This is a genomic window from Chryseobacterium sp. T20, assembly GCF_047345655.1.
In the GTDB taxonomy this organism is placed as follows: Bacteria; Bacteroidota; Bacteroidia; order Flavobacteriales; family Weeksellaceae; genus Chryseobacterium.
The window spans coordinates 57,672-98,888 of the sequence record NZ_JBLFDU010000016.1 but is presented as its reverse complement, the minus strand read 5'-3'; the positions used below and the strand labels follow the sequence as shown (position 1 = coordinate 98,888).

The 41,217-nt window shown below is 36.6% G+C and carries 33 protein-coding genes (1 of these 33 cut by a window edge); 10 read left to right on the top strand and 23 right to left on the bottom strand.

Features of this window, described 5'->3' with window-relative positions:
* Positions 1–173 precede the first annotated feature (173 nt).
* From ACMA47_RS23535 to ACMA47_RS23475, 13 genes are all read right to left on the bottom strand, one after another.
* Positions 174–902, bottom strand: a complete 729-nt coding sequence (locus ACMA47_RS23535; protein WP_413931747.1) for a M17 family peptidase N-terminal domain-containing protein — start codon at positions 900–902, stop codon at positions 174–176.
* 263 nt (positions 903–1,165) lie between these two features.
* Entirely contained in the window at positions 1,166–2,533 is a 1,368-nt protein-coding gene (locus ACMA47_RS23530) for an alginate export family protein (protein WP_413931746.1), read from the bottom strand.
* Positions 2,530–2,961 carry a DoxX family protein gene (locus ACMA47_RS23525; protein ID WP_413931745.1) on the bottom strand — a complete coding sequence of 144 codons (432 nt, stop codon included), beginning with the start codon at positions 2,959–2,961 and terminating at the stop codon, positions 2,530–2,532. The genes ACMA47_RS23530 and ACMA47_RS23525 overlap by 4 nt, the downstream gene beginning before the upstream one ends.
* 182 nt (positions 2,962–3,143) lie before the next feature.
* The gene (locus ACMA47_RS23520; RefSeq protein ID WP_413931744.1) at positions 3,144–4,916 is read right to left on the bottom strand and encodes an amidohydrolase; all 1,773 of its coding nucleotides are present in this window, start codon (positions 4,914–4,916) and stop codon (positions 3,144–3,146) included.
* A gap of 59 nt (positions 4,917–4,975) precedes the next feature.
* Positions 4,976–5,665, bottom strand: coding sequence for a hydrolase (locus tag ACMA47_RS23515; protein WP_413931743.1), 690 nt, complete (start codon positions 5,663–5,665; stop codon positions 4,976–4,978).
* A 45-nt stretch (positions 5,666–5,710) separates the two neighbouring features.
* Positions 5,711–6,586, bottom strand: coding sequence for a pirin family protein (locus ACMA47_RS23510; protein ID WP_413931742.1), 876 nt, complete (start codon positions 6,584–6,586; stop codon positions 5,711–5,713).
* Between the two features lie 478 nt (positions 6,587–7,064).
* Positions 7,065–7,649, bottom strand: a complete 585-nt coding sequence (locus tag ACMA47_RS23505; RefSeq protein WP_413931741.1) for a Crp/Fnr family transcriptional regulator — start codon at positions 7,647–7,649, stop codon at positions 7,065–7,067.
* A gap of 10 nt (positions 7,650–7,659) precedes the next feature.
* A complete protein-coding gene (locus ACMA47_RS23500) occupies positions 7,660–7,971 on the bottom strand; it encodes a hypothetical protein (RefSeq protein WP_413931740.1) in 312 nt (103 codons plus the stop codon).
* A 312-nt stretch (positions 7,972–8,283) separates the two neighbouring features.
* Complete coding sequence (locus ACMA47_RS23495) at positions 8,284–9,894, bottom strand: Na+/H+ antiporter (protein WP_413931739.1); 1,611 nt, start codon at positions 9,892–9,894, stop codon at positions 8,284–8,286.
* A gap of 329 nt (positions 9,895–10,223) precedes the next feature.
* Positions 10,224–10,844, bottom strand: a complete 621-nt coding sequence (locus tag ACMA47_RS23490) for an alpha/beta hydrolase (RefSeq protein ID WP_413931738.1) — start codon at positions 10,842–10,844, stop codon at positions 10,224–10,226.
* A gap of 5 nt (positions 10,845–10,849) precedes the next feature.
* Entirely contained in the window at positions 10,850–11,803 is a 954-nt protein-coding gene (locus ACMA47_RS23485) for a VOC family protein (RefSeq protein WP_413931737.1), read from the bottom strand.
* Between the two features lie 178 nt (positions 11,804–11,981).
* Entirely contained in the window at positions 11,982–12,278 is a 297-nt protein-coding gene (locus ACMA47_RS23480) for a GNAT family N-acetyltransferase (RefSeq protein WP_034696941.1), read from the bottom strand.
* A 59-nt stretch (positions 12,279–12,337) separates the two neighbouring features.
* Positions 12,338–13,270, bottom strand: a complete 933-nt coding sequence (locus ACMA47_RS23475; protein ID WP_413931736.1) for a ring-cleaving dioxygenase — start codon at positions 13,268–13,270, stop codon at positions 12,338–12,340.
* Between the two features lie 573 nt (positions 13,271–13,843).
* Between ACMA47_RS23475 and ACMA47_RS23470 the strand changes: the two genes are divergently transcribed.
* The 5 genes from ACMA47_RS23470 to ACMA47_RS23450 all read left to right on the top strand — a co-directional run bounded on the left by ACMA47_RS23470 (position 13,844) and on the right by ACMA47_RS23450 (position 20,225).
* On the top strand, positions 13,844–14,839 hold the full coding sequence (locus ACMA47_RS23470) for an EamA family transporter (RefSeq protein ID WP_413931735.1): 996 nt from the start codon (positions 13,844–13,846) through the stop codon (positions 14,837–14,839).
* Positions 14,840–14,857: 18 nt separating this feature from the next.
* On the top strand, positions 14,858–15,886 hold the full coding sequence (locus ACMA47_RS23465; RefSeq protein WP_413931734.1) for a methionine ABC transporter ATP-binding protein: 1,029 nt from the start codon (positions 14,858–14,860) through the stop codon (positions 15,884–15,886).
* On the top strand, positions 15,879–16,535 hold the full coding sequence (gene metI / locus ACMA47_RS23460) for a methionine ABC transporter permease MetI (RefSeq protein ID WP_413931733.1): 657 nt from the start codon (positions 15,879–15,881) through the stop codon (positions 16,533–16,535). The genes ACMA47_RS23465 and metI overlap by 8 nt, the downstream gene beginning before the upstream one ends.
* A gap of 149 nt (positions 16,536–16,684) precedes the next feature.
* Positions 16,685–17,494: a methionine ABC transporter substrate-binding lipoprotein MetQ gene (gene metQ, locus ACMA47_RS23455; RefSeq protein WP_413931732.1), complete on the top strand. Its 810-nt coding sequence runs from the start codon at positions 16,685–16,687 to the stop codon at positions 17,492–17,494.
* 466 nt (positions 17,495–17,960) lie between these two features.
* Positions 17,961–20,225, top strand: coding sequence for a glycoside hydrolase family 3 C-terminal domain-containing protein (locus tag ACMA47_RS23450; RefSeq protein ID WP_413931731.1), 2,265 nt, complete (start codon positions 17,961–17,963; stop codon positions 20,223–20,225).
* A gap of 675 nt (positions 20,226–20,900) precedes the next feature.
* Here ACMA47_RS23450 and ACMA47_RS23445 read toward each other — a convergent pair.
* From ACMA47_RS23445 to ACMA47_RS23410, 8 genes are all read right to left on the bottom strand, one after another.
* Entirely contained in the window at positions 20,901–23,087 is a 2,187-nt protein-coding gene (locus ACMA47_RS23445; RefSeq protein ID WP_413931730.1) for a TonB-dependent receptor domain-containing protein, read from the bottom strand.
* 380 nt (positions 23,088–23,467) lie between these two features.
* A complete protein-coding gene (locus ACMA47_RS23440) occupies positions 23,468–24,019 on the bottom strand; it encodes a DUF2652 domain-containing protein (protein ID WP_413931729.1) in 552 nt (183 codons plus the stop codon).
* A 59-nt stretch (positions 24,020–24,078) separates the two neighbouring features.
* Positions 24,079–25,491, bottom strand: a complete 1,413-nt coding sequence (locus tag ACMA47_RS23435) for an efflux transporter outer membrane subunit (RefSeq protein WP_413931728.1) — start codon at positions 25,489–25,491, stop codon at positions 24,079–24,081.
* A 16-nt stretch (positions 25,492–25,507) separates the two neighbouring features.
* The gene (locus ACMA47_RS23430; protein WP_413931727.1) at positions 25,508–28,648 is read right to left on the bottom strand and encodes an efflux RND transporter permease subunit; all 3,141 of its coding nucleotides are present in this window, start codon (positions 28,646–28,648) and stop codon (positions 25,508–25,510) included.
* A 9-nt stretch (positions 28,649–28,657) separates the two neighbouring features.
* Positions 28,658–29,803 (bottom strand): efflux RND transporter periplasmic adaptor subunit, encoded by a 1,146-nt coding sequence (locus ACMA47_RS23425; RefSeq protein WP_413931726.1) that lies wholly within the window; start codon positions 29,801–29,803, stop codon positions 28,658–28,660.
* Positions 29,804–30,021: 218 nt separating this feature from the next.
* Positions 30,022–30,936: a helix-turn-helix domain-containing protein gene (locus tag ACMA47_RS23420; protein WP_413931725.1), complete on the bottom strand. Its 915-nt coding sequence runs from the start codon at positions 30,934–30,936 to the stop codon at positions 30,022–30,024.
* 84 nt (positions 30,937–31,020) lie between these two features.
* Positions 31,021–31,767, bottom strand: a complete 747-nt coding sequence (locus ACMA47_RS23415) for a metallophosphoesterase (RefSeq protein WP_413931724.1) — start codon at positions 31,765–31,767, stop codon at positions 31,021–31,023.
* Positions 31,768–31,887: 120 nt separating this feature from the next.
* Positions 31,888–33,276 (bottom strand): MFS transporter, encoded by a 1,389-nt coding sequence (locus ACMA47_RS23410; protein ID WP_413931723.1) that lies wholly within the window; start codon positions 33,274–33,276, stop codon positions 31,888–31,890.
* Positions 33,277–33,418: 142 nt separating this feature from the next.
* On the opposite strand from ACMA47_RS23410, the gene ACMA47_RS23405 reads away from it, so the two are divergent.
* Entirely contained in the window at positions 33,419–33,889 is a 471-nt protein-coding gene (locus ACMA47_RS23405) for an Lrp/AsnC family transcriptional regulator (protein ID WP_413931722.1), read from the top strand.
* A 328-nt stretch (positions 33,890–34,217) separates the two neighbouring features.
* Here ACMA47_RS23405 and ACMA47_RS23400 read toward each other — a convergent pair whose 3' ends face one another.
* Together ACMA47_RS23400 and ACMA47_RS23395 are read right to left on the bottom strand one after the other, a co-directional pair.
* On the bottom strand, positions 34,218–34,733 hold the full coding sequence (locus ACMA47_RS23400) for a hypothetical protein (RefSeq protein ID WP_413931721.1): 516 nt from the start codon (positions 34,731–34,733) through the stop codon (positions 34,218–34,220).
* Between the two features lie 17 nt (positions 34,734–34,750).
* The gene (locus ACMA47_RS23395) at positions 34,751–35,752 is read right to left on the bottom strand and encodes a hypothetical protein (RefSeq protein ID WP_413931720.1); all 1,002 of its coding nucleotides are present in this window, start codon (positions 35,750–35,752) and stop codon (positions 34,751–34,753) included.
* Between the two features lie 498 nt (positions 35,753–36,250).
* Here ACMA47_RS23395 and mnmE point away from each other — a divergent pair, with 498 nt between their 5' ends.
* The 4 genes from mnmE to ACMA47_RS23375 all read left to right on the top strand — a co-directional run.
* Positions 36,251–37,636 carry a tRNA uridine-5-carboxymethylaminomethyl(34) synthesis GTPase MnmE gene (mnmE, locus tag ACMA47_RS23390; protein WP_413931719.1) on the top strand — a complete coding sequence of 462 codons (1,386 nt, stop codon included), beginning with the start codon at positions 36,251–36,253 and terminating at the stop codon, positions 37,634–37,636.
* 513 nt (positions 37,637–38,149) lie between these two features.
* Positions 38,150–38,503 carry a hypothetical protein gene (locus ACMA47_RS23385; RefSeq protein ID WP_413931718.1) on the top strand — a complete coding sequence of 118 codons (354 nt, stop codon included), beginning with the start codon at positions 38,150–38,152 and terminating at the stop codon, positions 38,501–38,503.
* A gap of 432 nt (positions 38,504–38,935) precedes the next feature.
* A complete protein-coding gene (locus ACMA47_RS23380) occupies positions 38,936–40,681 on the top strand; it encodes an ATP-dependent nuclease (protein ID WP_413931717.1) in 1,746 nt (581 codons plus the stop codon).
* 186 nt (positions 40,682–40,867) lie between these two features.
* Positions 40,868–41,217, top strand: the 5' end (the start) of a protein-coding gene (locus ACMA47_RS23375; RefSeq protein WP_413931716.1) for an AAA family ATPase. It continues 1,606 nt past the right edge of the window; 350 of the gene's 1,956 nt are visible here — the first part of the coding sequence; the start codon lies at positions 40,868–40,870; the stop codon falls past the right edge of the window.

The following is a 41,217-nucleotide window of genomic DNA, read 5'->3' as shown; positions in this document are numbered from 1 at the left end:
TTATCAGAAAAACTATTTACAAGTAGGCACTTAATTTTTTAGCATATTTATTTGCAAGTTAACATAGAACGTTTAAACAAATTGCTTTTTGGATATGTAATCGTAATCATTTTTATACAAAAAGCCCCCTTATAAAAAGGAGGCCGGATCAACAATGTAATGAAACTAGTTCATTATTTCTTTTTTACTTCTGAAATGGCATCGGAAATTCCTCCGCCTGCGGTTTCAAAGAAGGCAGGACCAGCCAGAAGGTATACTTTTTCTATTTTTTTGGTGGTGGATAATTTATGTTCTTTCAGGTAATTTTCAGAACGGTTGGCATGTACAATTCCTCTTACCACATTTCCCGCTACCAAAGCAGTTGGAGAATCTATTCCGGCATCTTTCAGATCGCTGGCGAAGGCAAAATTGGTAACGCCTAATCTCATGGCTTCACGGGCTGCCACTTCCCCTACGGAAGTCATTAAATCTGGTGTAAATTTATTACGGTCACCTAAACCGATCAGTAATAATTTCTTTGCAGACATCGATCCTGCAGGCGGTGTAATTAAAATGGTTTCCAAAGAATGCCCCTGAAACTGTCCTGTTTTTCTAAGGTTGGTAAGTTCTCCTTTTAAAGCCTCATCCAGATGAACCAATCCGTTCAATTTAGCAGGTAATGCCTGAGCACTGAAGATGTCTCCTTCTGTATATTCGAAAACACAGGCTACCTGAAGCTGGGCGTCAGCAGACGATGGCCCCTGTACCAATCCTATCATGGAAATTCCGTCTACAGTTCCCCAGGTTTTGGAAGTTCCGATCGCTGTGGTTTTTGCAGGAGTTGTGGTTGTAGTTTGTGCAAAGTTTAATGTAGATAATGCTAAAGCTGCAATTACCAGTGAGTGTTTTAATGTATTTTTCATGTGATTTATTTTTTGTTGTTTGTTACGGGGGTCGAGTTGCGGGTTATTTTTGTTGCGGGTTGTAAGTTTTGTTTGTTGGAACAATGCAAGGACGCTAAGCTTTTTAAGGTTTCCGTTTTTAAGGCGCAAGTCGCTTCGCTCCTGATATTTTTTTCTTTTTCAAAGGTAGTTTCTGTGATGGAGAGGTGCATTGATGTGGGGTAATTGTTCAATTTATTTTCAAATTATCTCATTTTCAAATTTTCAAATTCCCTATGTTTTTTTTAAAATTTAAATACAATTCTGGAATTGATGAAAAGTCCGTCTTTGTGGTTGTCAATTACGTCGTTGATGAAGGCTCCGGTATTGAAATATTGTATTCCTGTGTTAAAAGTTAAAAATGAATTGATCTTATAATTAAAACTTCCTAAAAATGCGGTTCCGATGTATCTCTTTTTTGAGTTGGAAGACGGTAGGTTTAATGTTCCGCTGGGTCTGTAAATTCCGTCTTGAGTAGAATATCTCCAGTTGAAAACTACATCTGCCTGTACTGTTATTTTTTTATCTAAATCAATGGTCGCATAAGGATGGATATCAATTAAATTTACCGGACCAATCTGAGGATTAAATCCAAAATAACCACCTTTCGGATACAAAGGGTTGAATGTTCCCAATTTTCCGTCTCCTTTATTGCTGTCCCCTGAGATATAATCATTTCTAAGATTGATAGTCGGTTTTCCTTTTATATTTTCAAACATATATCCGATGTCTGCAGAAGCCGTCCATGCACTGATATTCCCTTTATTAAAGTTCCCAAACTGATAGGCCGCTTCAAAATTGTAAATAAAACCCCCTCCATATTTCCAGAATCTTCCCCCGAAAGTATGTCTGTTCTCATCGGAAAGCCCGTCTTCAAAACGTACATCTTTTCTGTGAATTCCCAGATAATAAAGCTCCAGATTTCCGCTTCTGGGAATAATCCATGTGTTGTAACTTCCCCAAAGATTGATTGATTTTGAAGATTTGTTATCAAATGCTCCCGGGCTTATTTCACTGGCAGCCATCATAAAGGCATCAGATCTGAAATTTCCTCTTTTGTACATGAATTTTAATCCATCAAAATAGAGTCTTAGGTTCGGACCTTCTCTCACGGAAATCAGTCTTCCGCTTCCATAATCAAGTTCTTGTCTTCCGGCACGCACTGTAAGCTTTTCTTTATCATTTTTCAAAATATCAACATCAATGAAGAGATTCTGGATATTCAAATGGTCTTCATCAATAGGTCTGGGACCGTTTTTTCTTCCATTTTCCCATGCACTTCTCACCTGTCCGAAAATTCTTACTCTTGAGCCCAGATGCAAATCTGCATGTACATTGTATCTTTGAATCAGAAAAGGATTGCTTCCAATGTCCATTCTTCCCCAATCTTCATTATTAAAGTCTACAAATTCAAGTCTGGCTTCTCCTCCCAATGACAGATAATGGTTGTTTTTTTCTGCAAGCGGTATGTATTTGATAGAGTTGTAAAAAGTTTTTGCAGAGTCTTTATAGGAAGCATAATCTTCATCAAACCTCATCAGCTTGAATTGAGCAGAAATTTGAAACGGAATAAAAATCTGCAGCAACAGTACAATGGCAATCAGTTTTTTCATGATGATTTCTTTGTTAAATAATGATCCACTGAATATCTTCCAGCTCCCATAAACAGTAAAAACAGGAAACATAAACTGTACATAAAAGGAGTATCTTTTACCAATAAAGCATCATTCCAATGGAGAATAAAGTATCCTGTAAGCGTCACCGCTAAGATCGGCAACACAGCAATTCTTGTGAAAAAACCAAAGATTACAAATACCGGAAATACCAGATTGGCAGCATCAGCAAAAAGGCTGTTGAAAGCTTCAGGAAGATGCAACGGGTTGGGTACCTGCTCTGCTTCTGAAACGCCTACTCCTATTTTTTTTAATCCGTGAGCTACGATTAATTCTACGGAAAGTAAAACTCTGAACACTAAAAGTGCTGCATCGGTTAATTTTCTTCCGGGATTGGTATTGGTGATGATATGGATTAACTTTTTCATGATTGGAATGAATTTTAGCTATGAATTAAATTGATTGTCGTGATTGTATTAATACTGGGTTGACCACCCTGTCAAAAATTTTTTGAATTTTTGCCACCCCTCCAAGGGAGGGGAATTTTTACCCCTTCAGTTGGAATATTGGTTGATAATTAATTGATTAGAAACCTTTGTGATTTAAAAAATTATTTTGTCTGATAGCCTCCGTAATATTTTACCGGTGACCAGTCCGGAATTACTTGAAGTGGTGCTGGAGCTGCTGTTTTGTAGGTTTCATCTCCGTACACTACTTTCCCATCTACGATTGTCAGTTTTGAAGTGATGTTTTTGATATCTTCATCATTGACTGTGAAATAATCTTTATCCAAAATAGTAAGATCTGCAAAGTATCCTTTTTGTATTTTTCCTTTCTGGTAGTCTTTGATGAGTTCGTATCCTCCGTAGGTAGAAAGTGATAAAGCTGTTTTTCTGTCCAGCGTATTTTCTTTACCCATTACCTGAGTTCCTCCTATTGTTTTTCCTGTGGTGATCCAGTATAAAGCTACCCATGGATTGTAACTTGCTACTCTTGTTCCGTCAGTTCCTAATCCCACCGGAATTCCCATTTCCAACATTTTTTTCACGGGAGGAGATGCCAAAGCCGGTTTTTTACCATACCTGTGGATGAAACTTTCTCCCTGATACGCCATTCTGTGTTGTACTGCAATTCCTCCACCCAACGCTTTGATTCTTTTCATATTATCTTCGGTAACAGTTTCTGCGTGGTCAATGAACCATACTAATCCATTCAAAGGGGTTTCTTTATTAACTTCTTCTATGACATTTAAAAATCTGGTGATACTTTCATTATACGTTGCATGGATTCTGAAAGGCCATTTGTTTTTTACCAGAAGACTTACTACTTCTTTCATATTTTTCTCCATGGTAGCAGGAAGTTCAGGTCTTGGGAAAAGGAAGTTTTCAAAATCTGCTCCGTCTGACACCAGGTTTTCTCCTCCTCCGTTGACATGATAATCGATTTCATTAAAATCATTGTGACCATGATCATCAATTTCCACCATTCCGATCCATTTGGTATAATCTGCAAGTTCAGATCCTTTTTTCTGGGCAAATAAATAATAAGGAAGACGAACGGTAATTTTCCCCTGTTTGTTCAACTGATCTGTTGTTCCGTAGTCATCCGGAAAATTCTGAAATCCTCCACCTGCGTCCATTACGGCAGTCACTCCTAATCTGTTCAGTTCAGTCATATACTGGAGCGTAGAATTCACTTTTTCTTCTTCTTTCAGCTCCGGCAGTTTCGCCAATGTTGAATAAAGAATAAATGCATTAGGTTCTGCCACCAGTAATCCTGAAGGATCTCCGTTATTGTCTTTTTCAATTAAACCTTGTGCAGGATTGGGAGTGTCTCCATTGATGTTCAGTTCTTTTAATCCGGCTTTGTTTAACCAGGCTTTTCCATAGAGATACATGATGAAAGTAGGAACATTTCCTGTAGCTTCATTAATTTCAGTCAGTGTAGGAAGTCGTTTTTCTTCAAACTGATATTCATTCCAGCCTCCGATGACCCTTACCCATTGTCCTTTGGGAGTTCTCTGAGCCTGTTCCTTCAGCATTGCTAATGCTCTTTTCAAAGATTTCACACCATCCCAACGAAGTTCGGTATTGTAAAATCTTCCTCCACGAATCACATGCAAATGACTGTCAAATAATCCTGGAATGACTCTGTTTCCTTTGGCGTCAATGACTTTTGTATTGCCGTTTTTTAATTTTAAAATCTGGGCATTGGTTCCCACCTGTAAGATTTTGTGATCTTTGATGGCAACAGCCTGTGCTTCCGGATTTTTATCATCCATTGTGGTAATCTTCCCGTTGGTAATGATCATGTCTGCTTTCTGAGCATTCAGAATTCCTGCTGCCAAAACCGTGGAAAGAGTAAGTATATTCAGTAGTTTCATTATTTCAATATTTAAGGTTGAAGGTTTCGGCAGGCTTTCAGCCTGCCGAAACAGCTCCATTAGTGTTTTAACATTTCCTGAGCATACTGAATTCCAATACCGTAAGCTCCACCATGTTTTTTCATCAGGTCATTAACCGGTTTGTACGTTTCTTTTCTTGCCCAGTCTCTCTGCAGTTCCAATACATACTGAACAGAGGTGATAGGATGTGCTCCTGCCTGAACCATACGGGTGATTGACTGATCGTGCGCTTCTTTAGAAATATCCCCTGAAGCATCTGTTACTACATATACATCATATCCTTCGTCAATCGCTGATAATACAGGTCCTACGATACATACACTTGTCCATAATCCTGCGAAAACCAGTTTCTTTTTATTTTTTCCTGTAATGGCTTTGTGAGCGTTAACATCTTCCCATGTATTCATGGTAGTTCTGTCTACATATCCGCTTGTTGCTTGCGGATATACTTCTGAAATTTCTGGAAAAACAGGTCCGCTGAATGATTTTTCTGCCACCGTTGTTACTACTGTAGGAACATTAAATATTTTTGATCCACCTGCTACCAGTGCCACATTATTTCTTAATTCTTCCATGCTGATGCTTTTTGTAGCGAAAGCCATTTGTCCTTCATGGTCGATGAGTACTACTGCGTGATTGCTAGGATTTAATAATGATTTTCCAGGGTTTTGAGCTGATGCTGTTAATGATAATAAACCAGCTGCAAATGATAGGATTAATTTTTTCATAATAATTTAAAATTTAAGAGTTGTTATTTTTGTTTAATTTTTTATTTATAGTGTCATTGGTACTTCCATCAAAAGGATTTCCGTACCTTCTTGAAGAGTTTTGATCGTAATTTCCTGAATATCCCAGACTCCGAATCCGTCACGTTCTTCTATGATCTCACCTCCTATTTCTGCGCTTCCTTTAAGGATGAAAGCATAGATTCCATTTCCTTTTTTTCTGATCTGGTAATTGGTTTCTTTATTCTGATCAAAAGTTCCCAGATGAAACCATGCGTCCTGATGAATCCATACACCTTCGTCATCTGCATTAGGGGAAAGAATCTGTTGAAATTGATTATGACCTTTGGTTTTGTCTAAAGTGATCTGATCATATCGCGGGGTCACATTTCTTTTTTTCGGATAAATCCAGATTTGAAGGAATTTTACCAGTTGATCACTGTTTTTGTTGAATTCACTGTGCATAATTCCGGTTCCTGCACTCATCACCTGAATATCTCCACTTCTGATCACCGCTGTATTTCCCATACTGTCTTTGTGTTCCAGGTCACCTTCCAAAGGAATACTGATGATTTCCATATTGTCGTGAGGGTGTGTTCCGAATCCTCTTCCTGCTTGCACTTTATCATCATTCAGGACTCTCAATACTCCAAAGTGCATTCTTTCAGGGTTGTAATAATTGGCAAAACTGAAAGTGTGCTGGCTCAACAGCCATCCGTGATCTGCTTTCCCTCTTGAGTCGGCTCTGTGAATCACAGAGTTTTCTTTTATTTTTGATTCTGTATTGGGAAGATGATTGTATCCGATCGGTTCTAATGGTTCGATCTCGTCGATGTCATTTTTCATAGCACTGGCCAAAGAAGCTGATGCTACAAACATTCCTGTTCCCAATAATCCTTTCTTTAAAAAATCTTTTCTGTCCATATCAGATTGTTATTTGTTCTTGTTTGATAGGACAAATTTAGAGAGACCGGAAACCCTGCACATTTAACTAGTTTAATAAATGACTTTGCAGCAAAAAAAAATGCCGGATACTTTTTTATCCGGCAGTATGAGTATATTGGTTTGTTGTTTTTGGAAAGCACAAGAGGCTTTTTACTCTTAGGAACTATTTAATTTGAAAGAATAATTTAAAGAATAACTTTATTTAGATTCCTACGGAATGACAAACTGTGTGGGTAAGCCCATTGTTGCAATTGTGTCATTCCGTAGAATCTCTGTATAGATGATAAGTCAAAAAATAGCTGGAAAACGCAAAGGCGCAAGTTGTTTTTTAAGCTAAATATTTTTAAGGCGCAAGGATTTTATCTCCGATGAAATGGGTGACTATAATTTCACAGGAATATTCACACCTATAAAATCCATGCAAATCTCTGCAATCTGCAAGTATAAAAACTAAGATTTATTTCTCCTTTGAAGCAAGACGCTTTCTGATGGTACTGACAAATTCTTTTGAAACTCCCAGATAAGAAGCAATGTAATACTGAGCTACTCTTTGCGGGATTGAAGGATATACTTTGATGAACTCAAGGTATCTGTCTGATGCGGTTTTGGAAATGGTATTAACCAGTCGGCTCTGCAGGGTTGCCAGGTTTCTCTGAACCAACATTCTGAAAACCCTTTCAAATTTAGGAATCTCCTGTAATAGTTTTTCTTTCGTTGAAGGATTCAACATATAAATTTCTGAGTCTTCCAGTGTTTCAATATAAACCTTAGAAGGTTTCTGCTCCTGAAATGAGGCGATATCACTGATCCACCAGTCTTCAATGGCAAATAACAACGTTACTTCAGAACCATTATCATCCAAACAATACATTCTTACACATCCTTTGTGAATATACCCTTCAAACTGGCAGATCTCTCCTTCTCTGAGCAAAACCGTTTTTTTGGGAAACGACTGGCAAACAAGCAGATCTGTAAAGGTTTTTTCTTCTTCCGGAGTGATGGAGATAAATCTTGTAATGTTTTTGATGATATTTTCGAACATACTATCAGGTTTATTCCTGCAAATTAGGAAAAAGACTGTAAACTTCATTCTTTAAAAGTCCACTTCCACCTCCGTAATGATCAATTACTTTAACATCCTTATCTAAACCGGCACAGAATTCTTTGATATCTTTCTCAAAGTCATCTTCCAATCCGGAGCTTAAAAGGACTATATCCACCGTATTATTCTTTATATATTCATAGCAGAAATTTTCATCACTTTGTATTTCTGCTGTCCAGCCTTCATTATTTTCTATAATTCTTTTTAAAGTATCCAGAATTTCCTGGTTCTTTCCAATGACTAAAAAATGTAATGTTTTCATTTTGTTCAATGTTTAAAGTTTAAAATTCAAGGTTCAAGGTTCAAAGTTCAGAGTTTAATGTTTATATTGTTAACGTAAATGGTAAAATGACGATTTAGATTCCTACGGAATGACATAGTGTGTGAATAAATAAAGTGCTTAGTTTGTCCATTCCGTAGGAATTTACACTCCTATAATTTCAAACGCACCTATACTCAAATTCTCCAACTCATATCCAAAACCCCGAATCTCGAAACCTACCTCCACACTAACAACTCTAATACTCTCAAACCCTCCGACTCTCAAACTCAAAATCCGCATCCCGAATCCCTCCTACAAATGCTTATTCCCTGTAATTTTCAACTCATTCAGATCCAGCTGTGATTCTGCTTTTCTAATCTCATCATCACTGAAAAGTTTTTCGCGTTTCATTGTAAACAGTTGTTTTCGCTGTAAGGCAAATATATCCAGCATCACTTTGTGATATTCTGCCATATCATTTCGTCTGTTGGTGCACATTTCAATAGAACTTAAATGATTCTGGTGAAGTTTGATATCACTTTCCAAAGCATTTTTAAGATTCTCCAACAAACCATTGCTGTTCACTGCTTCATTGTATTCGTTATCAAGTTTATCGACAGCAAGCTTATCCAGTCTCATCTGAATTCCGGCCTGCTGTTCATGGGAAGGTAGAATATGGTCTATCTCTCCTATTTTGGTTAATTTAATCACTAAAGGCAAGGTAAGTCCCTGAAACACCAATGTCACAAAAATAACAACGAATGTGATAAAAATGATCAGGTTTCTCATTGGAAATTCAGCTTGTGAATTCATCATAACCGGAATAGACAAGGCTGTTGCCAGGGAAACCACTCCTCGCATTCCTGCCCAGCCTATAATCAGAGGATTTTTCCATCCCGGACTTGGATCACGGCGGGCTTTTTCACTGAACCATCTAGGGAGATGAGCTACAGGATAAATCCATAAAAGTCTTACCACAATGACGATCAAGCTTATAATCAAACCATATTTAATACCTTCCATTACTGAAATTTCACCTAGTCCATTGATGATATCCGGAAGTTCAAGACCTATTAATACAAAAACCAAAGCATTCATCACAAAAATCAGGGTGTTCCATACTCCTGTCATATTGATTCTTGTGGTTCCTGTTTTAAAAATCTCATGAGCACGGAAAGACATAAACAATCCTCCGCTCACGACAGCCATCACTCCCGAAAAATGAAAATGTTCTGCAGAAAGAAATAAAATATATGGCGTCATTACCGTAAGTGCTGCATCAATAGCTGGTGTAGTGGGCAAAAAACGGTGAATAGCATAAAAAATATGTGCTCCAACAATCCCTACAACGACACCCATTCCCGCTACCAGAAAAAACTGTCCGGTCGCTTCGTGCATTGAGAAAGCACCTGTCATTACAGCTGCCAGAGCAAATCTGAAAACAATCAATGAAGAGGCATCATTAATCAGACTTTCTCCTTCCAGAATGGCAATCGTACGTTTGGGAACTTTTAATCCTTTTAAAACTGTTGTGGCTGCTACGGCATCCGGTGGCGAAACAATTCCTCCCAATAAAAATCCTAATGCCAGGGTAAATCCCGGAATCAACATTTGGGAAGTATAAGCAACCACCAGAGAAGTTAGAAATACCAGCCCGAAAGCCAACAAGCTAATAGGACGTTTCCATTTCCAGAAGTCATTCCATGAAGTATACCAGGCCGCTTCGTATAAAAGTGGTGGTAAGAAAATCAGAAATATAATCTCCGGATCCAGCTTTAAAACAGGAACTCCGGGAATAAGGCTAATCCCCAATCCGGCAAGAACCAGAAAGATAGGATAGGCAATTTTAATCCGCTGTGCCAGCATGACCAGCATCATAACGAGTAATAAAAGTCCAAGGATTAAAAGGAGTTGTTCGTGCATGTTTTTTAGAAGTTAGAAATTAGAGGTTAGAAGTTAGTTTTTAGGTTTGGGTTATTTAGGTTTGGGCTAAAGCCAGTGATTTTTTGTTTTTTGTTTGGCGGGCTAAAGCCCACCTCTATTGAATGCTTATTGATGTATTGGGTTAGATTCCTAAAATGTAATAACCACAAAAGTCACAAAGTTTTTGTTTTAAAATGTTTAAGAAGTTTAATAAAAATACTATATAAAGATCACATAAGAGAAAAATCAAAGATTTTTATAAAACTTAAGTATTCTTGTCAAAAGTTCAATATTAACTTATAAAATCTTTTGTGACTTTTGTGGTTACATTATTTAAATATAACTGAATTAGCGATTTCAATTTCTTCCTCATTAATAGAGTGTCCGAAATTGGCATATACTTTTTCAGTTACCTCTGCATTCATTTCTCTTAAAATATTGGCTGTAGCATATACTCTTTCTATGGGAACATGAAAATCAGGGTTGCTGGTTCCCAGGAAAATTGGAGTTCCTGCAAAATCGCCTTTATAATTTTCACGGTTGATTTTATCTCCTATCACACCACCGATAATGGCAGTTGCTCCACCGAACTTCTGGGCATTACGGGCTAAAAATTCAAGGGTAAGACAGGCTCCCTGGGAAAATCCGAAAAAGTAGATGTTTTCAGGTTTAATTCCGGCATTGACAGCTGCTTTTACAGTTTCTTCAACCATTTCAAGGGCTGATGACAACCATGGTTCGTTTTGTTCTACCGGAGCTATAAATGAAAAAGGATACCAGGTGTGATTCAAAGCCTGTGGGGCTAGCAGTGCATAATCTTTTACATTCAAATGCTGGGATAAACTCAGAATATCCTGAGCACTTCCTCCGCGTCCGTGAACCATGATTAAAGCTTTTTCTGCCTTATTCAAAGATATTCCTGCTGTTTTTATATTTAAAATATGACTCATTATTTCTATCTGAATTTTTCTGTTGGATAATCGATTTTGGGAAGAACTTCTTTCAAACGTTCTCTTCTTTTTTCAAACTGTAACGGTAATTGCAAATCTTCTCCTAAAAATGCAGCTTCTTCATCTACATCGAACCCTGGGCCTGAAGTTGCTATTTCAAACAAAACGCCTCCCGGTTCTTTAAAATATACGGAAGTAAAATATTTTCTGTCTTTCACTTCGGTATGTTCCAATCCGTATGCATTTAATCTTTTTACCATTTCAAGCTGGGATTCTGCATCGGGAGTGGCAAAAGCTACGTGGTGAACGGTACCTCTTCCTGCTAATCCTTTCAAGGCATTTGGGGTAGAAAGCAGATCGACATATTTCCCCGGCATATTTTCTGTTCCCAATCTCAATCGGTCAGGGCTTTCTTTGATCACTTTATGATCCATCTGAGTGGTCAGAAGTGCTGCTGTTCTTTCATAAGCATCCTGCCAGATTTCCACATGATGAATTCCTTTTATCGCAAAATCTTTAGGAATATAACCGTTGTAATATCCTTTTCTTTCGTCTTTATCATTAAAAACCAATTCCAATCCCAATCCGTCAAAATCTTCAAGATAAATGAAAACTTCATCAGAAAATCTTTGCTGCGGCTGTTTGAAAGGGATATTGAATTGTTCCAGACGGTTCATCCAATAATCCAAAGCATCTATAGAAACTGAAAAAGCAGTGGTATTGAGCATTCCTTTACCATGTCTGCCATTGATCAGGTCTTTACCATAAGGAAAAGTAGTCATAATCGTTCCCGGTGTTCCGTATTCGTCACCAAAGTAAAAATGATAAACATCTGAATAATCAAAATTGACCGTTTTTTTAACTAAACGAAGTCCCAAAACTCCGGTATAAAAGTCTATATTTTCCTGTGCATTGCCGGTAATTGCCGTAACGTGATGCAATCCTGTGATAAGTTTCATTGTGATAAAATTGTTAATTGGTTATTATAATGGGAGACGAGATTTCGGGATTCGGGGTTCGGGTTGATAAGGTCGGGAGTAGCTTTATTCATCTTTTGTCTTTCACTTCTATTTTTTAGCCCAAGACATTAAAACCCTATTACTCTCTTACCCTCCGACTCTCAAGCTCTCAAACTCATTACAGCTCTTCCTTCAACCATACATCATTATATTCTTCCGGATGACGTTTGAACTGAGCGTGAACATAAGGACATAGCGGTAGAATTTTTAATTCATTTTCTCTTGCGTAGGAAACCAGTCTCTCCAGTAAAATTTTGGCAAAGCCTTTTCCTTCATATTCCGGGTTCACTTCGGTATGATAAACAGTCAGCTTTTTTCCAATGACTGATATGTCCATTTTACCTGCTTTATGATCGTCTGAGAAAAGCTGAATCTCACCTTTTCTTCCTTCTAAAACTATTTCTGTTCTTTCCATTTTTCTTGTTTTTAATTCTTAATTCAAAATTAGCATCTTTATAAAATATGACCGATGATCTATGATAAGTTCGGCAATACTCCTTGTATTTTCTCACGCATTCCTTCATATTGAACGGGAAGTTTAAGGTTGGTTCCCAATTCATTCAAAGGTTCATCCACAGTGAATCCCGGATTATCGGTTGCTATTTCAAACAAAACACCTCCCGGTTCACGGAAATACAGTGAGTAGAAATAATCTCTATTGATTTTCGGAGTAATGCTTAGTCCTGCGGATAAAGCTTTCTCACGATATTCCATCAAAACATTATCATCTTTTACTCTGAAGGCAATATGATGATTGGTTCCCGCTGCATTTCTTCCAGCCGGAATGGTATCATTTTCAATAATATCAACAATATTAGCGGTATCAATAGCATCAGTTGCCAATCTGTATCTTTCTCCCTCCTGTTTCTGCAAATCATACCCTAAAATATCGGTCAGAACTTTAATGGTAGGATCTGCTTTTTTTAAGGTTAAAGTAACATTGTGAAAACCTTTTAATGCATTTTCATCTTTGATATCGTCTGTTGTCCATACTTTTCTGTTGTCTTCAACTAGTGGTTCTATCAGCTGTAGCTGAAGACCGTCCGGATCTTTAAAAGAAATCATCTTCTCTCCAAATATTTCGCCTTCTTCTGTGGTTACATTGAGGCTTTGTAAATGATTTTTCCAGAAGTCAAGGCTTCCTTTCTGTACAGAATATCCGATATGAGTCGCCATTCCGCTTCCATTGGTTCCTTTTCCTATTCCTTCCCACGGAAAGAATGTAAGAATTGTTCCCGGAGTTCCGTTTTCATTTCCGAAATAAAAGTGATACGTTCCCGGATCGTCAAAATTTACAGTTTTCTTTACCAGTCTTACGCCTAAAACTTTGGTATAAAAATCTAAATTTCTTTTCGCGTTGTCTGCAATAGCAGTAATATGATGCAGACCTAAAATTCTATTGTCCATGTCTTTTAATTTTGATGCTAAATTACAGTGAACAGAAATCCTGTGCATTTAACTAGTTTAATAAATGCAAAACTCCGTTTTCGGAAATACATTTTAAATCATTTTTTAAACAGCCCACAACCAACTTTACACAATTATCAAAAAAATTAATTTATTTTACGTTTTTCACAACCTCACAAATCATTCAATTTCTATAATATTTGAATTAAGAAGCATAAAATATTGATAAACAGATTCAAATAAGTGAAAAATAAAAACATATAAAACACTAATAAACAATTAATTAAATGATTAACGATAATTTAATGTTTAAAAAGCCTACTTTTTTAGTGGACTAATAAAAATTATATTATATATTTGCAAACGTATTCAGGAAATAAGACAAAATGAAGGCAGAATTAAAATATAATTCAATGAAGAAACATACCATCAAAAATATGATGAAGGATATGTGTATGCCTATACATCAAGAATACTGTGGTTGACCTTACTTTTATTTAGATATATTTTCAAAGGCTTTACCACGTGGTAGAGCCTTTTTTCATTGAACACAACAACATTAAAAAAATAAAAATGAGCAATTCTAAAAACAAATGGTTAATTCCATTGGCGTTTACAAACATCTATGTGATATGGGGAATTACGTTTTTAGCTATTTCATTTGGCTTAAAAGGTTTTCCGCCATTCATTCTTTCCGGGTTAAGATTTCTGGTTGCCGGAATTCTGATGATAGGCTATCTTCTGTCTAAAGGAGAAAAAGCAAATTCTTTGATCAACTGGAAGAAAAATGCCATAACCGGTATTCTTATTCTTACCGGAGGAACCGGGCTTGTTGCCTGGGGAGAACAGTATGTAACGGCTTCTGAGGCGGCCATTTCTATTGCAACAGGACCATTCTGGTTCATTGCTATCGATAAGAAGAACTGGAAATATTATTTCTCAGATAAATTTATTCCGATAGGATTAGTGATCGGTTTCGTAGGGCTGATTATGTTTTTAAAAGGCAGCGTAAACTCCAGTGCTCATTCGATCGCTGACGGAAACCTGCGTATTACAGCATTTATAGTATTAGGATTAAGTTCCATTGCCTGGGTATTGGGTTCTTTATATTCAAAGAAAAATCCGGCATCCCAATCTACCTTTATGAATATTGCCCAACAGCTTATCGTTGCGGGATTAGCTTCTTTTCTCATCGCTTTTTTCAGAAAAGAATGGACTGATTTTTCAGTTTCTGCGGTTCCATTATCGGCATGGTTTGGGGTTCTATTTTTGATCTTCTTTGGATCGATAGTCGCTTATTTGTCGTACATTTGGCTTCTGTCCGTAAAACCCGCTGCTTTGGTAAGCACCCATACCTACATCAATCCTATTGTAACAGTGATTGCTGGGTGGATTGTTGCCAACCAAAGCATCAATGGAGGTCAGCTGTATGGTTTATTCATCATATTGTTGGGAGTACTTCTAACCAATGTCACCAAGTATTTCAGACTTTCAAAACGGGCCAAGGTCAAAATCAGAAGAGTAAGGAGATTTTTAAACAGAACAGGCAGAAGATATCAGCCTATTTAAAAAGTATATAAAATCAGAATGATAGAAATCAGAAACATATCAAAAACATTTCACCAGAAAAAACAGTCCTTTAAGGCACTGGATAAGGTGAGTCTTAATATAGATAAAGGAGATATCGTAGGAATTATCGGTTTTTCAGGTGCAGGAAAAAGCACGCTGATCCGTACGGTCAATTTATTGGAAAGACCGGACGAAGGACAGATCATTATTAATGGAAAGGATTTCACCAAACTTAGCTCCAAACAACTGGCTGAGGAGCGCAAAAAAATCGGAATGATCTTCCAGCATTTCAATCTTCTTTCTTCAAGAACTGTTTTTGATAATGTAGCTCTTCCATTGGAACTGGATCATACCAGCAAGGACGAAATCAACAGAAAAGTAAACGAACTTCTGAAGATTGTAGGACTTGAAGATAAAGCCAATGATTATCCAAAAAGCCTTTCCGGAGGACAGAAACAGAGAGTCGCCATTGCAAGGGCTTTGGCCAATGATCCTCACCTTCTGCTTTGTGATGAAGCAACAAGCGCACTGGATCCGGCTACCACGCAGTCTATTCTGCAGCTTTTAAGAGATATCAATCAGAGACTGGGAATTACCATCCTTTTAATTACCCACGAAATGGAAGTCATCAAAGCGGTCTGCAACCACGTTGCTGTGATCGATAAAGGAAAATTATTAACAAAAGGAACTTTAAGCGAGATTATTTCGGATAAAGAAAACCCGATCATCCGCCAGTTCATCAATTCAGACATCATGACCCTGCCACAGGAACTCAGTAACAGACTGCAGAAAGAGCCTAAAGAAGGTTTATTTCCGCTGGTCGAAATAGAACTTAACGAAAACATCAGTGTTGAACAGATTCTTTCAACGCTATACAACCAATATAAAATCCCTTATAAATTGTTAAAGGCAGATGTAGAGTATTTTGGAAATTCCAATTTCGGTAAACTACTTTTGCAGCTTCAGGGGGAAGCCGAAGAAAACCAACAGGCGATCTATTATTTCAACCAAAATAAAATTCAAAATACAGTAAAAGGATATGCTTAGTGATACGGTAATTGCCCTTTTGGCAAAAGGAACCTGGGAAACAGTTTACATGACATTTTTATCCGGATTTTTTGGATTTGTACTTGGACTTCCGGTAGGAATCATGTTATTTTTAACCAGAAAAGGACAACTGCTGGAAAATGCAGCCTACCATAGAGGATTATCTATTTTGGTTAATATTTTCCGTGCCATTCCTTTCATTATTCTGATTGTATGGATGATTCCTTTCACCAGAATTCTGGCAGGCACTTCTATTGGAGTGAATGCCGCTTTGGTTCCTCTAAGTGTGGGAGCTGCCCCTTTTATTGCAAGGCTTGTAGAGAACAGTCTAATTGAAGTTCCTCATGGTCTTATAGAAACAGCCAGAGCTTTGGGCGCTTCTCCATTACAGATTATCAGAAAAGTTTTGCTTCCTGAAGCACTTCCTTCATTAATCAATAATGCAACCATCACTCTGATTACTTTAGTAGGTTACTCTGCAATGGGTGGTGCTGTAGGAGCTGGCGGACTTGGACAGGTAGGTTACCAGTACGGATATATCGGATATGATATTGTTATTATGAACACCGTTTTGATTCTGCTTGTTCTTTTGGTTTTTATCATCCAGTTTATGGGTGACAGGTTGTCAAAAAGATTTGATCACAGGTAGTTTTTGGGTGAGAGGGTTTGAGAGTCGGAGTGTTTGAGAGTGGGAGTGTTTGAGTGTTTGAGATTCGGGGTGCGAGTTTCGGGATATGTGGATGGAAAAGATAAAAACTTTTTGCTCTTTCGCTTCAATAGTATTTAAATAAAAAAAGAATGAAAAAAATAAAGATTTTTGGTGTATTGGCTGCAGGAATTTTGTTATTCAGTGCCTGTTCAGGAAGAAAAGATGATCCGAACTTTATCCGTGTAGGAATTACTTACGGACCAGAACAGGAAATTGCCGAAGTGGCCAAAAAAGTAGCTAAAGACAAATACAATCTGGAAGTGGAATTGATTCCTTTCAACGATTATGTAGTTCCCAACGAAGCTTTGACCAACGGAGATATTGATGCCAATGCCTTTCAGCATATTCCTTATTTAACAGAACAGTCAAAGCAAAGAGGTTATAATCTTGTGCCTGTAGGAAATACATTTGTTTATCCTATTGTTGCCTACTCCAAAAAGATTACGAATATCAACCAATTACAGGAAGGCAATACGATTGTTATTCCCAATGACCCTACCAACGGAGGACGTTCTTTACTGCTTCTGCAGAAAAACGGTCTGCTGAAATTGAAAGATGGTGTCGGACTTCTGCCCAAAGTAACAGATATCACAGAAAACCCGAAACAACTGAAAATCATGGAGATTGAAGGCGCTCAGATCCCAAGGGTTCTGGAAGACAGAGATGTTGTTGTAGGGATTATCAATAACAATTTTGCTGCTCAGGCAGGGTTGGATCAGGAAAAACAAGGTATTCTTGTGGAAGATAAAGACTCACCTTATGTGAATGTAGTCGTTGCCAGACCAGATAATAAAAACAGCCAGAAAGTAAAAAACTTTGTAAAAGCCTATCAGTCTCCTGAAGTAGAAAAGAAAGCCAAAGAAATTTTCAAAGGAGGTGCTGTGAAAGGATGGGATTGATGAGTGAGAGCGTTTAAGTGTGGGAGAGTTTGAGGGTTTGAGGGTTTTAGAGTATTAGAGTTATGAGAGTGGATTCTAGATTCGGGATACGAGTTGGAGGGTAAGAGGGTTTGAGTGTAGATTCCTTCGGAATGGACAAACTACACGCTATATCTATACATCTGCATTGTCATTCCGTAGGAATCTAGACACTGTGTTAGGAGCGTAAGATTCGAGGTGTTGAATGAAAGTTTACGAGAGTAACTTCATTCGTTTTTTATCATTTTGCAATTTTGCTTTCAGCCTTTTCACTTTTATGTTTCCCTATCAACTTCTCTTCATTTTTTCTCGTAATAATTAAAAATATTTAATAATAAACTGTCTGCAAATTGGTAGACGGTTTTTTATTCGCTAAAATTTTATTTTCTCAATTTGAGATAATAAAAAATTTTCTTTATTTTTGCTGTAAATCAAATAGAAAGGCATTATGTTAAAGAAAACCGTCATTATAAGTTTACTCACCTTTATTTCTGCTTCTTATATGGCTCAGACAAGTAGTACTCTCCCCGCTTATTTAGATGAATCAAAACCTGTAGAACAGCGTATTCAGGATGCATTATCAAGAATGACACTGGAAGAAAAAGTGGCCATGCTTCATGCACAGTCGAAATTCAGTTCTCCGGGTGTTCCGAGATTGGGAATTCCTGAATTCTGGACAACAGACGGTCCTCACGGAGTTCGTCCTGAGGTAATGTGGGACGAATGGGATCAGGCCGGATGGACCAACGACTCTATTATCGCCTACCCTGCCCTGACTGCTTTATCCGCAACCTGGAATAAAAAAATGTCATGGAACTATGGGAAAGCGTTAGGTGAAGAAGCCCGCTACAGAAAAAAAGATATTCTTCTGGGACCTGGGGTTAATATTTACAGAACTCCTTTGAACGGAAGAAATTTTGAATACATGGGTGAAGATCCTTATCTGACTTCAAAGATGGTAGTTCCTTATATTAAAGGAGTGCAATCTAACGGAGTAGCCACTTCTGTAAAACATTTTGCCCTGAATAATCAGGAAATGTTCCGCCATACAAGCAATGTCAATGTAGATGACAGAGCGTTGTATGAAATTTATCTACCTCCTTTCAAAGCAGCTGTAACAGAGGGGGATTCATGGACGATTATGGGTGCTTATGATATGTACAAAGGTCAGTATGCCAGCCAGAATCAGTATCTTTTAAATGATATTTTAAAGAAAGAATGGAACTATAAAGGGGTTGTGGTATCCGACTGGGGTGCTGTCAACAATACTGAACAGGCCATTCATAACGGACTTGATCTTGAATTCGGATCATGGACCAACGGACTTTCCGCAGGAACTAAAAATGCCTATGACAACTACTATCTGGCAAAGCCTTATCTTGATTTGATTAAAGCAGGAAAAGTAGGCACCAAAGAACTGGATGACAAAGTAACAAGATTACTTCGTCTTGCTTATAAAACTACGATGAACCGCAACAAGCCTTTCGGGAATATTGCTTCCGAAGAGCATAAAGCGGTTGCCAAAGAAATTGGAGAAGAAGGAATTGTTTTATTAAAAAATCAGGGAAATGTTCTTCCTATTGATCTTAATAAGGCTAAAAAAATAGCGGTTATCGGAGAAAATGCCATCAAAATAATGACTGTTGGCGGTGGTTCTTCTTCATTAAAAGTAAAATATGAAACACTTCCTTTAGACGGAATCAAAACCAGATTTGGAAAACAAGCTGATGTACAGTATGCAAGAGGTTATGTAGGCGATATCGGAGGTGAATACAATGGCGTAAAATCAGGACAGGATTTAAAAGACACCCGTTCTGAAGCCGAATTATTGAATGAAGCTGTAGAATTAGCTAAAAAATCGGATTATGTAATTTTCGTAGGAGGATTGAATAAAGCAGACTTCCAGGACAGTGAAGGAAACGACAGAAAAAGCTACGGATTACCCTATAATCAAGATCACGTGATTTCTGCTCTTGCCAAAGCGAATAAAAACCTTGCTGTGGTTTTAGTTTCCGGAAATGCTGTGGCAATGCCTTGGATCAAGGAAGTTCCAACGGTTGTACAAGCCTGGTATCTGGGTTCTGAAGCCGGAAATTCTATTGCTGCCATTTTAGCCGGAGATGCCAACCCATCAGGAAAATTGCCGTTTACCTTCCCTGTAAAACTTGAAGACAATTCCGCCCATCAGCTTGGAGAATATCCGGGACAAAAGGATGAGTTGGCCGCAGGAAAAGGAAAAGATCAGAAAAATCCTATCAATATTACTTACAATGAAAGCATTTTTGTAGGGTATCGTTGGCATGACACGAAGAATATAAAACCTCTTTTCAGTTTCGGACACGGATTGAGTTATACCACTTTTGAATTCGGAAAAGCGAAAGCAGACCAGACTACAATTTCACAAGACGGTAAAATCACATTTACAGTAACCGTTAAAAATACAGGTAAAAAAGCAGGAGCTGAAGTGGCTCAGCTTTATATCAGTGATTTAAAATCTTCTGTTCCACGCCCAGCAAAAGAGCTGAAAGGTTTTGAAAAAGTATATCTGAATCCGGGAGAACAAAAAGAAGTAAGTTTCACCATTGATAAAACAGCTCTAAGTTATTTTGATGCTCAAAAACACGATTGGGTAGCTGAACCGGGAGACTTTGAAGCACAGATTGGAAATTCTTCTGACGCTATTAAAACTAAAGTGAAGTTTACCCTTAAATAAATGGGAAATTCATTTGAGAAGATATTCTCAAATGAATTTCCCATTTATATTAATTTATTTGGTTGAATGAAACAGATCCCGGATTGGGGTCTGTTTTTTTATTTCTCCTTTTTTGTGGATGCTAAACTTATCAGAGTTTTTCTAACGCAAAGTTTTTAATAAAAAAGTAATATTTTTAAGGGAGCTAAGAAAGCAACTTTGTTGCTTACGAAGGATTATGATTGTACGTTCGCTTAGAAAGAATCAATTACATTGATTCAAGTCTTTGCTTCCTTTAAATAATAAGAAATTCAGATAAAAACTTTGCGTTAAAAATGTATTCTTTTTTCTCACAGATCACGGAAATTTCACGGATCTTTTAAAATCTGCTTAATTTGCTAAATCTGCGAGAGATTTTTTTAAACCATTAAGGAGACTTAAAGTTTTAAGGAACATGAAGGTTCAAATAAATTTGAATGAAGCAGTATACCTAAAAAATGTCTTTAGACATTCCCTTAATACTCTTAACAGCTTAATATATTCTTAATGGTTTAATAATTTCGATACAAGTATCAAGGATCTACTTCATTACTTCTCTCTTCTCTCTTCTCTCTTCTAGCTTCTAGCTTCCAGCCAAAAATAAAAAGCAGATTCCAATTTGAAACCTGCTTTCATTTTTATCTAACAAAGCCTGAATTATTTTCCGCCGCCACCGTTTTTCTCAACGTCGGTTTTTGTATTTTCTTTTACTTTCTGGTTTCCGAAACGTTTTACGAAAGTAAGGGAAACACCATACCAGTCCCATTTTGAGTACTCTCTGAAAGTTCCGTCGGGGCTATAAGTCGTGTTATCACCGTAAGGTCTTTTAAAGATATTCATCAGCTGCATGCTTAGCTCCATCTGTGTTTTCGGGAATATTTTGGTCACTGAAATATTATGGAAAACATTGGTGTTGTTGGCATATGAATTTCCGTTATTCTGGTTGGCCAATTCTACCCAAGCACTTAGATTAATATTTTTATTGAAAAGATTCGTGTAGGATACGTTGGCAGAAGCTCCCCAATAACTGATATAGTCTTTACCCCTTAGATCATTCTTTTGGTTGAAATCCTTATTATTAATGTAATACCATCCGAATCCGGCATTCACATTCAGTTTATTTTTCAGGAAATTCTGATTGGTATTGGCAAAAAGGTAATATTTCTCAACTTTTCCATCGAAGTTCCCCGGCAATGAAACCGTTCTTCCGTTTTCCGTAACATAAGTTGTCCAGTAATCCTGATTGGTATGCATATATCTTGCAGAGATAAAATACTTTTTCAGGATTCCTAATTTCATATACAATCGGTCATTCGGATTGGGATTCAGATAAAGATTTCCTCTGGAATAGGTCCCGTTAATTTCAGGAACGAGGAAAGGATTAAATTCAGAATACCAAGGTCTCCAGATGCTTCGGTTATAGGTAAGACTTAAGTCAAATTTCTCTGAAAAATTATATTTCAGCAATAAATTGGGAAGAAAAGTTCCATATGAATCTTTTCTCTCTGTCCCCGCAACATCCTGTCTTACTTTATAATCAATATATTCATAACGTACTCCGATTCTTGTTTCCAGTTTTTTGAAGAATGTCTTACTATAGTTGGCATATAAAGAGCTTAAATTGTCCTCATAATGAAAGGTATCATTTCTCGCAAGATTGTAATATTCTGAGTTACTATCATTCATACTGAATCCATACAGGCTATTAGGAATAACATGGTTATTAATTTCCGTTTTCCCTCCTACTTCCATCGTACCTCCTGATTTCCCTAAAGGCTGGGTATAATCTACTTTCAGATAATAATTACGCATCTGATTTGAACTGATAACTCCTAGCTGCTGATTTGAGCTGCCAGTCTGATTATTAATTTGCTTATCAATTAAATTGTCATTGTCATTGCTGGAGTAATTGGTTCCTAAATTAATATCTAAGATTCTGTTCTTTTCTTTATCATAATATTTGTAGAAAGCATTGGTTCCCAGATTACGGTTGAATCCCCATGTATTCTGAGTCTGAAGAAAAGAGTCTCCAGGCTCTCCGTTATTGAAGATCATCCCATTAGATTCTGACAAAGACAAATTTCTGCTCTGTGAATATTCTGCTACAAATCCGATATTATTTTTATCATTCAGTTCAAATTCTGAAGTGGAAGAAATAGACGGACTTTCGTTTCTCATCACATTCTCCAAATTAAACTGAGTCAGTTTATTTGTTGCATAACGATTGTCCCATGTTTGAGTCTTTTGTACATAATTTCCGCTATTGTAGCCTCCTATAAAGGTTTGGGTAAACTTTTTCTTATGATAGTTCAGGTTGAAGTTCGTGTATTGTGAGTTCTTCGTACTTTGTCTGTTGTTGAGGGAGATGCTTCCTTTTATTCCTTCATCATCTCTTTTTTTAAGGACAATATTGATAACGGATCCTGAAGTTTCATAACGGGAAGATGGGCTGGTAATCACTTCAATTTTCATCAGGTTATCAGCTGGAATTGTTTTAAGATATTCCTTCAATTCTTTCCCTGTAAAAACCGATTTCCTGTCATTGATGTATACCGTTACCATTTGCCCTTCGGCTTTTACCTCATCATTGTTATCAATACTTACCAAAGGTGTCATTCTAAGAACATCCCATGTTGTATTTCCTGCCAGAATTGCACTGTTGGCTACATTGAATACAGTTCTGTCTATTTTCGATTCTACTGTTGGTTTTCTGGCTACCAGTGTAACAGCTTCTATTTCTTTTGCATTTCCTTTTACAGTATCGTTGGCTGCCGGAGCTGGAGCTTGCTGAGCCATTGCTAATGAGCCGGTTAATAGTGCTATTGGAAATAATAGTATTTTCATGTGAAATTATAGTTTTATCTATAAGACCACTATCTTCATAATTTCGTTACATCAAAAAAGAAAAAAATTAAAATAAATACTTAACTACCAACAACATATCAGTACCAAATTTAAACATAAATTCAAAAACAGTACACATTATTCAATAAAAAGACACAATATAAATCACCTTAATAATAAATATTCTTAAAAAAGCATTTTATACACAATTTTAAATCCACTTAAAAAAGTTTTAAAATCCATGATAATTATATGAATATTTTACTTCCAATTTATATCAATCAATTTTTATTCAAAGGTATCCCCATAAAAAAAGCCCGGATCTCACCCGGGCCGCTAGCAATAGCAAATTTACAAGGAATGATATTAAAAAATATATGCTAGTTTAAATTTTCAAAATAGTGGATAACACCTACTTCCGGCAAATGAAGCGGATCTTTATTAAAATCAGACTCCTTATTTTTACTGCTTTCCAGGAATGAATTACTGAAAAGTGCATAAGAAGGCTGTTCTGCCACTCCGTTTTTCAAAAGCTGATGGGCTTCCACAATGGTTTTTCCATATAATTTTCTGAAGTTTCCAATATTGTACTGTGAGAAGGATCCGTAATGAACAATAAACTTGAGAGCCAGATCAATTTTCGTACTCAAACTCTTACTTAACTCTTCTATCTTCCTGTTGAAGGCACTTCTCATCTTCCACAACATGGTTGAAATACTCTGGTAGGATGGATTTTCATCATAACGGTAAAATAAAATGGCATCTCCCTCAATCTCGGAAATTTCAAAATACTGATCGTTCACATCAATCAGTGTAGACAATAATTGTCTCACAATATACTCACCTGTGTACAATTTTGTATTGAACACAAATTCGGTAAATCCGCTGAAATCCGGAATGAGAATGATCCCCTCTTGTATATTTGTCTTCATAATGATAATGGATTAAAAACCTGCTTCGTCATTAGAGACGAAACAGATTCAATTTTACTTTATTGCCATCCGCCTCCTACAGAACGGTACAGCGCTGTAATGGCATTCAGTCTCTGGGTTTTCAGAGAAGCCAGGTCTAATTCTGCCTGAAGTTTATTCGTTTGTGCGATAATCACTTCTACATAAGTTGCTGAATTGTATTTAAATAACAAATCCGCTTTCTTCACTGCTTCACCAGATTTTACGGCCAAACCTTCTGCAATCTTCTGCTGTTCTTCCAACTTTTGGATCTGTACCAATGCATCAGAAACTTCGCCTACCGCTTTTAAAACAGACTGCTTAAAGTTGATTTCCGCCTGATCAGCCAATACTTTAGACTGTTCATACTGTGTTTTCAACTGTTTTCCATTCAAAATAGGCTGCGCGACAGCTCCCGCCACCATTCCGAAAAGAGATCCCGGAACACTGAACCATTTGCTGATCTGGAAGGCATTCACTCCGCCCTGCGCTGTAATATTTAAGGAAGGATACATACTCATTCTTGCCACATGAATGGCTGCTGCACTTTTTCTGACTTCAAATTCTGCCGTTTTAATATCCGGTCTGTAGCTTAATAATTCAGAAGGAATTCCTGCAGCCATCTGATCCGGAGACTGTACATTGTTCAGGCTTGCACTTCTTTCAATTTTTCCCGGCATAGAACCCGTTAACAGGCTCAAAGCATTTTCCTGAGTGGTCACAGAGCTTTCAATAGCGGGAATTGATTTCAGAATCTGATCTTTTACAATTTCCTGTTGCTGTACTGCCAAAGCTGTTGTCAAACCAAGTTCCTGCTGTTTGGTCAGAAACTTCAAAGTATTATCCGCATACGCCAGATTGGATTTGGTAATTTCCAGCTGAGTATCCAGCATTAATAAATTATAATATCCTTGTACAACCGCAGATACAACCTGAGTTTTTACCGCTTTTGCCGCTTCCTGTGTTTTAAGATATTCGACCAAAGCCTGTTCTTTTCTACCTTTGATTTTACCCCAGATATCAGCTTCCCATGAGAAACTCAGAGAAGTTGTATAATCTTCCATATACCTTTTTCCCATAAACTGCCCGGCCATCATCCCGTTCATACTGTTATCTGAAGGACGGTTGATATTGGCATTAGCAGAAGCACTTACAGTCGGGATATTGGCCCATTTGCTCTGATTATAAGCCAGTGAGGCAAATTCTATCTGTTTTAAAGCCACCTGAAGATCATTATTCTGCACCATTGCTTTATCAATTAATCCTACCAACACTGGATCTTTGAAGAAGTCTTTATAACTTATTTTAGCAATATTCTCCTGAGAATCCACCACAATACTATCACTTCTGAAAGCTTCCGGCATTTTTATTTCAGGCTGTTCATATTTCTGAACCTTACAGGAGATTGCTGTTCCGGAAATGAATGCGATATATGCTATATTTTTAATTTTCATTTTAAAATCATTTGAATTAATATTCCCAATCTGCATCGGTTACTACTCTTCCGTTGATTCTTTCATGCAATGCCTGGAATACCACAAAAAGAACAGGAACTACAAAAATCCCTAAGATGGTTCCGAAAAGCATCCCTGAAATGGCTGCATATCCGATGGAATGGTTCCCCATCGCTGAAGGACCTACCACAAATAACAATGGAAGTAACCCGGTAATAAATGCAAGGGAAGTCATTAAAATAGGTCGTAAACGAGCTTTAGCTCCTTCTACTGCAGATGCAATAAGGCTTTTCCCAGCTCTACGTCTCTGAATCGCAAATTCTACGATCAGGATACCATTTTTCGCCAGCAATCCGATCAGCATGACCAAAGCAATCTGTACATAAATATTATTGGAAAGTTCCGCAAACGTAATTCCTACAAATACTCCTGAAAGTCCTACCGGAATCGCAATCAATACTGCAAGCGGAAGAATATAACTTTCATACTGCGCAGATAAAAGGAAGAATACAAATACAATACATAATCCGAAAATCATGACAGATTGAGAGCTTGAACCTGCTTCTTCACGGCTCATTCCTTTATAATCGTATGTATATCCCGGAGGAAGTACCTGCTTACTTACTTCTTCAATCGCAGCCATAGCCTGTCCGGTACTGTATCCCGGAGCTGCCATCACGGTTAAATTGGAAGAATTAAATAAGTTAAAACGATCTACCACTTCAGCGCCTGTAACCTGTTTCAGACTTACCAATGTATTGATAGGAACCATCTGGCCCAGATTATTTTTAACGAAAATTCCGTTCAGGGATTCTTTATCCTGTCTTGTTTCCGGTGTAGACTGCACCAATACTCTGTAATATTTCCCGAATCTGTTGAAATCAGAAGCCTGAATACTTCCATAATATCCCTGCATTACGCCTAAGACATCAGAAACATTTACTCCAAGCTGAGCAGATTTCACCTCATCTACAAGCACTTCAAACTGCGGATAGGTAACATCAAACGTGGTAAATGCCACTGCTACTTCCGGTCTCTGCATTAAAGCACCCATCATTCCATAGGAGATATTTCCTAAATTCTGAAGTTCTCCGTTGGTACGATCCTGAAGCACAAGCTCCATTCCGCTGGTATTTCCGAAACCATCTACCGTTGGCGTATTGATCACAAGGAAATTGGCTCTTTTATCCTGAGAAAGCATTCCCTGGGTTTGTCCGATAATGTCATTGATATTATTAACAGCACCTCTCTCGCCTCCTTTTTTTAATTTAACGAAAATAGAAGCTGCCGAAGATGACATGGAACCACTGAATAAGTTCAGTCCGTCTACTGAAATCACTTTGTCCACTGCCGGATTTTTCATTAAAAGATCTTCCGTATCAGAAACAACTTTAGAGGTTCTGTCCTTTGAAGCTCCGGGAGCAAGGTTAGCGGTTACAATAATAAAACTCTGGTCTTCATCCGGAATAAACCCTTTAGGTGTTGTCATAGACATCCATGCAAACAATCCTCCGAAAGCTACAATAATAACCAAAGCCACCCATTTTCTTTTTAAAAGGAATAATACCGCTTTTCCATAACGGAAAGTCAGTTTATTGAAGCTTGCATTGAAACCTGCAAAGAAACGGTCTTTGAAATTCATTTTCTCATGCGTTCCCGGATGATGTTGTTTTAAGAATAAAGCACACAAAGCCGGACTCAGTGTCAATGCATTAATTGCTGAAATTACAATCGCAATCGCCAGTGTCAGTGCAAACTGTTGATAGAATAGTCCCGTAGAACCACTCATAAAAGCTACCGGAACGAATACGGCAGACATAATCAATGTAATCGAAACAATCGCTCCTGTGATCTCACTCATGGCCGACATGGTTGCTGCTCTCGGGTTGAGTTTTTTATGCTCCATTTTAGCATGAACAGCTTCTACGACTACAATGGCATCATCCACCACAATACCAATCGCCAACACTAATGCGAACAAGGTCAGAATATTGATAGAGAATCCGAAAACCTTCATAAAGAAGAATGTTCCCACAATCGATACCGGAACTGCAATTGCCGGAATCAGCGTAGAGCGGAAATCCTGAAGGAAGATATACACCACAATAAATACCAGAATAAAGGCTTCTATCAGGGTATGAATTACCTGTTCTATGGATTGATCCAGGGCATCTTTTGTAGCATAAGGAATTTCATAATCCATTCCTGCCGGAAAAGATTTTTCCAGCTCCTTCATTCTTTCCTGAAGGGCGATCTGTACTTCATTGGCATTGGATCCTGCCATCTGGAAGATCGCCATCGTTACGGATGCTTTTTTATTATAATTCGAAGAAACCGTATAACTGTATGCTCCGAATTCTACTTTGGCAATGTCTTTTAATTTTAAAACAGAACCATCATTCAATGCTTTGATCGTGATATTTTCATATTGCTCTGGCTCTGTAAATTTTCCTTTATAGCGAAGCACGTATTCCATCACTTCTTTACTTCTTTCCCCTAATCTTCCGGGTGCTGCTTCAAGGTTTTGGGTCTGAATAGCACGGGAAACATCAGATGGGGTAAGATTGTACGAAGTCAGTTTATTCGGATCCAACCAGATACGCATAGAATAGTCTTTATTTCCGTATACCATGGCATCTCCTACTCCTTTTACCCTTTTCAGTTCCGGAACGATATTGATTTTCGCATAGTTTTCAAGGAAAAGATCACTCATCGTACCGTCTTTACTGGTCAAAGAGACCATGGCAATCATACTGTTCTGTCTTTTCACCGTAGTGATTCCAGCCTGAATTACCTCAGCAGGAAGCTGGTTGGTCACCTGTGCCACTCTGTTCTGAACGTTAATGGCTGCCTGATCAGGATCTGTTCCCAATTTGAAAATAACCGTAATACTCAACGTACCGTCATTACTCGCTGTGGAAGTAATATAATCCATATTCTCCACTCCATTGATAGCATTTTCCAAAGGTGGTGCTACAGACCTTGCAATAGTCTCAGCATTAGCTCCCGGATAAGCAGCTGTTACCATAACGGTAGGAGGCGCAATGTCCGGAAATTTTGTAATCGGAAGGCTTACCATCCCGACGATCCCCAGAATAACAAGCAATACGGAGATAACCGTTGCCAGTACGGGTCTTTTTATAATTTTCTTTAACATGATTTCTTCTTAGGATTTTTTCTGTTGAGCATTTTTCTTTTGTGCCACGACAGGAGTTCCCGGCTGTAATCGGTCAAAACCGCTGGTGATATATTCATCTCCAGCCTTAAGTCCTTTGGCTACAATGAAATTGTCCCCGGCTTTTCCATTCACTTCTACAGGTAGCATGGCTGCTTTCCCACCCTGAATGGTGAATACAAAAACTTTATCCTGAATGGTTCTGGTAGAAGCAATCGGAAGTAAAACAACATTGCTGTAGAACTGATCCAGTACAATTTTTCCGGTGTTTCCGCTTCTCAAAAGATTGTTGGGATTGTTGAATTTTGCTCTTAGCGTGATTGATCCGGTTGTTTTATTAAACTGACCTTCCACCGCATCAATCTTTCCTGTCTCAGCATATTTCTCACCTCCTGAAAGCAATAGTGAAACTGCCGGAGTATTTTTGATCACCTCATCAATACTGCTTCCTGTATACTGCTTCTGGAAATTATTAAAATCATTTTCACTCAGACTGAAGTAGGTATATACCTGATGAATGTCTGACAATAAAGTAATCGGCTCCTGATTACCCGGTGTCATTAAACTTCCCAGACGATAGTTGAATCTTCCGATAAATCCGCTTACCGGAGCTTTAATGGTAGAGAAATTAAGATTGATTTTTGCGGATTCAATGGTTGAGGTAGACTGACTTACCGCTCCACGTGCCGCATTATAAGCCGCTTCAGCTTCTTTTACCTGAATTTCGGAAACCATTTTGTTTCTGAACAGTTCTTTTTTTCTGTCCAGATCAATTTTAGAAGTGGAAAGATTCGCCTGAGCAGTAATCAAAGATGCCTGAGCACTTTTCAGCTGTTCACGGAAAACCTGATCTTCAATTTTGAACAACGGCTGACCTGCCCTCACAAAGTCACCTTCATCTACAAAAATTTTGCTTAAATATCCTGTTACCTGAGGTCTGATTTCCACATTGGAAACCCCCTCGATAGATGCTGCATATTCTCTGGAAACAGAAGCGTCTCCCTGTGTTACTTTGGCCACAGGCAATTCCGGCGCCTGCTGCTGATAGCCCTGGTTTTGATTATTTTTCCTGCACCCTGCCAATACGATCAGTGAGAGGAAAAGTAGAGTCGATTTTTGAATAAAAAATCTTTGCATAACAATAGTCCTTTTAAATTTTCCGCACAAAAATCGAACGAAAAAAATTCAATAGGATTATTCGAAAAACTCCTTGTTTTGTCAAAAAGACTCCTAATTTTGAAAAACATGAGAAATATCATTCATAGACAATATAAATGACACTATTCGCTATTTTTAATCGAAATAATAGTTGAAATTTGGCAAAAAGACGTCTTAAAAACACAAACTACTGATTATCAATACAAATCATCTTTTTTATATTCCAATGGAGACCTTCCCGCGTGTTTTTTAAAAAACTTACTAAAAGACGCCTGATCTGAAAAACTCAGCTTTGATGCGACCTCACTGACATTCAGGTTGGGATTTTTCAGCAGCAGCCTGGCTTCTACAGCCAATACCTGATGGATAATATCTCTCGGGGATTTAAAGACCGTTTTATTGATCACTTTGGTAAGGTATTTACGGCTGATAAAAAGTTTATCGGCATAGAACTGAACGTTGTGTTCTTCTTTGAAATGATCCTGAACAAGTTTAAAGAAACTTGTCGTCAACTCATCTTCTCTATGGGTAACCGGATGAGGTCTTTCCGTTTTCTTGAAATAATTATCAATTTCGTAAATCACCAGTGAAAAGTGGTGCCATATCATTTCTTTGAAATAATAATTCTCTTTTTCTTTATCATTTAAAACCTTCAATTCGTCGAGATGGAAATTCACTTTCCTGTAGACGTCCGGTTCATTCCTGATGATATTGGCCGGATCAGAAGATAAACTCTTGAGAACATTATTTGATTTATAATTAAAGCCTGCATCGGATATAAAGTTCAGCGAAAAGAAAATATATTTAGCATTGTAATCTTCTGTAATTTCATCCAACCAAAACGTTTCCAGCATGGGACAAAAAATAATATCGCCTTTGGTCACGCTATAACTCTTATCATCCAACCTGAATGTAACCCCTCCTTTCTGTATCATAAAAATGCAGAAATAATCGGAACGATAAGGCATATTAGGTTGTATAATGTAGTTGGCCTTATCAATTTCCATCACCACAAATTCCTTGATTCTAAGATCAAACTCTACCTGCTGAAGTACTTCATCAAAGGCCAGCTGGGAAACAAAATCAGGTTTTGGTTGGGATTTTTTAGGCATTGGAAAGAAAATTAAACACGAAGGTAGTGGAAAAAGGAAAAAGAGCCAAAAAGCCCAATCATCGATTTCACTTTTTATTGTTTGCTAAACAACAATCAGCAATTCCTTATCATAGCCATTATATTTTTCATCAATATACCCATGAGGATTGCAGATGACTTCTGTTTCTCCGATCTTATATCTGCACGGCGTATGAATATGCCCATGAATCCAGTATAAGGGCTGGTATTCTTTAATTACATCTTCCAAATCTGAAGCATACGCAGCTGTTAACGGATCTTCTTTGTAATGTTCAGGAACAGATTGTATGCTGGGTGCATGATGGGTAACGATTATATTGTTAAGTCCTTTTGAGTCTTCAAGACTTTCTTGTAACCATTGTTTTGAAAGCTGATGAATTTTAAAGGTATCCAAAGTTCTCATCTTTGAATAAGAAGGATCTCTCCTGATCATTTTATAATCGTTCATTTTGGGCTGACAAAGCATTCCGTACTGAACAGGATTTCCAAAGATTGAAAAATCCGTCCATAATGTTGCTCCATGAAAACGAATACCGTCAATGTCTACAAATGAATTTTCCAGCACATGAACATTCGAGTCCAACGCTACCTCTTTGATTTTATGCAATGTTTTTGGGTAAGAACCTTTATAGTATTCATGATTACCCAATACATAGATTACAGGTTTATTGGGTATTGTTTCTTTAATCCATTCTATTCCTTTGATTCCCAGATTGACATCGCCTGCCAACACCACCACATCTGCGTGATCAAAACATAATTCCGTACTTCCAAATTCCCGGTGAAGATCGCTGATGAACTGTATTTTCATGATATATAGTAAACAGCAAAGGTAGTAAAGGGAAACAGAATAGCAAAAATCAAAAAAAAGAACCGGCACCTAAGCACCGATTCTTTCCTCATATAGTTTGTGTATTTTTAAGGCCGCTTGTTATGAAACGGCTACTTCTGCCTGCTTCACTTTTACGCTTTTTACTATAAAATAGAATAACATTCCGAGCGCTAATAAAGCGTAGCTGATCAAAATAATCAGATTCAGGCTTCCTACAGAAAGTTCTGATGGAAAAATATGACTCATCAACGTCATGAATGACAATCCGATACCTGCTCCCAAAAAGTAACTTGTAGAGCTCAAACTTGATGCCAATCCGTAATGTGTAGGTTCAACATCCTGAATTCCCATCACTGAAAGTGCGGTAAAACAAAATGTCATTCCAACTCCGGAGATGCATGCAGCTCCCAACAAAACTACTGTTAGCGGATGTCCTGTATAAACCGAAATTAACAGTAATAATCCTCCGGCCAGCATAAATGACCATCCTAAAACACCCATTTGAGAAGAACTCAGACGTTTTGATAGGTGTGGCAGAATGAATTTAGCCGTTAAAGCAGACAGAATACTGAAGGGAACAAGCATTAATCCTGCAGAAGCAGCACTATACCCCATATCTTTCTGAAGCATCAGTGAAATCAGGAATAAAAACCCGATAAAAAACGCTCCCAGGGTAAAGAATACCGCATTGGAAATGACTAAAGATCTATGTTTAAACAGTTTTAAATCTACCAAAGGCTCAGCAACAGATTTTAAACGGTAGTACACCATAACAAGCAGTACTAATGCTAAAACCAAAGAACCGGTTATCAGGAAAGGCTGTTCTTTAATATGAATCAATTCGTGCGTTCCGTAAGTCAGACTTAAAAGACCTAATACCATTAATATTCCTGAAACCACATCTGTTTTCTGAGCGGTTTCGCTTTTTTCATCTGCCGGCAGATAATAGTACGATAACACCAATGTGATCAAAAGAATAGGAACATTGATCAGGAAAACCCAGTGCCAGCTCAGGTAAGTACTGATAATTCCTCCTACGGAAAGTCCGCTTCCTGAACCAATGGCAGCAAATGAACTGAAAATTCCGATAGCACGGTTTCTTTCCTGTTCTCCTCTGAAAGTATTGGTCACAATCGATAAAGCTGAAGGCATCACCAATGCAGCTCCCAATCCTTGCAAAGCACGGAATATTGCCAGCACTTCAAAGTTTTGAGATAATCCTGCTCCTAACGAAGTCAGCATAAAAATCAGCGCTCCCAAGAGAAACATTTTCTTTCTTCCGATCTGATCTGAAAGTTTCCCTCCAATAATCAGAAATCCTCCAAAGAACAACACATAAAGCGTCTGCAACCACTGAACCGTCTCTGCTCCAATCTGAAACTGCTGCTGAATAGAAGGAATGGTTAAATTAATAATGGCAATATCCAACGCCTCTACAAATGTTCCTACCGATGCTAAAATTAATATTAAATTTTTCCTTGTATCCATGTTTCAAATTTCCTGCAAAATTAAAATTAACAGAACGTATTTTAAAATTTAACCTTAAATTTGGAACGATATCTAATATTTAAAACATTTAAAAGAACAAAATACCTGATCTATCAGAAAAAACCTATAAAAACAGAACAAAATGGCAACTGAAAATTATACTCCAGATGAAAAAGACTTATCCATCCTCCGTCTGCTTCAGAAAGATGCGAAGATGAGTGTCCGTGATATTTCGGCAAGGATCAATTTGAGCCCTACGCCTACGCATGAGCGTATCAAACGTATGGAAAAACAGGGAATCATTAAAGAATATACTGCTGTGGTAGACCGTAAAAAGGTCAATAAAGGAATGATGGTGATCTGTATGATCGCTTTGAATGTTCACAATAAAAAAACTGCGGGAAAATTTATTGAGGAAGTTGGTAAACTGAAGGAAGTGGTAGAGTTTTACAATATCAGTGGAGATTTTGATTTTATGCTGAAAATCCTGGCTCCCAATATGGATGAATTTCATGAGTTCTTTGTCAACAAACTGTCAGAAATTGAGGGAATTGGCCAGACTAAAAGTATTTTTGTGATGAACAGCATCAAGGAAAGCGCTCAGATTGTTTAAACTAAAAAGCAGCCATGTGATTCAGAAATAAGTAAGGAATGTTACACATTAGATTTCAATGAGATTCTTCCTATGTCAGAAATCAAAGATTCGACGTAGTCAATAAACTTGTTTAAATTTTTTTGAACCATTAAGATTGCATTAAGGTGTTTAGAATATTAAGATGAGCTTTGCTTTAAGCTTAAAAATCAGAATGATTTATCTTAACTAGACTTTATTTCTTAAATCCTTCTTAATGGTTCAATATATATATTGAGCATTTTGATAAGTTTAAACAACTCCAATGACAAGAGCCAAATAATTTTCTCTTGTGACATTCTATTTTAACTTATTTCCAGTAATTCCACACTGATCCGTCAAATACTGCCAATGTCTTACTGGTTGTATCATAGCACATCATCCCCGGATAAGGATTTTTCACGTTAAGATGTGGCGTGGCTATCTGAGGAAGAATCATCGCTTTATTCTGAGATTCCAGAACCAATACACCATCAGCAGAACTTGTAGCTTCTCCCATAATCACTCCTTTTCCTGTTTCTGCAGAATTATTAGCAGCAATTGCACTTGAACTTCCGGCATCTGATAATGATTTCCAAACATCATTTTCGTAGACCTTCACTTTATTATCTGTTACATCAAAAATGAATGTTCCGTTCTCTAAAGTTCCTGCAGGAAATCCGGAGGTTGCGGGAAGAATTAAACCTTTTGTATTTCCTGATACATTATTAAAATCCAACACTGTGCTGTTTCCATCTACCGCCTGCTTACCAATCGCTACTTGCGCAAAAACCGAATTAAAAATAACCAATGCGGCTGCCAAACTTATATTTCTTATATTTTTCATACTATTTATCGGTTAAATTAATCGTTACAGCTTCTTTGTACACATTTCCATTCGGTTCCGTTATAAAGCTTCACACATTTATCCTGAATATCATAGAGAAGCATTCCTTCTTTCGGTTCTGCGATGGCGTTTCCAGGTTGTGGAGTCTGGCTTACATGATGAACTCTGGTAATGACAAAACCTTTATTTTTTGATTCCATAGCCAGGAATCCATTAGGAATATTTTCAGGCCAGGAATCGCTTTTCTGCTGTATGGTAATTCCAAATTTTGTATATCCGTCAGGAGTTCCTGAAATGCCGGGTTTTGTACAAAATCCATCAATCTCATTAATAATAAGAGGGGCATTTCCACAACTTGATTTATCTTCAGACAATCCTTCAGGCCAAAGAGAAGGACACATGGCTTTGGTTGCATTCGGTCCACAAAAACTGGAATTCCCCATTCCTAATCCTGTTACAGATCCCATGACAATAGCTACGATCTGGCTGTCATCACTGATAATGGAAGCTCCACCTCCACCACTTACGTCTGCTTTTGCAATACAATACGCTCTTCCGGTAGGAATACCTACGTATTCAACAGAAGGATAGGTTGTAGACTGCTGGGTAAATGTTCCACAAATTTCTACCACACTGCTTGTTCCCATTTCAATAACAGAAGTTGTTCCGGGATAAAAACCACCAAATGACGGATCTTCCTGAACTACTGATCCTACAAGGGATAAGAAGGATTTAGCTCCTAATTTAATTTTTGAATTCTTCTGAGATCCGAAAGTTCCTACTTTCACTGTTCCTGTCGACTTCACACTTGCTCCATCACCAATTTCCAACACTCCATCTACCTGAATACTATTCGATTGCAATTGTCCGGATTGAATGATAAGGGTTGCTCCATTTGGAATGCTGATGTTGGTACTTACACTAAGGGTTCCGTTGAGGCAATAGGTATTTCCGCTTGTGATCGCCTGTCCGGTATAAGGAATGCACTGCGCATAAGTCATTGCACTGAAGACAAGCATTAATAAAAAAGATAATTTTTTATTAATATTTAAAAAAAATAGGTTATTCATATACATTTATAATACTTTAACAAATTATTACTGTTTAAATAAAAAATATTTAAGTTTTCAACATCATCGACCCCACTAACAACAATTAATATACCAAACAACTGTTTAATTTTTTCATTTTTATATGATATTTAAACACTATATATGAATGCCAAGGTTATCAAAAAACACTTATAATTGTTACACCACAACAAATTACACTCTTCACATGGCACTTATATTCAACAGAATTATTTTCTAAATTTTACATTTCAAATGGCGTTTTCTTTACATGTTTAATAGGAATAATTCTGCATTTATTGATAGAGTAAGTACATCTTTCATACAACCCCATCCTCAAAACGTAGCCTGTTTTAAACCTTAGCTGTTTTTAACTGAATAAAACAATAGATAATCTGAATAACCGACCTGAATGAAAATTCACATTAAAAACCGTAAATTTGCAGCATGAATAACGATACGATATGTGCACTGGCTACGGCCAATGGAATAGGTGCTTTAGGCATCATCCGTGTTTCAGGAAATGAAGCTTTATCTGTAGTTCAGAAAAGTTTTCCGGCCAAAAATCTGGAAAAACAGAAATCCCACACCATTCATTACGGTTATTTTATGGATGAGGAGGAAGCTATTGACGAAGTAATGCTTTCCATTTTCCTGGCACCGAAAAGTTTCACCACTGAGAATTCTGTGGAGATCGCTTTTCACGGCTCTCCGCATATCGGAAAACGTATTCTTGAAACCCTGATCAAAAACGGAGCGAGAATGGCCAAAGCAGGGGAATTTACCCTTCGTGCTTTTATCAACGGCAGAATTGACCTTTCTCAGGCGGAAGCGATTGCCGATGTGATTGCTTCTGAAAATGAAGCTTCGAGAAAAGTTGCGATCAACCAGCTGAAAGGAGGAATTACCAATGAAATATCTGTATTAAGAACTGATCTTCTGAATTTTGTTTCTTTAATTGAACTGGAACTTGATTTTGCGGAAGAAGATGTGGAATTCGCAGACAGAAGTGCCTTAAGCGGATTATTGGATAAAATTGAAGTTAAATTAAGTTCTCTGATTGAAAGTTTCCAATACGGAAATGCCATTAAAAACGGAACTGCTGTTGCCATCATCGGAAAACCGAATGCCGGGAAATCCACGCTGCTGAACTCCCTTTTGAAGGAAGAAAGAGCGATTGTGAGTAATATTGCGGGAACAACGAGAGATACCATTGAAGAAGTTCTTCATATTAAAGGTCACGCTTTCCGATTAATTGATACTGCCGGACTTCGTGAAACGGTAGATGAAATTGAAGCAATCGGGGTAAAAAAAGCAAAAGAAAAAGTAGAAAACGCCAATATTTTGGTGTATCTGGCAGATGCTGCAACCGAGGATTTTTCTGAGGATATTGAAATGATTCAATCCTTGTTAAGAGAAGATCTGAAACTGATTATCTGTGCGACAAAAATTGATGAAGTGACTCCTACCAAATACGAAACGGTAGAAGATATTTTCAGAAATGCGATTTCTCATGATTTTGACTTTATTAAAATATCAGCAGTTGAAAATCAAAATATTCAGGATCTGAAAAATGAACTTTCCTCTTATGTGGAGCATTTGAAAACTGAAGAAAATAACGTTGTCATCACGAATCAACGACACTTTGAAGCCTTAAGAAAATCCATGGATGCCGTTCATAAAGTGAAAGAAGCTATTTCTTTCCAGATCTCTACAGAATTACTGGCGTATGAGCTTAGAAATGCCTTGGAACATCTTGGAGAAATCTCCGGAGAAGTGACCAATGATGAGGTGCTGGGGAATATTTTTTCTAAGTTTTGTATCGGGAAATAGATCCAATCTTCTTTATCATATTTTAAGAATTTTGAATTCAAAATATAAAACAGCCTTTTTTGAGGCTGTTTTTTTGTTTATTGGATCTCCAGCTCAAAGTTCCCAGACTTTGAAGCTTTATTAAAGTCACGACATTGAAAAAAGTATAGTAAGAAAAATCAAGAGTCATAGTACATATACACTCCCTATTGAAACATTTTATAGAATTTGCAAAGCAATAAAAATTACTCTTGAACAATTTTAAATGAATAAATACCGACAAAAGTTGGTGTTTTTTGTTATTAGTGATGATTGTTTTGAAAATAAGGAAAAAAACATTTCTGCATACCAAGAACAGTTCACATTTTAGATTGATTTTACTTTTCAAAAATGTTCAAATACGGAAAACCGTAATACAAAATAGATAAAATTATTTATTTTTGCTAAGTATAGAGTCAATTAGATGAAAAGTACTTAGCTAGCTTAATATATAATTTAGAGATTGATTTTACAAAACATCAAAAAGCTAAAACTATGAGCTTAAATACAAGTTTAAAGGATAGACTCAGTAATACAACCTTGCTACTTACTAACGCATTATTTACTGTTTTTGAATCAGTTATAAATTCTATTCATTCTATTGATGAATTAAAAAAGAAGAATTATAGTTATCAAGCTAAAATTATTATAGAAGTTATTGGGTCTGGACAGATATCTGCTTTTGATGATGTAAAGTCTAAAATTAATAGTTTTGAAATAATCGATAATGGAATTGCTCTTAACGAAGATAATTTCAACTCTTTCCAAACATTAGATTTTGATTTTAAAACAGATTTAAGAGGCCGAGGTATTGGAAAATCATTGTGGTTGAAGGCCTTTAAAGTATAAAAATAGCAAGCATATTTGTAGAGAAAGGTGGGTTGTTTGAGAGAACATCTCGGTTTAGTATTCAAAAGATGTTCTGATGAAAACTATAAAAAATATCATTCTAAAATTCGAGAAACATCAATTTTGCTTACCGATATATACAATAATTATTGAACCAATTTCTCACAACACTTTAGAAAATTGTCGGTGGGACTTTATTAGAACTGGTAGGACTTCCGATATTATTGTAGTTGACAGTAATGAATCTGTCTCTTTACAAAAAAAAATGACTATTTAATGATCAATGCTTCTGAAAAGAAGATTTTTCATATTCATAACGAGAATTTTGAATATAGTAAAGAAGAGAAATAAAGCTTTCTTTGATAAGTTAGTTTGCTGACTAATTGATTAAGAAATCTTCATAAAATAGTAAAATAATTTTAAATAAAACTAATGGCTAATATAAGATTGAGAAGTTTATCTATTGAAAATTATAGATCTTTTGGAGATGTACAGGAGTTTCAATTTCCAAATTCTGAATACCTCAAGCCAGTGTCAATTATCGGCTACAATAATGCGGGAAAAAGTAATTTTTTAAGCTCAGTATTATATGGTATTGGAGAGAAATTTATAAGTCAAAAAACTTTTGAAATTGTAGATTTACATAACCTCGATGCTGAAAATAACATTCATATTAAGGCAACAATAGATGCTAGCGATTTCGCACCTCCCAATCAATATGGCTACAAGCAAACAATCGCTGGTGATTATCATATTCAAACAGCAAAAATTGATAATGAAATTAAAAGTTCTTGTGATCCATCATTTTTTGGTAAAAATAAGCACTACAGTATATTTTATATTAATTTTCACAATATTAAGGAAGAAATCTCTACACAAAAGACAAGTTGGGGAAATTTAAAATCATTTTTAGCAAAACATATTCAGAAGTTGGTTGATCTAGATCAAACAATGAAAGAAAAGAAAGAAGCTTTTCAAGAAGATGTTAAACGTACAACTGAAACCGTTTTAGCAAGCTCGCAGTTACAAGACTTTATACAATCTATTCAAAAAAATTATCAACAAAATTTAAGAAATAATTCTTGTCACGTAGAATTTGGATTGCCACATTATGAAGACATTTTCTTAAAGATGATGTTTAAAGTGGGATTAAATGGCACCACAGATAACCTAATACCAATCGAACATTTTGGTGATGGATTTATATCAATGTTTGTAATGGCTGTTATTCAGGCAATAGCAGAAACAAATACTGAAGATAAATGCCTATTTTTATTTGAAGAGCCAGAAAGTTTTTTACATGAGAATCATCAAGAATACTTTTACAAGATGGTTCTTTGCACATTATCAGAACGAGGTCATCAAGTTATTTATACAACTCATTCCGATAGAATGATAGATGCATTTGATACAAAAGGTATTATTCGATTAGAAATGGATGAGAACAATCAAACAATAAAAGCATACAATAATGTCGGTGAATTCAGCAGTCCCTTTACAGATGCAACACCTGAAGATTTTAATGAACCAATTAATGTAACTCGATTTAATGAATATATTAAAACTGTCGAACCAAATTTAAATAGAATGCTTTTCAGCAAAAAAGTGATATTAGTAGAAGGTCCTAACGATATTTTAGTTTACAAAGAAGTTATTCGTCGCAAAGTTTTAGAAGCTATTACAGGAAGAATAGACATTTTGGACCATAACAAATTTGCTGATACATACTTGAATTTTGAAAATATCTCTTTTGTATGTCATCACGGAAAAGCGACAGCTTTATATATAGTAGAATTATGTAAACATTTTAAGATAGATTACTATTTAATTAATGACTGGGATTTTGATTTAGAAGATGTGCAAATTCAACAAATAATAGATTTCCCTGATTTGGCGGCTTTGAAATTAGATATTTTATATTCTGATAGTAATAGTACAAAAAAAGGAATGCTAACCACAAATAAAAATTTGATTGAAAGTACTAATTTAAGTAATCTACATTTTAATGTAAAAAAGTTGGAAACGGTAATTGGCTATGCTAGTGATGATAAAAGTGGAATTAAGATTTGGAATTTGGTTCAAAGTCCTGGTTTCGTCATTACAGAGAATTTATATCCAAGTTCTTTAAATAAATTTTTAGAAATTAATACATTAAGTCAAGAAAATCAATTTATATAAAAACAATTAAATGAAATATACGGAATCCTAATTAGAAAAGTCATCCATCCATCTTCTAAAGAGAAAAGAATATGACTATAAAGCCCTCTATAATCATAAATATTATGAAATGGCAACTGAATTAAAAGCAGAAAATTCGCCCTCGCATTACAAAATTTCATGTCTTTTTACTAATAAATTAATATAATGTTAGAACTTTCAAAGAAATTAAAACTAGACATATTAAGAACATTATTAACTGAAAATGAACTATTTGGAACACCTTATAGTAATGGAAATATAATCAAATTTTTAGACGAAATTCTAAATTTAAAAGCATTACCATCAGAAGATGCGAGATTCAAAAATGCATATGATGATGCTTACCAACATTTAGTAAACAATAACGATTGGGAATATGATTATGTATTAACTGATAGATTCAATATAATTGATAATACAGAAACATTTATAGAGTTTTTAAATAGCATTATTCATCCTCATATTAGAAAGAATAAGGATGAAATAATGAAATATTTTCTAATATTAAATCCTTA

Coding starts and splice junctions, on each gene's coding strand:
- ACMA47_RS23535 (WP_413931747.1), bottom strand. CDS start 902: ATGAAAAATACATTAAAACACTCACTGGTAATTGCAGCTTTAGCATTA.
- ACMA47_RS23530 (WP_413931746.1), bottom strand. CDS start 2,533: ATGAAAAAACTGATTGCCATTGTACTGTTGCTGCAGATTTTTATTCCG.
- ACMA47_RS23525 (WP_413931745.1), bottom strand. CDS start 2,961: ATGAAAAAGTTAATCCATATCATCACCAATACCAATCCCGGAAGAAAA.
- ACMA47_RS23520 (WP_413931744.1), bottom strand. CDS start 4,916: ATGAAACTACTGAATATACTTACTCTTTCCACGGTTTTGGCAGCAGGA.
- ACMA47_RS23515 (WP_413931743.1), bottom strand. CDS start 5,665: ATGAAAAAATTAATCCTATCATTTGCAGCTGGTTTATTATCATTAACA.
- ACMA47_RS23510 (WP_413931742.1), bottom strand. CDS start 6,586: ATGGACAGAAAAGATTTTTTAAAGAAAGGATTATTGGGAACAGGAATG.
- ACMA47_RS23505 (WP_413931741.1), bottom strand. CDS start 7,649: ATGTTCGAAAATATCATCAAAAACATTACAAGATTTATCTCCATCACT.
- ACMA47_RS23500 (WP_413931740.1), bottom strand. CDS start 7,971: ATGAAAACATTACATTTTTTAGTCATTGGAAAGAACCAGGAAATTCTG.
- ACMA47_RS23495 (WP_413931739.1), bottom strand. CDS start 9,894: ATGCACGAACAACTCCTTTTAATCCTTGGACTTTTATTACTCGTTATG.
- ACMA47_RS23490 (WP_413931738.1), bottom strand. CDS start 10,844: ATGAGTCATATTTTAAATATAAAAACAGCAGGAATATCTTTGAATAAG.
- ACMA47_RS23485 (WP_413931737.1), bottom strand. CDS start 11,803: ATGAAACTTATCACAGGATTGCATCACGTTACGGCAATTACCGGCAAT.
- ACMA47_RS23480 (WP_034696941.1), bottom strand. CDS start 12,278: ATGGAAAGAACAGAAATAGTTTTAGAAGGAAGAAAAGGTGAGATTCAG.
- ACMA47_RS23475 (WP_413931736.1), bottom strand. CDS start 13,270: ATGGACAATAGAATTTTAGGTCTGCATCATATTACTGCTATTGCAGAC.
- ACMA47_RS23470 (WP_413931735.1), top strand. CDS start 13,844: ATGAGCAATTCTAAAAACAAATGGTTAATTCCATTGGCGTTTACAAAC.
- ACMA47_RS23465 (WP_413931734.1), top strand. CDS start 14,858: ATGATAGAAATCAGAAACATATCAAAAACATTTCACCAGAAAAAACAG.
- metI (WP_413931733.1), top strand. CDS start 15,879: ATGCTTAGTGATACGGTAATTGCCCTTTTGGCAAAAGGAACCTGGGAA.
- metQ (WP_413931732.1), top strand. CDS start 16,685: ATGAAAAAAATAAAGATTTTTGGTGTATTGGCTGCAGGAATTTTGTTA.
- ACMA47_RS23450 (WP_413931731.1), top strand. CDS start 17,961: ATGTTAAAGAAAACCGTCATTATAAGTTTACTCACCTTTATTTCTGCT.
- ACMA47_RS23445 (WP_413931730.1), bottom strand. CDS start 23,087: ATGAAAATACTATTATTTCCAATAGCACTATTAACCGGCTCATTAGCA.
- ACMA47_RS23440 (WP_413931729.1), bottom strand. CDS start 24,019: ATGAAGACAAATATACAAGAGGGGATCATTCTCATTCCGGATTTCAGC.
- ACMA47_RS23435 (WP_413931728.1), bottom strand. CDS start 25,491: ATGAAAATTAAAAATATAGCATATATCGCATTCATTTCCGGAACAGCA.
- ACMA47_RS23430 (WP_413931727.1), bottom strand. CDS start 28,648: ATGTTAAAGAAAATTATAAAAAGACCCGTACTGGCAACGGTTATCTCC.
- ACMA47_RS23425 (WP_413931726.1), bottom strand. CDS start 29,803: ATGCAAAGATTTTTTATTCAAAAATCGACTCTACTTTTCCTCTCACTG.
- ACMA47_RS23420 (WP_413931725.1), bottom strand. CDS start 30,936: ATGCCTAAAAAATCCCAACCAAAACCTGATTTTGTTTCCCAGCTGGCC.
- ACMA47_RS23415 (WP_413931724.1), bottom strand. CDS start 31,767: ATGAAAATACAGTTCATCAGCGATCTTCACCGGGAATTTGGAAGTACG.
- ACMA47_RS23410 (WP_413931723.1), bottom strand. CDS start 33,276: ATGGATACAAGGAAAAATTTAATATTAATTTTAGCATCGGTAGGAACA.
- ACMA47_RS23405 (WP_413931722.1), top strand. CDS start 33,419: ATGGCAACTGAAAATTATACTCCAGATGAAAAAGACTTATCCATCCTC.
- ACMA47_RS23400 (WP_413931721.1), bottom strand. CDS start 34,733: ATGAAAAATATAAGAAATATAAGTTTGGCAGCCGCATTGGTTATTTTT.
- ACMA47_RS23395 (WP_413931720.1), bottom strand. CDS start 35,752: ATGCTTGTCTTCAGTGCAATGACTTATGCGCAGTGCATTCCTTATACC.
- mnmE (WP_413931719.1), top strand. CDS start 36,251: ATGAATAACGATACGATATGTGCACTGGCTACGGCCAATGGAATAGGT.
- ACMA47_RS23385 (WP_413931718.1), top strand. CDS start 38,150: ATGAGCTTAAATACAAGTTTAAAGGATAGACTCAGTAATACAACCTTG.
- ACMA47_RS23380 (WP_413931717.1), top strand. CDS start 38,936: ATGGCTAATATAAGATTGAGAAGTTTATCTATTGAAAATTATAGATCT.